Origin of the sequence: Streptococcus oralis (assembly GCF_019334565.1) — a bacterium.
GTDB classification, from domain to species: Bacteria; Bacillota; Bacilli; order Lactobacillales; family Streptococcaceae; genus Streptococcus; species Streptococcus oralis_CR.
In genome coordinates this window covers 1,008,891-1,066,561 of the sequence record NZ_CP079724.1, presented here as the reverse complement: position 1 = coordinate 1,066,561, position 57,671 = coordinate 1,008,891, and the positions used below count along the sequence as shown (strand labels likewise).

Sequence of the window (57,671 nt, the reverse complement as noted above, 5' to 3'; positions counted from 1 at the left end):
CCTTCAAAATAAAGAGCGTGGGATGACTCAGATTGTTGTGACTCACGATCTTCAGTTTGCGGAAAATATTGCTGATCAGATCCTTAAGGTTGATCCAAAGTAGGACTAGGAGGTGCCTATGAAGAGAAAGAAAATTGCCCTTGTACTTGCTCTGTTCTTTAGCTTCTTCCTGACGGCTTGTACTCAGAAGGCAAGTGATCCAAATCAGGATAATTGGGCCAAATATCAAAAACAGGGAAGCATTACCATTGGCTTTGACAATACCTTTGTTCCCATGGGATTTGAGGAAAAGAATGGCCAGTATGCAGGTTTTGATATTGACCTAGCCCAAGCTGTTTCTGAAAAGCTAGGAATTCAGATTAAATTTCAACCTATCGACTGGGATATGAAAGAAACCGAATTACAAAATGGTACCATTGATGCCATCTGGAATGGCTATACAGCTACAGATGAACGGAAAGAGAAGGTTGCTTTTACCATTCCTTACATGGAAAATCAACAAGTTTTGGTCTCTAAAAAGTCTCAAAATATCCACTCAATTCAGGATATGACTGACAAAGTTTTAGGGGCCCAGGCAGGATCTTCTGGCTATTTGAATTTTGAAGGACAACCTGAACTACTCAAGAATCGAGTGAAAGACCAGAAGGCCAATCAATACCAAAGTTTCAATGAAGCCTTGATTGATTTAAAAAATGATCGGATTGATGCTTTGTTGATTGACCGAGTATATGCTAATTATTATCTCCAGTCTGAAGGGATATTAAGTGACTACAATGTCTTTTCAGCTGGATTTGAAAGTGAAGCTTTTGCAGTGGGTGTTAGACCTGCTGATAAAACTTTGCTAAATGCCTTGAACCAAGCCTTTATCTCACTATACCAAGAAGGAAAATTCCAGGAAATCAGCCAGAAGTGGTTTGGCGAAGATGTAGCCACTAGTCAAGTTAAAAATCAAGAATAAGAAAAGAGATTGAGTTTTTCCTCAGTCTCTTTTTTTTTTATCAAAAAAACCTCTGGCAAGTACCAGAGGATAAGAGTTTATACTCAATAAAAATCAAAGAGCAAACTAGGAAGCTAGCCGCAGGCTGCTCAAAACACTGTTTTGAGGTTGTAGATAAGACTGACAAAGTCAGGAACATATATCTACGGCAAGGTAACGCTGACGTGGTTTGAAGAGATTTTCGAAAAGTATTATTTCATTGTTGGGAAGAGCAATACATCACGGATAGTGGTTGTATCAGTGAGGAGCATGCAGAGACGGTCGATACCGATACCCAAACCACCTGTTGGTGGCATACCGTATTCAAGAGCCTCAATGTAGTCGTAGTCGATGCCTGTTGCTTCATCGTCACCAAGTTCTTTGGCTTTAGCTTGGGTTTCGAAACGGCTAAGTTGGTCGATTGGGTCGTTCAACTCAGTAAAGGCATTACCGTACTCCTTAGTCATGATAAAGAGCTCGAAACGGTCAGTAAAGCGTTCGTCTTCAGGATTTTTCTTAGCGAGTGGAGATACTGCTACTGGATGTCCATAGACAAAGGTTGGTTGGATCAAGGTTTCTTCGACAAATTCTTCAAAGAAGGCATTGATAATGTGACCAACTTCAGTGTAGTGTTTCTCAACTGGAACTTTCTTCTCAGCAGCGATAGCTTTAGCTTCCTCGAAAGTCATGTCTTGCCAGAAATCTACACCAGTAATTTCTTTGATAGCATCCACCATGTGAACACGTTTAAATGGTTCGTTGATCTTAATTTCAGTGCCCTGGTAGTTAACTGGACCATCCCCCTTAACTGCCTTAGCAGCGTGTTGGATAATACCTTCAGTTAAGTCCATGATATCTTGGAAGTCTGCATAAGCTTGGTAAACTTCGATAGAAGTGAATTCAGGGTTATGAGTAGCATCCATTCCTTCGTTACGGAAGATACGGCCAATTTCATAAACACGTTCCATACCACCAACGATAAGGCGTTTCAAGTGAAGCTCGGTCGCGATACGAAGCACCATGTCAATGTTCTGTGCATTGTGGTGGGTGATAAATGGACGAGCAGCAGCACCACCGGCTTCATTATGAAGAACAGGTGTTTCCACTTCAAGGAAACCTTTTTGGTCTAGATAACGACGGATTTCAGAGATGATTTTTGAACGAGTGACAAAGCGTTCAAAGCTTTCACGGTTAGAAATCAAGTCAAGGTAACGTTTACGATAAATTGTTTCAACGTCAGTCAAACCGTGGAATTTCTCAGGAAGCGGGCGAAGTGCTTTAGACAAGTGTGTGATGTGAGTTGCCTTGATAGAAAGTTCTCCCATATCTGTACGCATGACTTCACCTTCGACACCAAGGAAGTCACCGAGGTCAGCCTTTTTGAAGATTTCGTAGTTTTCTTCACCAACTTCATCTTTACGAACGTAAATCTGAATTTGACCTTCGCGGTCTTGAAGATGGGCAAAGCCAACTTTTCCTTTTCCACGTTTAGTTACTAAGCGTCCAGCGATAGTAGCAGTTTCATTTAATTCATGTAATTGTTCTTTATCGAGTTCTGCAAATTTATCTTTTAGTTCTTGAGAGTTAGCAGTACGTTCAAAACGTTTTCCGAAGGGATCGATTCCTTGTTCACGGAGCGCAGCCATTTTTTCACGGCGAACGATCTGCTGGTCATTTAGTTCTTCCATATGTTCTGTAGACATGGGTTCCTCCTAATTTTACTCAAAATTTGATACGATGAGTCATTTTTTGCGATACTCCCATTTTATCATAAATAGCAGAGAAATTCACGGATATTCTTTGAAAACTAAAAAGAACTTGACTATTAAGATCAAGTTCCATTATTTTTCTTGATAGGAAGTGTCATTCCATCTTTCCAGAGTGAAGGTTTCAAAATCATCGGTCTCTAAAACTGTCAGACTAGCATTGGCCAAGCCTCCATCTTTGCGAAGGTGAGCCTCTTTATAGCCTAAGAGAGTGCGTAGGCTAGCAGTGAGATTTGCCCCATGCCCGACAATCAAAATTCTTTCAGCCGGGCTTTCTTTCAGAGATTTGATAAACTGAATGGTTCGCTGAGTCGTAGAGTAGAGAGATTCGGCTTCAAACATCCTCGTATCAAACTGAGCCAGATTAGAGCGAAAGGCCTTGATTTGTTGTGGGTAGATGGCATTGAGAGTTGTGATTTTTAAACCTTCAAGTTTCCCAAGATGCCATTCACGCAGGTCAGGAATGCTTTTTAAAGGACAAGGGGATTGGAGTTGACTCTGGATAATTTCAGCAGATTTGACCGCTCTGGGTAAATCACTAGAATAAATCGTATCAAAATGGATTTCCTTGAGATGTTGACCCAGTTGTTTTAAAACGTCAATGGACTCTGGAAGAAGGGGAGAGTCGCCGCTAGCACCTTGAAAACGTCCTTCAAGATTCCAGACAGTCCGACCATGACGGACAAAATAGAGTTTCATCAGTTGTTTTCCTCCAAGATGTCAGCAAAATCTGCTTTTACAAAGCTGGCTAAGTCTTGAGGTCGGATTATGATACTGTGCCCGACTTCTCCAGCAGAGACAATCATTTGGTCTAAATCCAAAGCAGTCTGATCAATAAAAATAGGATAATTGTGTTTTTGGCGAATGCCGACGGGGTTATTAGCCCCATGAATATAGCCTGTCGTTTTTTCTAGGTCTTTTTGTGGAATCATGCTCACTTTTTTATTACCAGAAACCTTTGCTAGTTTTTTCTCAGCGAGGTGTTCTGTTATGGGAACGATTCCGATGATTGGCCCCGTCTTATCACCCAGCAGAGCCAAGGTTTTAAAGATATGTGTTCGATCATATTCCGAAGGAAGTTCTCCCTCAAGCGCATTGATTTGAATCCCTGTGTGCTCAATTCCTGCTTTGGTTAAAATTTGCTCGACAAGAGTTTTTTTAATCTTTACTTTTTTTGCCATTATTTATACTTATCCTCCAATTGACTCATCCAGATACCAAGCCAAATGCCAAGTGCAAAGAAGAAGGCGATGAGAACATAACTCACGATAGAAAGTCCAGTGTATTGGATACTTTCAGCACTTCCAGCATTTGGAATCAAAATCAAGAGGGTGCTTGATAGCACAATTCCAATAATAAAGTGATAAACACGGGAGTGGTGGTTGTTTAAGGCATGGTCCATTAATTTTGAAAAGATAATAAGAGTTGCACCTGCACCAATTCCGATAGGAAGGAAAGTACCGAATAAATCAAAGGTCTTAAAACCAGTTAGCATTGGAGCGTACAGCCCTAAAATCAAGAGTAGATTTGACGGACTTAAACCAGGCACCAAGACACCTAGAGCTAAAAGAGCACCCGCTAAGATAAAACTAGCGAAACTAGCACTGAGAGAACCAACAACAAAGTTTAGCGCGTAGAGCCCTAGGCCTGAAAGGATAAAGGTAGTCCAGAACCAGACTAGGTCAATCTTGTCACGATCAGATTCTCGAGTAGATTCTTTAAGGAGGCTAGGAACCGTACCGATGATAGCTCCAGCAAAACTCCATAAAACATATACTTGGTAATTTTCAAGCAGATACTCGATTGGATAAGAAAACAAACCAATGCCTAGCAACATCCCGATTGCTACTGGGATAAAGTATAGGACATTATTTTTAAAATCCTTAAAGGGATGAGCCAGAAAGCTAATCATTCGCTCGTAAATTCCCAAAATAGCTGCTAAAACACCGCCAGAAATTCCTGGTAGGATAAATCCTAAGGCGATGACGATTCCTTTAATAACTCTTGCAATCCATGAAAACATCATAAAATCCTCAATTTCATAAAATTCTTTCTCTATTCAATTAATTATAACACAGACGAGAAGAAAATAAAAAGACAAGTGGAAAAGAGAGCAATTTCACTTGTCTTATGGTCTTAAAAATAGTTTTCTGAAGGTTTCTTCTTTTTCCTTCAAGGTAGAAATGAGATTAATATCTAAATGATGCTCAAATCCAGCAATTCTTCCTTTTGAAGTATACTGATGGAGGTCGTAGTCTAAACTGGTATTGGGTGTTGTTTCAAAGTAACCAGAGTCTGTCCCGTAGGAAGGAATCCAAATAGCAGTAAACTTATCTGTATTGATACTGTGTTCTTGCATGAAGTAAACTCCAATATAGATGCCGATGTTTTTAGCACCTAAAGATTCCAGTTTAGCACGAAAGGCCTCAACACCTTCGTTCATATCGGACATTGTTTTTTCTTCAACATCGAGCCAATAGTAACTAGGGTTGTATGGAGAAGCAGCATTATAGAAAACTTCAGCGGCTTTTTCCATTTCTTCCTTGCTGGGGCTAGCTAGATAGGCATAGACTCCAACTGGGACATTACGCTTTTGAAATTCTGTAATATGACTTTTATAGGCTTTATCAATACCATTGGCATAAGCGGCATCATTTTTTTCAGTATGTTGAGCCCCATTGTGGACGCGAACAATAACACCTGAAATATTTTGAGATAAGGTATCGTAGTTGATTTCCTCAGGTCTTTGCCAGCCAGAGACGTCAATAATAGGTTTGTCAAGATTATGCAAGGCCTGATTTTCAACCTGGATTGCATTGGGTTTTGACTTGACAGGATGGTCTTCATAAGTTGGTCTATTGAGGATCAAAATAGCTATAAATATAGTAAATAAAGTAAAAATAATAGCTGGATGAATCTTTTTTCTCATATTTAAATAGTTTAACGTAAATAGATAAAAAAATCAAAGAAAACATCGGAAAAAGTGAATATATGAGCGTCTTTTCCCTATTTCTCTGTTTGTTTACTCCTAAGAAACTAAATTATGGTATAATATAAGGGAATTTCTAGAGAAAAGAGAAGATTATGTCAAATTATGCCATTATTCTAGCAGCGGGTAAAGGTACTCGCATGAAATCAGATCTTCCAAAGGTACTTCATAAAGTAGCTGGAATTTCGATGTTGGAACATGTTTTTCGTAGTGTTGGTGCTATTCAACCTGAAAAAACAGTTACTGTAGTTGGTCACAAGGCAGAGCTAGTTGAGCAAGTATTAGCTGGTCAGACAGACTTTGTTACCCAATCAGAACAACTAGGAACTGGGCATGCTGTCATGATGGCAGAGCCTATTCTCCAAAATAGTACTGGCCACACCTTGGTTATTGCTGGGGATACTCCTCTGATTACAGGTGAAAGCTTGAAAAACCTCTTGGATTTCCATATCAATCACAAAAATGTGGCGACGATTTTAACAGCTGAAGCTTCTGATCCTTTTGGGTATGGTCGTATCGTCCGTAACGATAATGCTGAGGTTCTTCGTATTGTTGAGCAGAAAGATGCCACAGACTTTGAAAAACAAATCAAGGAAATCAATACAGGAACTTATGTATTTGACAATGAACGTCTTTTTGAAGCCCTTAAAAACATCAACACCAACAATGCCCAAGGTGAGTACTATATTACTGACGTGATTGGTATTTTCCGTAATGCGGGTGAGAAGGTTGGGGCCTATACTCTCAAGGATTTTGATGAAAGCCTCGGGGTAAATGACCGTGTAGCTCTTGCGACTGCAGAAGCAGTTATGCGTCGCCGTATCAACCAAAAGCATATGGTTAATGGTGTTAGCTTTGTCAATCCTGAAGCAACTTACATCGACATTGATGTTGAGATTGCTCCCGAAGTCCAAATCGAAGCCAACGTTATCTTAAAAGGTCAAACGAAGATTGGTGCGGAGACTATTTTAACAAATGGAACTTATATTGTAGATAGCACCATTGGATCTGGAGCTGTGATTACCAACTCTATGATTGAGGAAAGTAGTGTTGCGGACGGTGTGACAGTTGGTCCTTATGCCCATATTCGTCCAGGTTCAAGTCTGGCTGCTCAAGTTCACATTGGAAATTTTGTTGAAGTAAAAGGATCTTCAATCGGTGAAAATACCAAGGCGGGTCATTTGACTTATATTGGAAATTGTGAAGTGGGTAGCAACGTTAATTTCGGTGCAGGAACTATTACAGTCAACTACGATGGCAAAAATAAATACAAAACTGTCATTGGCAATAATGTCTTTGTTGGATCAAACTCAACTATTATTGCTCCTGTAGAACTTGGGGATAATTCTCTGGTTGGAGCGGGTTCAACCATTACCAAGAATGTTCCTGCTGATGCCATTGCTATCGGCCGTGGACGTCAGGTCAACAAAGATGAATATGCGACTCGCCTCCCTCATCATCCCAAGAACCAGTAGGAGTTTGTCATGGAATTTGAAGAAAAAACGATTAGTCGGAAGGAAATCTATCAAGGTCCTATTTTCAAACTAGTTCAAGATCAGGTGGAACTGCCAGAAGGAAAGGGTACTGCCCAACGTGATTTGATTTTTCACAATGGAGCTGTTTGTGTTCTAGCTGTGACAGCGGAGGACAAAATCGTTCTCGTTAAGCAATACCGAAAGGCTATCGAGGCGGTTTCTTATGAGATTCCTGCAGGTAAACTTGAAGTTGGTGAAAATGCTGATCCAATGGCGGCGGCCCTTCGTGAATTGGAAGAAGAAGTTGCCTACACAGCTAAGTTAGAACTGTTGTACGATTTCTATTCTGCGATTGGATTTTGTAATGAAAAACTAAAACTCTACCTCGGTAGTGATTTGGTCAAGGTGGAAAATCCTCGCCCACAAGATGATGCTGAAACTTTGGAAGTTTTAGAAGTAAGCCTAGAGGAAGCCAAGAACCTGATCCAGTCAGGTCATATCTGTGATGCCAAGACCATTATGGCTATCCAGTACTGGGAACTACAAAAGAAATAGAGGAGAAACCCATGGGAAAACCTTTATTAACAGACGAAATGATTGAACGTGCCAACCGTGGTGAGAAAATATCAGGACCACCTCTTAAAGATGATGAGGAAACAAAGATCCTACCAACGTCTTCACAACATTTTGGTTATTCACGTTCTAGAGACCACGGTTTTAGTCAAGATACCTTAACAATCGAAGTAGAGCCAACGATTCATAAGAGTCGCCGCATTGAGAATACCAAGAGAAATGTTTTTAATTCAAAACTCAATCGCATCTTGTTTGCAGTTATCCTACTTTTGATTTTGTTAATTTTAGCGATGAAACTCTTGTAATTGAAAGGACTTGAAATGAAAATTGGAATCATTGCTGCCATGCCAGAAGAACTCGTATATTTGACTCAGAATTTGGACAAAGCTCAAGAAGTTCAGGTCTTGGGAAATACCTACTACACAGGCTCTGTTGGCAATACTGAAGTCGTTCTAGTTCAGAGTGGGATTGGAAAGGTCATGTCGGCTATGAGTGTAGCTATTCTAGCTGACCATTTTCAGGTAGAAGCTATCATCAATACAGGATCAGCAGGTGCTCTTGCCGAAGGGATTGCTGTTGGTGATGTCGTGATTGCAGATAGACTAGCTTACCATGATGTGGATGTGACTGCTTTTGGTTATGCTTATGGCCAAATGGCTGGTCAACCTCTTTACTTTGAATCAGATAAGAAATTTATCGCTAGGATTAAAGAAAACTTATCTCAGTTAGAACAGAACTGGCACCTAGGCTTGATTGCTACAGGAGATAGCTTTATAGCTGGGGATGATAAGATTACTAGTATCAAATCCCACTTCCCTGATGTTTTAGCAGTTGAAATGGAAGGGGCTGCCATTGCACAAGCAACTCAGGCTCTTGGCCTACCTTTCCTAGTCATTCGTGCCATGAGTGACAATGCTAATCACGAAGCCTCTATCTCTTTTGATGAGTTTATTATCGAAGCTGGACGTCGTTCTGCCCAAGTCTTACTAGCCTTTTTAAAGGCTTTAGATTAAGCGGAAATTTGACAGTTTATCTAGCTTATGATAAGATTTAAATAAAGAAAAGCTAGAAAACGTTTCAGAGGATATTATGAGTATTAAAATGACCGTCAGTGAGATTGCAGAGGTCTTAGGACTATCCCGTCAAGCAATCAACAATCGTGTCAAAGAACTTCCAGAAGAGGACACGAAAAAAAATGACAAAGGTGTAACTGTAGTTACTCGAAGTGGCTTGATCAAGCTAGAGGAAATCTACAAAAAAACGATTTTTGAAGATGAACCAGTCAGTGATGATGTTAAACAACGTGAACTGATGGAAATCTTGGTCGATGAGAAAAATGCTGAAATTCTTCGTTTGTACGAGCAGCTCAAGGCAAAAGACCGCCAGTTATCAGAAAAAGATGAACAGATGCGTATCAAAGACCGACAGATTGCTGAAAAGGACAAACAGTTGGACCAACAGCAACAGTTAACTCTTCAAGCGATGAAGGATCAAGAAACCTTGAAACTCGAGTTGGACCAAGCAAAAGAAGAAGTCCAAGCAACCAAAAAAGGCTTTTTTGCTCGCCTTTTTGGAGGAAAATAAAGAAGCTGTTTGGGTTACTCACTAACCTAATGGCTTCTTTTATTATTTATAGTTTATTTTGGGTAGTAATTGAGGTAAATAATGGAAAAATTAAGAGATTATATCGCCTTTGATTTGGAATTCAATCAACACGAGGGGGTTACCCATTTAATTCAAGTATCAGCAGTCCATTTTCAAGATGGGCAAGAATGTGCTGCTTTTGACTCTTATGTTTATACTACAGCCCCATTGAAGAGTTTTATCAATGGTTTGACTGGAATCACAGCTGAAACCTTGAAAGATGCGCCAAAGGTAGAACAAGTTTTAAAGGACTTTCAAGAATTTGTTGGCGACTTACCTATTGTTGGTTACAATGCGGCTAAGAGTGATTTGCCTATTCTTTTGGAGCATGGTATTGATTATCGTGACCAGTATAAGGTTGATCTATATGAGGAGGCTTTTGAACGCCGTAGTTCTGATCTACACGGCATAGCCAATCTTAAATTACAAACTGTAGCGAATTTTTTAGGCTTTCACGGGAAGTCTCATAATAGTTTAGAGGACGCCCGCATGACGGCGCGTGTTTACGAAGCTTTTTTGGAAGCGGATGAAGGAAAGCTATTAATAGAAGACCAGAGTAGTTTTTCGATGAATAATCCTTTCGGTGGCTTAGATTTATCCCAATTTTTAGACTAGGAGTGCCTATGAAACCTGAAAAACCTAAGAAGCTAGGTTTTAGGAAGATATACTATAACCTAGATAAGATTTTATTTCTATTTTTCTTGATATTTATGATGGTTGAGTTTGTCTGGCTACCATTAAATTCGTGGATTGCTGGCATCCTTCTGAGACAAACCGGTTATTTGTTTATCTCCTACAATAACTTTTGGGCGATTATACAAGGCTCGCCTTTTATCAGTTTAGCCTTTCTCATCTTAATTGCAATCAATCTCCTGGTTGCCTATTTCCAGATTTGTCTTTTGTTTATCGGTGCTCGTCACCTTCTCTATCATGAAAAGAGAACTTTAATTGAGTACAGTAGAAAAGTATTTCACCAGAGCTTTCTATTCGTTAAGCGATTGAGCTTTTGTAAGATGGCCTTTGTCTTTTTTTACATTGCTTTGCTTTTCCCGTTCATCCGTAAGATTTTAAAAATCTACTACCTCAACAAGATTATTATTCCTGATTTTATTGTGAATTATTGGGAAGGTAAGCATTGGCTGGTAGGTCTGATGATCATAGCATCCGCTTGGATATTTCTCTATATTTCTGTCCGATTTATGTTTGCCCTCCCTAAGATTCTCTTTGAAAGAAAGACAGTAAGAGAAAGTGTGAAATATAGTCTCCAAAAGACAAAGAAAAATGTCCTTTTCTTCTCTTGGCATCTCTTACTCATTATCATTAAAACCTATCTCTTCTTCTTTGGTTTGTTAATTCCTTTGCTTTTTGCGCAAGCAGTGATGGATAATCTAACTCAAAAAGAGTCCTTGATTCTCGGTGTGATTAATTTTGTCTTGATTAAAAATTTCCATTACATGACTCTGACTTATTTCCTAGTGAAGTTTGTTTCCTTCCTTACAGGAGAGGAGTTGGAGATCATGCCAAGGCGAAAGAAAGATCATCTGATGAGATGGGGTGTCATGGGGTGTGCAAGCATCATCTTTGCCATAGAAGGCTACGTTTATCTGGAATCTCCGGATACCAATACACCTTTAGTGATTTCGCACAGAGGAGTAAGTAATAAAAACGGTGTTCAAAATACTGTGCAGTCTTTAGAAAAAACAGCTCAACTAAAACCAGATCTTATAGAAATGGATGTGCAGGAAACGAAAGACGGTCAGTTCGTGATGATGCACGATGCTAACCTCAAAAATTTAACAGGTATTAATGCTACACCGCAAGATTTGACTCTGGATGAATTAACAAATACAGATATTTACGAGAATGGTTATCAAACAAAGATTTCAAGCTTTGATGCCTATTTAGGGCGTGCAAATGCTTTAAACCAAAAATTGCTGATTGAGATTAAGACCAGTAAAAAAGATAGTCCGCAAATGATGGACCATTTCCTCGAAAAGTATGGAGCGACTATCAAGAAATATGGACATCAGATGCAATCACTAGACTACCATGTGATTGATAAAGTGTTGACTTATGATTCTGAAATTCCAGTTTACTTCATTCTCCCCTATAACAGTATCTTCCCAAGAACCAAGGCAACGGGTTATACTATGGAGTACTCAACTTTGGATGAATACTTTGTCAATAAACTCTGGACAACTGATCAGAGACTCTATGTTTGGACCGTAAATGGTTCGGAGGCATTTGATAAAGCAGTTCGTCTCGGTGCAGATGGCATGATTACTGATGATCTTGAAATGGTCCAGTCACAAGTCACAATGGCTCAAGACGATCCGGAATATACGGAATTACTCTTAAAGAAAGCAATGGAATTCTTTGATTTCTAAGAAAAAAAGAGAAACATCTGTTTCTCTTTTTTTGTGGATTAGAAAGGCAATTTTCCAGCGAAAGCACCTAGTTTCTTCTTAGTCGTTTCATCAATTTGTTCAAGAGCAGCGTTAATCGCCTGAGCAGTCATGTCAGAAAGTGTTTCGAGATCTTCTGGATCTACAACTGCTGGGTTGAAGTCAATGCTGACAACTTTTTTGTCTCCAGTCAAAGTTGCTTGGACAAGGTCCTGAGCTGATTTTCCAACAAATTCCATGGCAGCGAGTTCTGCTTGGCTTTGTTCCATTTGTTTTTGAAGTTTTTGTGCTTGGCGCATCATGTTTTGCATGTTCATCATGGCGGTTTACAGTTTCCTTTTTCTATTATTTTCCTTTTTATTTTATCAATTTTAGGGGCAAAAGTCTATTATTTGTTTAATTCATGAGATATATGACCTTTTATAATGAGTCTCTCAAACAACTTTTAAGAAATTTACTATGCACACCTAGTATTCTTTGCTAAACAAATAATTTCATTTAAGCTTTCTTTAAGGTTTCTATTATATTCTAAAGAACTCTATATTAACCGAACGTTGAATGGATAATATAGAGGATAACCTAATTTTATTTCTTGATTTATTATGGTCTTTCCGGATTTAGTAACACATTGTTCACTTTTTACCTTAAATGGTGTGTTGATTAGACTAAATGATTCACTGTCTTTTCTTCATGATGGAGGCAGATTGTGATATAATAGATGATAATGAGTTTTTTAGAATAAACTAAAGGAGAATATAAATGATCTATGCAGGAATCCTAGCCGGAGGAACTGGCACACGCATGGGAATCAGTAATTTACCAAAACAATTCTTGGAGTTGGGTGATCGTCCTATTTTGATCCACACAATTGAAAAATTTGTTTTGGAACCAAGTATTGAAAAAATTGTAGTTGGAGTTCATGGAGATTGGGTATCTCATGCTGAGGACTTGGTTGACAAGTATCTTTCTCTTCACAAGGATCGCATCATCATTACAAAGGGTGGTGCTGATCGCAATACCAGTATCGAGAAGATTATAGAAGCTATTGATGCCTACCGTCCAATCACTCCAGAAGATATCGTGATTACGCATGACTCTGTTCGTCCTTTTATCACACTTCGCATGATTCAGGACAATATCAAACTGGCTCAAAATCATGATGCGGTTGACACAGTAGTAGAAGCAGTTGATACCATTGTTGAAAGTACTAATGGTCAGTTTATCACTGATATTCCAAATCGTGCTCACCTCTATCAAGGTCAAACACCTCAGACATTCCGCTGCAAGGATTTCATGGATTTGTATGGTTCCCTATCTGACCAAGAAAAGGAAATCCTGACGGATGCATGTAAGATTTTTGTTATCAAAGGGAAGGATGTTGCTCTAGCTAAAGGGGAATATTCAAATCTTAAAATCACAACTGTGACAGACTTGAAAATCGCGAAAAGCATGATTGAGAAAGACTAAGGCTATGATTAATCAAATTTATCAACTGACAAAACCAAAGTTTATCAATGTAAAATACCAAGAAGAGGACATTGATCAGGAGAATCATATCCTTATTCGTCCAAATTATATGGCGGTTTGTCATGCGGATCAACGTTACTATCAAGGGAAACGCGATCCAAAGATATTGGCTAAAAAGCTTCCAATGGCCATGATTCACGAGTCTTGTGGAACTGTTATTTCCGATCCAACTGGGACTTATGAAGTCGGTCAAAAGGTAGTTATGATTCCCAATCAACCGCCTATGCAGAGTGACAAGGAGTTCTACGAGAACTACATGACAGGGACCTACTTCCTATCTAGTGGTTATGATGGCTTTATGCGAGAATTTGTCTCTCTTCCAAAAGACCGAGTCGTTTCTTATAATGATATCGAAGATACAGTTGCTGCCATCACCGAGTTTGTAAGTGTCGGTATGCATGCCATGGATCGATTCCTGCATCTTGCTCATAGCAAGAGAGAGCGCATTGCTGTTATCGGAGATGGTAGTTTGGCCTTTGTGGTTGCCAATATTATTAATTACACACTACCGGAAGCAGAGATTATCGTTATTGGTCGCCATTGGGAAAAACTGGAGCTCTTCTCTTTTGCAAAAGAGTGCTACATCACGGATAATATCCCAGAGGATTTGACCTTTGATCATGGATTTGAGTGTTGCGGTGGTGATGGCACAGGACCAGCTATCAATGATCTGATTCGCTATATTCGTCCACAGGGAACGATTCTCATGATGGGAGTGAGTGAATACAAGGTTAATATCAATACACGAGATGCTTTGGAAAAAGGATTGTTATTAGTAGGCTCATCTCGTTCAGGACGCGTCGATTTTGAGAAGGCTATTCAAATGATGGAAGTCAAAAAGTTTGCAAATCGTCTGAAGAATATCCTTTATGTTGAAGAGCCTGTGAGAGAAATCAAGGACATTCACCGTGTCTTTGCTACAGACCTTAATACTGCTTTTAAAACAGTATTTAAGTGGGAAGTGTAGGAGATGGAGGTTAATTGTGGAAAAACTCATCAAAGAAAAAATTTCTTCTTTACTATCTAATGAAGAGGAAGTACTCAGTGTTGAACAGTTGGGAGGCATGACCAACCAAAACTATTTGGTTAAAACAACCAACAAACAGTATATTGTGAAATTTTTTGGTAAAGGGACTGAAAAACTCATCGATCGTCAAAATGAAAAGTACAATCTTGAACTTTTAGAGGATTTAGATTTAGATGTCAAAAATTATCTCTTTGATATTGAGTCAGGGATCAAAGTAAATGAATACATCGAATCAGCAGTAACTCTTGATTCAACATCAATTAAGTCCAAGTTTGAAAAGATTGCACCAATTTTACAAACCATCCATGCTTCAGGGAAAGAATTAAGAGGAGAATTTGCTCCTTTTGAGGAAATCAGCAAATATGAATCCTTGATTGAAGGACCTATCCCTTATGAAAACTATGAAGCTGTAAGAAAAGATGTATTTTCACTAGAAAAGAGTTTGGCTGATTTGGGAGTTGATAGAAAGTCCTGTCACATCGATTTGGTACCAGAAAACTTTATCGAGTCACCACAAGGTCGTTTGTATTTGATTGACTGGGAATACTCTTCTATGAATGACCCGATGTGGGATTTGGCAGCTCTTTTCTTAGAATCTGAATTTACAAAGCAAGAGGAAGATGATTTCCTTTCCTACTACGAAAGCGTCAAAACGCCTGTATCACGTGAGAAGATTCGTATCTATAAAATCTTGCAAGATACTATCTGGAGTTTGTGGACAGTGTACAAAGAAGCTCAAGGGGCTGATTTTGGAGATTACGGTGTCAATCGTTACCAAAGAGCTGTCGAAGGTTTGACTTATTATGGAGGTTAGGATGAAGAATAAAAATGGTGTTTCCTTTGGTCTGCTCTCTGGTATCTTCTGGGGATTAGGTCTAACAATTAGTGCTTATATCTTTTCAATTTTTACAAATCTTTCACCTTTTGTGGTGGCTGCCGCTCATGATTTCTTGAGTATCTTTATCTTGTTAGCTTTTCTTTTGGTAAAAGAAAGAAAAGTTCGTCTCTCGATTTTCTTAAATATTCGAAATGTAAGTGTAATTATCGGTGCTTTACTAGCAGGACCTATTGGTATGCAGGCCAATCTTTATGCAGTTAAATATATCGGTAGTTCTCTAGCTTCATCTGTATCGGCTATTTACCCAGCAGTTTCAGTTTTGCTAGCCTTCTTCATTTTGAAACACAAGGTTTCAAAGAATACAGTATTTGGTGTTTTCTTGATTATTGCAGCGATCATTGCTCAAACCTACAAGGTTGAACAAGTTAACTCGTTTTACATTGGGATTCTTTGTGCCCTTATCTGTGCCATTGCCTGGGGGAGTGAAAGTGTTCTCAGCTCCTATGCTATGGAAAGTGATTTAAGTGAAATTGAAGCCTTGTTAATCCGACAAGTAACCTCATTCTTATCCTATCTTGTGATTGTGCTCTTTTCTCACCATTCATTTGCAGAAGTGGCAGATGGGCAATTATTCGGTCTCTTGATTGTCTTTGCGGCCTTTGATATGATTTCCTACTTAGCTTATTATATCGCCATTAATCGCTTACAACCTGCGAAAGCGACAGGTTTGAATGTGAGCTATGTAGTTTGGACTGTCTTATTTGCAGTTATTTTCTTGGGTGCACCGCTAGATATGCTGACAATCATCACTTCACTTATTGTTATGGCTGGTGTTTATATTATTATTAAAGAATAAAGGAGATTCGTGTGAAAGCGATTATTTTAGCAGCGGGCTTAGGAACTCGTCTGCGCCCTATGACTGAAAATACCCCAAAAGCTTTGGTTAAGGTTAATCAAAAACCCTTGGTAGAATACCAAATCGAGTTTTTGAAAGAGAGAGGAATTGATGAGATTATCATCGTTGTCGGTTACCTCAAAGAACAATTTGACTACCTAAAAGAAAAATATGGTGTCCGTTTAGTCTTTAACGACAAGTATGCTGATTACAATAACTTTTACTCACTTTATCTAGTAAAAGAAGACTTAGCTAACAGCTATGTCATCGATGCAGATAACTATCTTTTCAAAAATATGTTTCGAAACGATCTTAAACGTTCTACCTATTTTAGCGTTTATCGTGAAGACTGTACCAACGAGTGGTTCTTAGTTTATGGTGATGACTACAAGGTTCAAGACATTATTGTTGACAGCAAGGCTGGTCGCATTCTGAGCGGAGTTTCATTCTGGGATGCACCAACTGCTGAGAAGATTGTTGGCTTTATTGACAAAGCTTACGAAAGTGGTGAATTTGTTGATCTCTACTGGGACAACATGGTTAAGGATAATATCAAAGAATTGGATGTCTATGTCGAAGAATTAGAAGGAAATAGCATCTATGAAATTGATAGTGTAAAAGATTACCATAAATTAGAAGAGATTTTATCTACTATTGAGTAAGGAAATAGAAGAAGGCTTGGGCCTTCTTTTTTTGTGTATTTTATAACAAGAATGTTTGATATTGATTGTATTCTTTAAATGAAACAAAAATTACAAAAAAATGAACAAAATAAAACAAAAATTATTGACAACGATTTCATATAGTGTTATACTTATTTCATAAAAGATAATTGAAAGAAGGGAAAATGTTATGGGATTAGATCATTTCTTTGACAAAAACCTGGTGTTTTGCTTAGAAGCGGATAATCAAGAACAACTCTTTGATCAGGTAGCAAGCTTGTTGGAAGAACGAGGAATTGTCACTCCAACTTATCGTGAAGCCTTGATCACGCGTGAAAAGTCATTTCCAACTGGTTTAGATATGGAATTTCTAGGTAAGGACTTGCCAAATGTAGCGATTCCTCATACAGATATTGTTCATAATCTAGCTGAAAAAGTGGTGGTTGTTCGACTAGAAAAACCGGTAACTTTTCACAATATGATTGCTCCTGATAAGGAAGTAGCAGTATCCCTACTCTTCTTTATCATTAATAACTCAAGTTCAAGTCAAACAAATATTCTGGCTCAGTTGATGGACTTTTTCACAGGAAATGGACATCTGGAAGATCTATCAAAAATTTCCGAACCAGAAAAACTTTATGCTTACATTGCTGAAGCAACCGCTTAATCTTGTCTATTAAAAAATAAAATCGGAGGAAATCCAAATGATTAAAATTCTTGCTGCCTGCGGTGCAGGTGTTAACTCAAGTCACCAAATTAAAAGTGCTCTAGAAGAAGAACTTTCAAACCGTGGTTATGACGTTCACTGTGATGCCGTCATGGTGAAAGATGTGAACGAAGACCTTATCAAGGGCTATGATATCTTTACACCAATCGCTGCAACTGACCTTGGTTTTGAACCTGGTATTCCAGTAATTGAAGCTGGACCAATCTTGTTCCGTATTCCAGCGATGAGCACTCCAGTATTTGACAATATTGAAGCAGCTATCAAAGAACACGGACTAAGCTAATTTATTCTTTATCTTGTTAACATTCATATAACTAAAAAAACGGGAGGAACTATTATGGATGTCATTATCGAACTAGCCAATAAGATTTTCAAGCCAGTCTTGGAAATGGGTGGTCCTATCATCATGCTGATCATCTTGACAGTATTGGCTCTACTTTTTGGAGTGAAATTCTCCAAAGCGCTTGAAGGTGGTATCAAACTTGCCATCGCCCTTACTGGTATCGGTGCTATCATCGGTATGCTCAACGGAGCTTTCTCAGCATCACTTGCGAAATTCGTTGAAAATACTGGTATTCAATTGAATATCACTGACGTTGGTTGGGCACCACTTGCAACCATCACTTGGGGATCTGCTTGGACACTGTATTTCTTGCTTGTAATGTTGATTGTCAACGTTGTGATGCTTGCAATGAAGAAAACAGATACACTTGACGTCGATATCTTTGATATCTGGCACTTATCAATTACTGGTCTTTTGATCAAATGGTATGCAGACAACAATGGTGTTAGCCAAGGGGTTTCACTTTTCATCGCAACTGCAGCAGTTGTCCTTGTAGGTGTTTTGAAAATCATCAACTCTGACTTGATGAAACCAACATTCGACGACCTTCTTAATGCTCCAAGTTCATCACCAATGACTTCAACTCACATGAACTACATGATGAACCCAGTTATCATGGTCTTGGATAAGATCTTCGATAAAGTATTGCCAGGTCTTGATAAATACGACTTTGACGCTGCAAAATTGAACAAGAAAATCGGTTTCTGGGGATCTAAATTCTTCATCGGTTTCATTCTTGGTATCGTTATTGGTTTGATGGGTACTCCACACCCAGTTGCAGGTGTAGAAGGAGCTGATAAATGGGAACTTGTTATTAAAGGTTGGTTGAGCCTTGGTTTGACTGCCGGTGTCTGCTTGGAGCTCTTCTCACTTATCGGATCTTGGTTCATCGCAGCCGTAGAACCACTTTCACAAGGTATTACAAACGTTGCTACTAAACGTCTTCAAGGACGTAAATTCAACATCGGTCTTGACTGGCCTTTCATCGCTGGTCGTGCTGAAATCTGGGCTTGTGCCAACGTACTTGCACCAATCATGTTGATTGAAGCAGTGCTTCTTTCTAATGTCGGAAATGGTATCTTGCCACTTGCAGGTATCATCGCCATGGGTGTGACTCCAGCTCTCTTGGTTGTTACACGTGGTAAATTGCTCCGTATGATTATCTTCGGAACACTCTTGTTGCCTCTCTTCCTTCTTTCTGGTACTCTTATCGCACCATTCGCAACAGAACTTGCTAAAGGTGTAGGTGCCTTCCCAGAAGGTGTGAACCAATCTCAATTGATTACTCACTCAACTCTTGAAGGACCAATTGAAAAACTATTTGGTTGGGCAATCGGTAATGCTACAACAGGTGATATCAAAGCAATCCTTGGTGCAGCAGTCTTCCTTGTATTCTATGTAGGTATCTTTGCTTGGTATAGAAAACAAATGATCAAACGTAACGAAGAATACGCAGCAAATGCTAAATAATTCGCTCCTATAAAATGTAAATTGTGAAAACTAGGTTGTCAATTTCCGACATTGGGAGTGGCAACCTAGTTTTTTATATAAAAAACTAAAAATAGTTGGAGAACATTATGGTAATTGAAATCAAATCAGACCAGTTAACGGTCCAGTTTAAAACCTTAGGTGGCGCCTTATCGTCAATTAAGGACCGAGATGGCATTGAGTACTTATGGCAAGGAGATGCCACTTACTGGAGTGGACAGGCTCCAGTACTTTTTCCAATCTGTGGTTCTTTGAGAGAGGATACAGCAATCTATAGTCACGCAGATGGAACGGAAACTAAAGGAAGCATTCCTCGTCATGGTTTGGTCCGTAAAAATGAATTCAAATTAGTTGATCAAACAGAAAATAGCGTATCTTTTGCTATCGAATATGATGAGAATACTTATCAGAACTATCCTTATCATTTCCGCCTTGAAATCACTTATCTAGTGAATGGCAAGACTGTCCGTACTCAATACAAAGTTTTCAATAGAGAAACTAATAAAGTAATGCCATTCTTTATAGGAGGACATCCAGGCTTTAATTGCCCTCTACTAGATGGCGAAACTTATGAAGATTACTATTTAGAGTTTGAGAAAGAAGAGACTTGCTCTGTTCCTCGTCCTTTCCCAGAAACTGGAATGTTAGATTTCCAAGATAGAAGTCCATGGTTGCATTCTCAAAAGGAAGTGGACCTCAGTTACGATCTGTTTAGTGTTGATGCAGTGACTTTGGATGAGTTGCAATCCAGAACAATTTCCCTTCGTTCTCGTAAACATGAGAAGGGATTAAAAGTACACTTCCAAGAGTTTTCAAATCTCATCATTTGGTCAACTTTGAATAAGGGACCATTCATTGCTTTTGAACCATGGTCTGGCTTGTTAACATCTCTTGAAGAAGGAAATCATCTAGAAGATAAGAAGAATGTTCGTCTCCTAGAACCTGATCAAGTAGATCAGATTGGCTTTGATATTGAAATATTTTAGATAAAAAACCACAAAAACAAACATTTACTGTTGACTTTTTCTATAAATAGGAGTATATTATGTTTGTAAGCAACAAATGATGTTTGTAACAAACAAATAATCACTTGTTATATTCTCTTTCGAGGAGAAAGTTTGTTTCTAGGAACTTGATTTCCTAGACTTGGATAAGCTATCGAACAGCTTATTCAATCAAATTTGTCACTAAACTGCTAGAAAGTCTTTTGTAGGTAAACTGCTAACTATAAAAGTCTTTACTAGCCTAGAATAATAAAAAGGAGTATACAATATGTCTATTGTTATCGGTGCAGATGCTGCAGGTTTGAGATTGAAAGAAGTTGTGAAAGACTTCTTGGAAAAAGAAAACTTCCACGTTGTGGATGTTACAGCTGAAGGTCAAGACTTTGTTGATGTGACTCTTGCTGTTGCTGCAGAAGTAAACAAAGAAGAACAAAACCTTGGTATCGTGATTGATGCTTATGGTGCTGGTCCTTTCATGGTTGCAACAAAAATCAAAGGAATGGTTGCTGCAGAAGTATCTGACGAACGTTCAGCTTATATGACTCGTGGTCACAACAACTCACGTATGATCACTATGGGTGCACAACTTGTTGGTGATGAATTGGCTAAAAATATTGCTAAAGGTTTTGTTAACGGTAAATACGACGGTGGACGTCACCAAATTCGTGTTGATATGTTGAACAAAATGTGCTAATTAGATTACAGTAAGAAAGGTAAGATAAAAATGAGAATTGCAATTGGATGTGACCACATCGTAACAGATGAAAAAATGGCGGTTTCAGAATTTTTGAAATCAAAAGGATATGAAGTCATTGACTTTGGTACTTATGACCACACACGTACTCACTACCCAATCTTTGGTAAAAAAGTTGGTGAAGCTGTTACAAGCGGTCAAGCCGATCTTGGGGTATGTATCTGTGGTACTGGTGTTGGTATCAACAACGCTGTAAACAAAGTCCCAGGAGTTCGTTCTGCCTTGGTTCGTGATATGACAACAGCTCTTTACGCAAAAGAACAATTGAACGCCAACGTTATTGGTTTTGGTGGTAAAATCACTGGTGAATTGCTCATGTGTGATATCATTGAAGCTTTCATCAATGCTGAATACAAACCATCAGAAGAAAACAAAAAATTGATTGCGAAAATCGAGCACGTTGAAACTCACAATGCTCATCAAGCAGATGCAAACTTCTTTACAGAATTCCTTGAAAAATGGGATCGCGGTGAATACCACGACTAAGAGGTGACGCATGATTTTAACAGTCACGATGAATCCATCCATTGATATTTCTTATCCTTTGGATGAATTGAAAATTGACACTGTCAACCGTGTGGTGGACGTGACCAAGACAGCTGGTGGTAAAGGTCTCAATGTTACACGAGTTCTTTCAGAATTTGGTGATTCTGTTGTTGCTACTGGTTTGGTCGGTGGTAAACTTGGTGAGTTTTTGGTAGAGCATATCGATGATAAAGTAACGAAACGTTTCTTCTCCATTCAAGGAGAGACTCGTAACTGTATCGCTATTCTGCACGGTGACAACCAAACAGAAATCCTTGAAAAAGGTCCCGAAGTTCTGGAACAAGAAGGGCAAGATTTCTTGGCTCATTTCGAAAATCTCCTTGACACTGTGGAAGTAGTTGCTATCTCTGGTAGCCTGCCAGCAGGTCTTCCAGTTGACTACTATGCAAGCTTAGTAGAACTTGCTAATCGCAAAGGAAAACCAGTTGTTCTAGATTGCTCAGGTGCAGCACTTCAGGCAGTTCTTGAATCACCACACAAACCAACAGTAATCAAACCAAATAACGAAGAATTGTCTCAGCTTCTTGGGAAAGAAGTTTCTGAGGATTTGGATGAATTAAAAGAAGTTCTTCAAGAGCCTTTATTTGCAGGGATTGAGTGGATAATTGTTTCACTTGGTGCAAATGGTGCTTTTGCAAAGCATGGGGATACTTTCTACAAGGTTGATATTCCAAGAATTCAGGTAGTGAACCCTGTTGGATCTGGAGATTCTACTGTGGCAGGGATTTCCTCAGGTCTTCTTCATAAGGAATCTGATCAAGAACTCCTCATCAAGGCCAATGTCCTTGGTATGCTCAATGCCCAAGAAAAGATGACAGGTCATGTCAATATGGCCAACTATCAAGCTTTATATGATCAATTAATAGTAAAAGAGGTATAAAATGGCTTTAACAGAACAAAAACGTGCACGCTTAGAAAAACTTTCAGATGAAAATGGCATTATCTCCGCTCTTGCCTTTGACCAACGTGGTGCTTTGAAACGCCTTATGGCTCAATACCAAACAGAAGAGCCGACAGTGGCTCAAATGGAAGAACTCAAAGTCTTAGTTGCAGATGAATTGACAAAATACGCATCCTCTATGCTTCTTGACCCAGAGTATGGTCTTCCAGCTACAAAAGCGCTTGATCCAAATGCTGGTCTTCTCCTTGCTTATGAGAAAACTGGCTACGATACAACTAGCACTAAACGCTTGCCTGACTGCTTGGATGTTTGGTCTGCAAAACGCATCAAAGAACAAGGTGCAGACGCTGTTAAGTTCTTGCTTTACTATGACGTAGACAGCGCTGACGAACTCAACCAAGAAAAACAAGCCTACATTGAACGCATCGGTTCAGAGTGTGTGGCAGAAGATATTCCATTCTTCCTTGAAATCTTGGCTTACGATGAAAAAATTGCTGATGCTGGCTCTGCAGAATACGCAAAAGTGAAACCACACAAGGTTATTGGTGCTATGAAAGTCTTCTCAGACCCACGCTTTAACATCGATGTCTTGAAAGTAGAAGTTCCAGTCAACGTCAAATACGTTGAAGGCTTTGGCGATGGTGAAATCGTGCATACTCGTGAAGAAGCGGCAGCTTTCTTCAAAGCGCAAGACGAAGCAACAAATCTTCCATACATCTACTTGAGTGCGGGTGTATCAGCTAAACTCTTCCAAGAAACGCTTGTCTTTGCCCACGAATCAGGTGCAAACTTCAACGGAGTTCTTTGTGGCCGTGCAACTTGGGCTGGATCAGTTGAAGCCTACATCAAAGACGGTGAAGCAGCAGCTCGTGAGTGGTTGCGTACAACTGGATTTGAGAACATTGACGAACTCAACAAGGTTCTTCAAACAACAGCGACTTCATGGAAAGAACGTGTATAAGTTTCCCCCCTAATCTTAGGAACATTGATCTAAATAAAAATTTTAAAAAAAGTTGAATGTAAAGGTTTACAAAAAAACTGACTTGTGCTATACTTAAATCACAAGTTAATACAAGGTGAGTGTTACTAAGTAATATTAGGCATGATCACAGGTGAATTAGAAATCAAAGGATTTTCTAGTTCATTTGTGGTCATTTTTTGTACTCATATACCTTTAAGATATAAAAGGAGGTTGACATGTATCGAATTCTAAATCCAATGAATCACAATGTTTCACTTGTCAGAAATGACAAAGGAGAAGAGGTGATTGTAATTGGTAAGGGGATTGCATTCGGAAAGAAGAAGGGGGATTTGATTGCTGAAAATCAGGTTGAGAAAATCTTTCGGATGAAGACCGAAGAGTCAAGAGAAAACTTTATGGCTCTCCTCAAAGATGTTCCGCTTGATTTTATCACAGTGACTTATGAAATCATTGATAAGCTATCAAAGAAATATCATTATCCGATTCAAGAGTATCTCTACGTAACCTTGACAGATCATATTTACTGCTCTTACCAAGCTCTAGCACAAGGAAGGTACAAGGATAGTAATCTGCCAGATATTTCCACTAAGTATCCTTTCGCTTTTCAAATCGCAAAGGAAGCCTTTGAAATCTATCGTCAGAAGTTGACAGATCATTTCCCTGAGGATGAAATTATTCGGATCGCTTATCATTTCATCAATGCCGAAGGGGAGAATGAAGTTCAAGTGGTTGAGTCGATTGATAAGAGGAAAGAAATTCTCAGGAATGTCGAAGAAGTGCTAAAGGGTTATGCAATTCAACGAACCAAAGAGAATAATCATTTCTATGATCGTTTTATGATTCATTTGAATTATTTCTTGGATTATTTAGACAGATCTAGAGATGATAACCAATCACTTCTGGATATGGAAGATCATATTAAACAATCCTATCCAAAAGCGTTCGAGATTGGTTCCAAGATCTATGATGTGATTACGCAACATACGGGTCTTGATTTGTATAAAAGTGAACGAGTTTATCTAGTTCTACATATCCAACGTTTATTGTCATAAAAATTTAATTAAAAATACATAAGGAGAATTCTATCATGAATAGAGAAGAAGTAACATTGTTAGGTTTTGAAATCGTAGCCTATGCTGGCGATGCTCGTTCAAAACTATTGGAAGCCTTGAAGGCTGCTGAAGCTGGCGATTTTGCGAAAGCTGATACTCTCGTAGAGGAAGCTGGTGGTTGCATCGCTGAGGCTCATCACGCGCAAACAAGTCTATTAACTAAGGAAGCTTCAGGTGAGGACTTAGCCTATAGTGTAACCATGATGCACGGTCAGGATCACTTGATGACAACTATCTTGTTAAAAGATTTGATGCACCATTTAATCGAACTCTACAAGAGAGGAGTTAAGTAATGAATAAATTAATTGCTTTTATCGAGAAAGGAAAGCCTTTCTTTGAAAAACTGTCTCGTAATATCTACCTTCGTGCCATTCGAGATGGTTTCATTGCTGGAATGCCAGTTATTCTCTTCTCAAGTATCTTTATCTTGATTGCTTTTGTACCAAACTCATGGGGCTTTAAATGGTCTGACGATGTTGTCAATCTCCTCATGAAACCTTATAGCTATTCAATGGGGATTCTAGCTCTCTTGGTAGCTGGTACAACAGCTAAGTCATTGACCGACTCAGTAAACCGTAGCATGGAGAAAACCAACCAAATCAACTATATGTCGACACTTTTGGCTGCGATTGTTGGTTTGTTAATGTTAGCAGCTGATCCTATCGAAAATGGACTAGCTACTGGATTCTTGGGGACAAAAGGTTTGCTTTCGGCCTTCCTTGCTGCCTTTGTTACTGTAGCCATCTATAAGGTTTGTGTTAAGAACAACGTCACTATTCGTATGCCTGACGAAGTTCCACCAAATATCTCACAAGTCTTTAAAGATGTGATTCCATTCACTCTATCAGTGGTTTCTCTTTATGCTCTTGATTTACTAGCTCGTCATTTTGTTGGTGCAAGCGTAGCTGAATCAATCGGTAAATTCTTTGCACCATTATTCTCAGCTGCTGATGGCTATCTAGGTATTACCATTATCTTTGGTGCCTTTGCCTTCTTCTGGTTTGTTGGTATCCATGGTCCATCTATCGTTGAACCTGCTATCGCAGCGATTACCTATGCAAATGCCGAAGTCAACTTGAACCTTCTCCAACAAGGTATGCACGCTGACAAGATTCTTACTTCTGGTACACAAATGTTTATCGTTACCATGGGTGGTACTGGTGCGACACTGGTTGTTCCATTCATGTTCATGTGGTTAACCAAATCGAAACGTAACCGTGCAATCGGACGTGCTTCAGTAGTTCCAACTTTCTTTGGTGTAAATGAACCAATCTTGTTTGGTGCACCGCTTGTCTTGAACCCAATCTTCTTTATTCCATTCATCTTTGCGCCAATTGCCAACGTATGGATTTTTAAATTCTTCATTGAGACGCTTGGCATGAACTCATTTACTGCCAACCTTCCTTGGACAACACCAGGTCCGCTCGGTATTGTTCTCGGTACAAACTTCCAATTCTTGTCATTTGTACTTGCTGCTTTGTTAATCCTTGTTGACGTAGCCATCTACTATCCATTCCTCAAGGTTTATGATGAACAAATCCTTGAAGAAGAACGTTCTGGTAAAGCCAATGATGAATTGAAAGAAAAAGTAGCTGCAAACTTCAATACTGCCAAAGCAGATGCTATTCTTGAAAAAGCTGGTGTAGAAGCAGCGCAAAACACAATCACAGAAGAAACAAATGTTCTCGTTCTCTGTGCAGGAGGAGGTACAAGTGGTCTCCTTGCAAATGCTCTAAACAAGGCAGCTGCAGAGTACAAAGTTCCTGTTAAAGCAGCAGCTGGTGGCTATGGTGCTCACCGTGAAATGTTGCCTGAGTTTGATCTGGTTATCCTTGCTCCTCAAGTTGCTTCAAACTTTGAAGACATGAAGGCCGAAACCGACAAACTTGGTATCAAACTTGCCAAGACAGAAGGTGGCCAATACATTAAACTGACTCGTGATGGAAAAGGCGCTCTTGCCTTTGTTCAAGCGCAGTTCGAAGAGTAAAATGTAAATAGCAAAGAAGTGAGATGGCGGAACTCCTCCCAACTCTATCTCCATCTCATTTCTATTTCTTGAAAGGTGAATCAAATGACAAAAACACTTCCAAAAGACTTTATTTTTGGCGGGGCAACAGCAGCCTATCAAGCAGAAGGTGCGACCAATACCGATGGTAAAGGACCAGTTGCCTGGGACAAATACCTCAAAGATAACTACTGGTACACTGCTGAACCAGCCAGTGATTTCTACCACAAATACCCAGTTGACCTCAAACTTGCAGAAGAGTATGGTGTCAATGGTATCCGTATTTCAATCGCTTGGTCACGTATCTTTCCAACTGGTTATGGGAAGGTTAATGACAAGGGGGTTGAGTTCTATCATAATCTATTTGCAGAATGTCACAAACGGCATGTTGAGCCCTTTGTAACTCTTCATCACTTTGACACGCCAGAAGCTCTACATTCAAATGGAGACTTCTTAAACCGTGAAAACATTGAACACTTTGTAGACTACGCGGCTTTCTGTTTTGAAGAATTTCCTGAAGTTAACTATTGGACAACCTTTAATGAAATTGGGCCAATTGGTGATGGTCAATACTTGGTTGGGAAATTCCCTCCAGGTATTCAGTACGACCTTGCCAAAGTCTTCCAATCTCATCACAATATGATGGTGTCGCATGCGCGTGCAGTCAAGCTATATAAAGGTAAAGGTTATAAAGGTGAAATTGGTGTGGTTCATGCCCTGCCTACTAAGTATCCTCTGGATCCAGATAATCCAGCAGATGTTCGAGCGGCTGAGTTAGAAGATATCATTCACAATAAATTTATTTTGGATGCAACTTATCTAGGACGATATTCCGAAGAAACCATGGAAGGTGTCAACCATATCTTAGCAGTCAATGGTGGAAGCTTAGATTTGCGTGAAGAAGACTTCGCAGTCCTAGAAGCTGCAAAAGACTTGAACGACTTCCTAGGAATTAACTACTATATGAGTGATTGGATGCAAGCCTTTGATGGAGAGACGGAAATCATCCACAATGGAAAAGGTGAAAAAGGAAGCTCTAAGTATCAGATTAAGGGAGTTGGTCGTCGTGTAGCTCCTGATTATGTCCCACGTACCGATTGGGATTGGATTATCTACCCTCAAGGTTTGTATGACCAAATCATGCGCGTGAAGAAAGATTATCCTAATTACAAAAAAATCTACATCACTGAGAATGGTCTCGGATACAAAGATGAGTTTGTGGATGGGACAGTCTACGATGATGGGCGGATTGATTATGTTAAGAAACATATGGAAGTGATTGCATCTGCAATCTCTGATGGAGCCAATGTCAAAGGATACTTTATCTGGTCGCTAATGGATGTCTTTTCTTGGTCAAATGGCTATGAAAAGCGTTACGGTCTCTTCTATGTTGATTTTGAGACTCAGGAGCGCTATCCAAAGAAATCGGCTCACTGGTACAAGAAACTAGCTGAGACACAACTTATTGATTAAAATTCAACAAAAATTCCCCGCCAAAAGGCAGGGGAATTTTTATGGTTTTGATAAAAGAATGGTTGTTTGTTTCGATAGATCTTCAAATGTTTCCTGACTCAGTTTGGAATCTGAAACGATGGTATCAATCTCTGAGATATTGTAGAAAGTGTAAAAATCAAACTTATTAAACTTGCTGTGGTCTGCCAGTAAGTATTTTTTATTGGCATTGTTCAAGGCGATTCGTTGAACCTCGCCCTCTTCTTCACTGAAAGTAGCAATAGCTTTATCCTTGATACCATTACAACTTACAAAAGCTTTAGAAAACTGAAGATTGGCTAAATCCTGCAGGGTAAGTGTTCCCACAAAAGCTCCAGTGATAGAGCGATAATTTCCACCAATCAAAATCAAATCTGTTAGTTTTCGTTCGTTTAGGATGAGAAAAACTGGAAGACTGTTTGTTACAACACGAATATTATCAATTGGGAGTTCACGAGCAAAACATTCTAAGGTTGTTCCTGGCCCGATAAAAATGGTTTCACCTTCGTCAATCAAATGACCTGCAAAACGGCTAATTTCTTGTTTTTCAGCAATCTGCAAGCCTTGTTTTTCAACGTTTGAGCGTTCGTTGTTTAAGAGAGAACCTGTACGAAGTTTTTCAGCGCCACCATGCACACGAACCAGCAAATCTTTATCTGCCAATTCTTGTAAGTAGCGGCGAGCTGTCATATCTGACACATCAAGACTCTCCATAATCTCTTTTACAGTAATAGTGCCTTTTGTGTTTACTGCTTCTAGAATACTATCTAGTTTTTCTTGCTTTAGCATCCTTATCACCTCGATTTCTACTATTATTATCTTACCATAAAACGCTCAATTAATCAAATAGAAAAAAACAAAATAAAACAAAAAACAAAAATATCATGGTTGTTTTAAACAAACCATGATATTTTGAATGATCGGCCAAATTAGTCTAAACCGTAGTTGTAGTCCTCGTCTTGCATGGCTTCAACTTCACCAAGGAGGTAACCATTTCCGACTTGAGAGAAGAAGTCGTGGTTAGAAGTTCCTGTTGAAATACCGTTCATAACGATTGGGTTGACATCATCAGCTGAATCTGGGAAGAGTGGATCTTGTCCTAGGTTCATAAGAGCCTTATTGGCATTGTAACGAAGGAAGGTTTTAACTTCTTCGGTCCAACCAACACCGTCATAGAGACTTTCTGTATAACCTTCTTCGTTCTCATAGAGGGTATAGAGCAGGTCGTACATCCACTCTTTGAGCTTTTCTTGCTCTTCTTCAGGTAATTCATTGAAACCAAGTTGGAATTTGTAACCAATGTAAGTTCCGTGAACAGACTCATCACGAATGATCAGTTTGATGATTTCCGCAACGTTGGCCAATTTGTTGTTACCGAGATAGTAGAGGGGGGTGAAGAAACCAGAGTAGAAGAGGAAGGTTTCAAGGAAGACACTGGCAACTTTCTTTTCTAGTGGGCTACCATTGAGGTAGATTTCATTGATAATTTCTGCTTTTCTTTGTAGGTAGGGATTAGTGTTGGTCCATTCAAAGATTTCTTCAATTTCAGCCTTGGTATTCAAGGTTGAAAAGATAGAAGAGTAAGATTTTGCGTGAACAGATTCCATAAACTGGATGTTGTTGAAAACAGCTTCCTCATGCGGTGTACGGATGTCTGAGCGAAGCGCCTGAACTCCTGTTTCAGATTGCATGGTATCCAAAAGGGTCAAACCACCAAAGACTTTTCCTACTAAGTCTTTTTCTTTGTTTGATAGTTTTCTCCAGTCGTCTAGGTCATTTGACAAGGGGATACGCGTATCGAGCCAGAATTGCTCTGTCAGCTTTTCCCAAGTTGATTTGTCGATGACATCTTCGATGGCATTCCAGTTAATGGCTTTGTAGTAAGTTTCCATTTGAAATCTCTTTCTGTATGTAATAATGCGATTGCCGAATCATCTCTATTTTATCATAGTCTGAGAAGAGTATCGCACAAAAAGTCGGAAACCCGACTTTTTAGTTTTTCATAGTATTTAAGATACTTATCAAGTTTTGTCTGGCGGTTAACTTAATCAGTAGTCTGAGAAAACGTGGCTGCCTCAGATAAAAATTAAATCACACAGCTTTCACATTGGTTAGCACCGACTTCTCCACCATCGTCTGTAAAGGTACGGACGTAGTAGATAGACTTGATACCCTTGTTAAAGGCATAGTTACGAAGGATAGATAGGTCACGTGTCGTTTGTTTGTTTTCTTTCTTCCATTCGTAAAGACCTTTTGGAATGTCGCTACGCATGAAGAGGGTGAGTGAAAGCCCTTGGTCCACGTGCTCAGTCGCAGCAGCGTAAACATCAATCACCTTACGCATATCCATGTCGTAAGCAGAAGTGTAGTAAGGGATAGTATCTGTTGACAAACCTGCAGCAGGATAGTAGATTTTACCGATTTTCTTCTCTTGGCGTTCTTCAATGCGTTGCGTAATCGGGTGGATAGATGCAGAAACATCGTTGATGTAACTGATAGAACCATTTGGAGCTACAGCAAGGCGGTTTTGGTGATAAAGACCATCTGCTTGAACCTTTTCGCGAAGTTCAGCCCAATCAGCAGCACTTGGAATAAAGACATCTTTGAAGAGTTCTTTAACACGGTCTGATTTTGGAACAAATTCGCCTGTCACGTACTTGTCGAAGTAGCTTCCGTTAGCATAGTCTGATTTTTCAAAGTTGTGGAAGGTGATACCACGTTCACGCGCTATGTTATTAGATTCTACCAAGGTCCAGTAGTTCATAAGCATAAAGTAGATGCTTGTAAATTCAATTGACTCATGTGATCCGTACTCAATCAGTTGTTGGGCAAGGTAGCTATGAAGCCCCATAGCACCAAGACCAAAGGTGTGAGCTAAACTGTTTCCGTGGTCGATAGTAGGGACAGCTACGATGTGTGAACTATCTGTAACGAAAGTCAAAGCACGAACCATCGCACGGATAGAACGACCAAAGTCAGGTGAAGTCATCATGTTGACCACGTTGGTTGAACCAAGGTTACATGAAACGTCTGTTCCCATTTGAAGGAATTCTTGAGCATCGTTGATCAAGCTTGGTTCTTGAACTTGAAGAATCTCAGAACACAAGTTACTCATGATAATCTTACCATCTACTGGATTCGCACGGTTGGCTGTATCAATGTTGACGACATAAGGGTAACCAGATTCTTGTTGCAATTTAGAAATTTCAGTTTCCAAATCACGAGCTTTGATTTTTGTCTTGCGGATGTTTGGATTTGCGACTAATTCATCATATTTTTCAGTGATGTCGATGTAGTTGAATGGCACACCGTACTCAAGCTCTACAGAGTAAGGGCTAAAGAGATACATTTCTTCATTTTTACGAGCTAATTCGTAGAATTTATCGGGCACCACAACTCCAAGTGAGAGGGTCTTAACACGAACCTTTTCATCGGCATTTTCTTTCTTAGTTGAAAGGAAGGCGATGATATCTGGGTGAAAGACATTGAGGTAGACAACCCCAGCACCTTGACGCTGACCCAATTGGTTAGAGTAGGAGAAACTGTCTTCGAAGAGTTTCATAACTGGAACGACACCAGAAGCTGCTCCTTCATAACCTTTGATAGGTGCGCCAGCTTCACGAAGGTTGCTTAGAGTAATACCTACACCACCACCGATACGTGAAAGTTGAAGAGCTGAGTTGATAGAACGTCCGATAGAGTTCATGTCATCAGTTACTTGAATCAAGAAACAAGATACCAACTCCCCACGACGAGCACGACCTGCGTTCAAAAAGGAAGGAGTAGCAGGTTGGTAGCGTTGGTGGATGATTTCATTGGCAATATCAGTCGCAATTGCTTCGTCCCCGTCAGCAAAATAAAGTGCATTAAAGAAGACGCGGTCTTCCATACTTTCAAGGTAATATTCACCGTCATTAGTCTTCAAGGCATACTGGTTGTAAAACTTATAGGCAGCCATGAATGATTTGAATTGGAAGTTTTGGTCTTTGATAAATTGATGCAATTCTTCCAAAAACTCTGGACGGTATTTCTTGAGAAATGCAGTTTCGATGTAGTTGTGTTCAATGAGGTAGTTGATTTTATCAGTAATTGAATCAAAAACCATTGTATTTGGAACCACATTCTCTTTAAAGAAGGCATCCAAGGCTTCCTTATCTTTATGAAGCATGATTTGTCCATTAACAGGACGGTTGATTTCGTTATTGAGACGGAAGTAAGTTACGTCCTCAAGATGTTTTAATCCCATAAAATTTCCTTTATCTAATTACAAAAGAAAGGCCTCTAAGTTAGCCCTAGAAGCAATCTCTTCTGGATGATGTACTAAGATTATGCTAATTGTTTCAGTTTTCCTGGTTGGAAGCCTGAAAAGACCTCAGTTGGTGTTTGGATAACAGGAGCAGCGCTGAAACCGAGCTCTTTAACTTGATCGACGTACTCAGGTTGCTCGTCGAGATTGATCTCACGATAAGCGACATTGTTGCTATCCAAGAAACGCTTGGTCATCTTACATTGGACGCAGTTGTTTTTAGAATAAACCGTTACCATTTTCGTAACTCCTCATAAAATTTGATTACTTTCTTAGTATATCAGAAAAAAAAACTTTGTCAAACTTTTTAAACTAAATCTTGTGCTAAAAAGTTACAGTTTCAAAAACAAAGCACAAGATATAGTGTTTTGTCAGAGTGTAAAATTGGGTTTTCATTGAACTATCAAAGTTTATCAAAACAAAAAAACTATATACTGTATATTGGTAAGATAAATAGAAGATTTTCAGCAAGTTATCTGAAAGGAAATAGAAGAAAGTCCATAAAACACTTGAAAAATAATCTAGAAGGTGATATAATACAGTCTTGTAAGGGTTATCACATATAATCCAAAAAAGAAATAACTAAAGGAGAGTCAAACTATGGCTTCTAAAGATTTCCACGTAGTGGCAGAAACAGGTATTCACGCACGTCCAGCAACATTGTTGGTTCAAACAGCTAGCAAATTTGCTTCAGATATCACTCTTGAATACAAAGGTAAATCAGTAAACCTTAAATCTATCATGGGTGTTATGAGTCTTGGTGTTGGCCAAGGTGCTGACGTTACAATTTCAGCTGAAGGTGCAGATGCTGACGACGCAATCGCTGCTATCACTGAAACTATGGAAAAAGAAGGATTGGCATAAGGAAAATGACAGAAATGCTTAAAGGAATCGCAGCATCTGACGGTGTTGCAGTTGCAAAAGCATATCTACTCGTTCAACCGGATTTGTCATTTGAGACTATTACAGTCGAAGATACAAACGCAGAAGAAGCTCGCCTTGATGCCGCTCTACAGGCATCACAAGACGAGCTTTCTGTTATTCGCGAGAAAGCAGTAGGTACGCTCGGTGAAGAAGCAGCTCAAGTTTTTGACGCTCACTTAATGGTTCTTGCTGACCCAGAAATGATCAGCCAAATCAAGGAAACAATCCGTGCTAAGAAAGTGAATGCAGAAGCAGGTCTGAAAGAAGTAACAGACATGTTTATCACTATCTTTGAAGGCATGGAAGACAACCCATACATGCAAGAACGCGCAGCGGATATCCGCGACGTGACAAAACGTGTATTGGCTAACCTCCTTGGTAAAAAGTTGCCAAACCCAGCTTCTATCAATGAAGAAGTGATTGTGATTGCGCATGACTTGACTCCTTCAGATACAGCTCAATTGGACAAAAACTTTGTAAAAGCTTTTGTAACTAACATTGGTGGTCGTACAAGCCACTCTGCTATCATGGCGCGTACGCTTGAAATTGCAGCAGTATTGGGTACAAACAATATCACTGAAATCGTTAAAGATGGTGATATTCTTGCCGTTAACGGTATCACAGGTGAAGTTATTATCAACCCAACTGATGAGCAAGCAGCAGAATTCAAGACTGCTGGTGAAGCTTATGCGAAACAAAAAGCTGAATGGGCTCTCTTGAAAGATGCTAAAACAGTAACTGCTGATGGCAAACACTTTGAATTGGCTGCCAACATCGGTACTCCAAAAGACGTTGAAGGTGTCAATGATAACGGTGCTGAAGCTGTTGGTCTTTACCGTACAGAGTTCTTGTACATGGATTCTCAAGACTTCCCAACAGAAGACGAGCAGTACGAAGCTTACAAGGCTGTACTTGAAGGAATGAACGGTAAACCTGTTGTCGTTCGTACAATGGATATCGGTGGAGATAAGGAACTCCCTTACTTCGATATGCCTCACGAAATGAACCCATTCCTTGGATTCCGTGCCCTTCGTATCTCTATCTCTGAGACTGGAGATGCTATGTTCCGCACACAAATCCGTGCCCTTCTTCGTGCGTCTGTTCACGGTCAATTGCGTATCATGTTCCCAATGGTTGCGCTCTTGAAAGAATTCCGTGCAGCGAAAGCAGTCTTTGACGAAGAAAAAGCAAACCTTCTTGCTGAAGGTGTTGCAGTTGCGGATAATATCCAAGTTGGTATCATGATTGAAATCCCAGCAGCAGCAATGCTTGCAGACCAATTTGCTAAAGAAGTTGACTTCTTCTCAATTGGTACAAACGACTTGATCCAATACACAATGGCAGCAGACCGTATGAACGAACAAGTTTCATACCTTTACCAACCATACAACCCATCAATCCTTCGTTTGATTAACAACGTTATCAAAGCAGCTCACGCTGAAGGTAAATGGGCTGGTATGTGTGGTGAGATGGCTGGTGACCAACAAGCTGTTCCTCTTCTTGTAGGAATGGGCTTAGATGAGTTCTCTATGTCAGCAACATCAGTACTTCGTACACGTAGCTTGATGAAGAAACTCGATACAGCTAAGATGGAAGAGTACGCAAACCGTGCCCTTACAGAATGCTCAACAATGGAAGAAGTTCTTGAACTTCAAAAAGAATACGTTAATTTTGATTAATCAAAAAGTCCTTGCAACCCAGTTGCAGGGATTTTTTTTAAGAACTTTCAAGAAAATCTTTGTTATATAAACTCCATTCTAGAGAAAGTAGCGTTGAAGAATAAAAAAATACTTAACTGGTTCATAAAATTCTTGACAAGTTGAAAATTTAGGAGTAAACTATTAACCAGTTAAGTAATAGAGAGGAGTTTCTGCAATTTAGAAATGAATTGCAACTAGAAATATCAAAAAAGAAAGTGAGTTTCGATGAAAATTAATAAAAAATACCTTGCTGGTTCTGCGGCAGCTTTAATTTTAAGTGTCTGTTCTTATGAATTGGGACTGTATCAAGCTAGAACGGTCAAGGAAAATAACCGTGTTTCCTATATAGATGGAAAACAGGCTGCGCAAAAAACAGAGGATCTGACTCCTGATGAGGTCAGCAAAAAAGAAGGCATCAATGCCGAACAAATCGTCATCAAGATAACAGACCAAGGATATGTTACTTCGCACGGCGACCACTATCATTACTATAATGGCAAGGTCCCTTATGACGCTATCATCAGTGAAGAGTTGCTGATGAAGGATCCAAACTACCAGCTCAAGGACGAGGATATTGTCAGTGAAATCAAGGGCGGTTATGTGATCAAGGTAGATGGAAAATACTATGTTTACCTTAAGGACGCATCCCATGCGGATAATGTCCGTACGAAAGAAGAAATCAATCGGCAAAAACAAGAACATAGTCAGCATCGTGAAAGAGGGACTTCAGCAAACGATGGTGCGGTAGCCTTGGCACGTTCACAGGGACGCTACACCACAGATGATGGTTACATCTTTAATGCATCCGATATCATTGAAGATACTGGTGATGCTTATATCGTTCCTCATGGCGACCATTACCATTACATTCCCAAGAGCGAGTTATCAGCCAGCGAATTGGCTGCAGCAGAAGCCTTTCTATCTGGTAGAAGTGGCCAATCAAATACGCCTACTTATCGCCGTACCAATAACAACAGTGCTAGCAGCGATGTAGATAGATGGACTCCATCCTATAATAATCAAGGCAACAGCTATACGAACACGAACACAGCTAACAACAGTAGCGACGATAACCAAGCAAGTCAGAGTGATGAGGATATTGATAGCCTTCTGAAACAACTTTACGCCTTGCCGCTCAGCCAACGACACGTAGAATCTGATGGTCTTGTCTTCGACCCAGCACAGATTACAAGTCGAACAGCTAGAGGAGTTGCTGTGCCTCATGGGAACCATTACCATTTCATCCCTTATTCACAGATGTCTGAATTGGAAGAACGAATCGCTCGTATTATTCCTCTACAGTACAGTTCGAACCATAGGGTGCCGGATTCAAGACCAGAACAACCAAGTCCACAACCGACTCCGGAACCTAGTCCAAGCCCGCAACCTGCACCAACTCCTCAACCAACTCCAAGCAATCCAATTGACGAAAAATTGGTTAAACAAGCGATTCGAAAAGTAGCTGACGGCTATGTCTTTGAGGAGAATGGAACCTCACGTTATATTCCTGCCAAGAAGCTTTCAGCAGAAACAGCAGCAGCAATTGATAGTAAACTAGCCAAGCAAGAAAGTTTGTCTCATAAACTCGGAGCTAAGAAAACCAATCTCCCATCTGATGATCGAGGATTTTACAATAAGGCTTATGATTTACTAGCAAGAATTCATCAGGACTTACTTGATAATAAAGGGCGCCAAGCTGATTTTGACGCTTTGGATAAACTGTTGGAACGTTTAAATGATGAAAGCAGTGATAAAGTCAAGTTGGTGGATGATATCTTGGCCTTTCTAGCACCGATTCGTCATCCAGAACGTTTAGGAAAACCAAATGCGCAAATTGCCTACACTGATGATGAGATTCAGGTAGCCAAGTTGGCAGGCAAGTATACAACAGAAGATGGCTATATCTTTGATCCTCGTGATATCACCAGTGATGAGGGGGATGCCTATGTAGCTCCACATATGACCCATAGTCATTGGATTAAGAAAGATAGTTTGTCTGAAGCCGAAAGAGCGGCAGCCCAGGCTTATGCTAAAGAGAAAGGTTTGACTCCTCCTTCAACAGACCATCAGAATCCAGGAAATACGGAGGCTAAAGGAGCAGAAGCTATCTACAACCGCGTGAAAGCAGTTAAGAAGGTGCCGCTTGATCGTATGCCTTACAATCTCCAACATACCGTGGAAGTTAAAAACGGTAGTTTAATCATTCCTCATTATGATCATTACCATAACATAAAATTTGAGTGGTTTGACGAAGGACTTTATGAGGCACCTAAGGGGTATACTCTTGAGGATCTCTTTGCGACTGTCAAGTACTATGTCGAACATCCAAACGAACGTCCGCATTCAGATAGTGGTTGGGGGAATGCAAGTGACCATGTTCAAAGAAACCAAAATGGTCAAGCTGATACCAATCAAACGGAAAAACCATCAGAGGAGAAACCTCGTACAGAAAAACCTGAGGAAGAAAAACCTCGCGAAGAGAAACCTCAGAGTGAGAAACCAGAATCTCCAAAACCAACTGAGGAGCCAGAAGAAGAATCACCAGAGGAACCAGAAGAACCTCAGGTTGAAACTGAAAAGGTTGAAGAAAAACTGAGAGAGGCTGAAGAGCTACTTGCAAAGATCCAAGACCCCATTATCAAGTCCAATGCCAAAGAAACTCTCACTGGCTTAAAAAATAACCTGCTATTTGGCTCCCAGGACAACAATACTATTATGGCAGAAGCTGAAAAATTATTGGCTTTGTTAAGGGAGAGTAAGTAGTTGTAACAACATTTTCTAACTCCTAAAAACAGGATAGGAGAACTAGAAAAGTTAAAATCGAAAATGAGAACAGAATGTAAGTTCTAGTTCTCATTTTTTTCATGAAAATATGTAAAATATCTTGACATATAGTGTAAATAAAGATAAACTATTTACTAGTTAATTAAATGGTTAAATACTAGTTAAGGAGTAACGATGAAAAAAAGAACATTTCTATTATTAGTGGTAGGTCTCTTGGTTCTTGTCTTAGGAGCATGTAGCCAAAAAGAAAAACAAGAAGCAAAAGGGATGAAGATTGTAACAAGTTTTTACCCAATCTATGCCATGGTCAAAGAGGTATCAGGTGACTTGAATGACGTACGGATGATTCAGTCAAGTAATGGGATTCACTCCTTTGAACCGTCAGCAAATGACATTGCTGCTATCTATGATGCAGATGTCTTTGTCTACCATTCTCATACGCTCGAATCTTGGGCTGGAAGCCTAGATCCTAACTTGAAAAACTCAAAAGTTAAAGTTTTAGAAGCTTCTGAAGGAATGACCTTGGAGCGTGTACCGGGCTTAGAAGATGTAGAAGCTGGTGACGGCATCGATGAAAAAACACTCTACGACCCTCACACTTGGTTAGATCCAGAAAAAGCAGGTGAAGAAGCTCAGATTATCGCTGACAAACTTTCGGAGATTGATAGTTCTAATAAGGAAACGTATCAAAAGAATGCTAAAAACTTTATCGCTAAAGCCCAAGAATTGACTAAGAAGTACCAGCCTATTTTTGAAAAAGCGAGTCAAAAGACCTTTGTTACACAACACACAGCCTTTTCTTATCTCGCTAAACGCTTTGGTTTGAAACAACTTGGTATAGCAGGGATTTCCCCTGAACAAGAACCAAGTCCGAGACAACTAACAGAAATTCAGGAATTCGTTAAGACCTATAAGGTTAAAACCATCTTTACTGAGAGCAATGCTTCTTCTAAAGTCGCTGAGACCTTGGTCAAATCAACAGGAGTTAGCCTAAAGACACTCAATCCTTTAGAAGCAGATCCTGAAAATGACAAAACTTACTTAGAAAATCTAGAAGAAAACATGAATGTTCTTGCAGAAGAATTAAAATGAGGAGATGATGAAAATGAAGAAGAAATACCTTGCAGCAGGATCGGCTCTTGTCCTTTCCCTAAGCCTTTGCATCTATGCATTGAACCAACACCAGGTAGAAGGAAACAAAGATAATAACCGTGTGTCTTATGTCGATGGGAAGCAAGATTCTCAAAAAACAGAGACCCAGACACCAGATCAAGTTAGCAAAAAAGAAGATATTCAGGCTGAACAAATTGTCGTGAAAATCACCGATCAAGGTTATGTGACTTCACATGGTGATCATTTCCATTATTACAATGGTAAAGTTCCTTTTGACGCGATTTTCAGCGAAGAACTGTTGATGAAAGATGCCAATTATCAACTGAAAGACGCTGATATTGTCAACGAAATCAAAGGTGGCTACATTATCAAGGTTGATGGTAAGTATTATGTCTACCTTAAAGATGCGGCTCATGCTGATAATATTCGTACGAAGGAGGAAATTGAGCGCCAAAAACAAGACCATACTCACGACGCACCAACTTCTAATAGTGCAGTGGCGCTTGCTCAATCTCAAGGTCGCTATACAACTGATGATGGCTACATCTTTAATCCTTCTGATATTATAGAGGATACTGGAGATGCTTATATCGTACCTCACGGTGGACATTACCACTACATTCCAAAGAGTTCCTTGTCTGCTAGCGAATTAGCTGCTGCCCAAGCCTACCTCTCTGGAACTAGAACTCAGCAGAGTGTGACTAACTATCGTCCTAGTCCAAACGAAACTGGTCAAACTACCAACCAAAGTCAACAGGCTGAAACACCAAGTAATCAAGCTGAGAGTCTTCAGAGTCTATTGCAACAGCTCTATGCTCTTCCAAGTAGTCAACGTTATGCTGAATCAGATGGCTTGATTTTTGACCCTGCTAAGATTTCAAGTAGAACGCCGAGTGGTGTGGCGATTCCTCACGGAAATCACTATCATTTCATCCCATATACAAAACTTTCTGCCTTGGAAGAAAAGATTGCGCGTATGATTCCTTTATCTAGCGACGGTGGGAAGCCAACACCTTTGGAAAATCCAAGCAAACCAACAGAACATCCAGCTCAACCAGATCATCATCATGACCAAGACGGTAACCATGGAAGTCAGGATACCAACCACGAAGATCATGACCATGATGGAGAGGAGCATGACCATCACCACGGTGAAGAACATGATCATGGTTTTGCAGCTGACCGTGTTATTAGTGAAGATGAGCAAGGGTTTGTAGTTTCTCATGGAGATCACGCTCATTATTTCTTTAAGAAGGACTTGACTGCAGCCCAAATCAAAGCTGCCCAAGATCACTTGAAAGAAAATCATCAGTCTGAGCCGGTTCAACCACTTGCAAAGACTGTGGAAAGTTTCTCAAGAGATGCTAGCGATGAAGAAAAAATCAAGTATATCTCACAGACCTACGGAGTACCGCTTGAAGCGATTCGCATTTCAAATGGATTCTTTGTCTTTGGAAATCCGGATCAAGCCTATGATCCAACCCATATCCATCCCTATGCTGTTCGAAAAGAACATGTTCGTATTCCTCTCCAAACTGGGAACCCAGAACTGGATTTCCTAAATGAACTGTATACGACTGCACTACGTGATGGGGTGTCTCCTTATAGTTTGCAAGTAGAAAATGGTAGTTTTGTGATTCCTCACGGAGACCACAATCACTATATCAAAGTTCAAACTAAGGGCTATGAAGTAGCTTTGAAAAATAAGATTCCGGCCCTACAATCGACCTATCAACCTGGAGCATTTGATGAACAAACAGTTCTATCTAAGGTGGATCAACTGTTAGCAGATAGCAGAAGTCTCTACAAAGACCAGCCAATCATGCAGAGACGGGTTGAACTTGCTTTGGGGCAATTCACCGAAAATATGAAAAAACTGGCAACAAACTCAACTGCTGGATACCTAGCAGCCTTGGATCTCTTTGATAAACAGTATATCCATGTGGATCAAAGTATGGCACCGGTTGAAACTTCACCTTTAGATAAGAAGTATCAAGCCCTTGTAGATAAGATCAATACACTGGATACAGATACTTATGGCTTGCCTAAGAAAGATCTTTTGGTACATTTGCAGGAAGCAAAACTAGCACAGGATGAGACAGAGTTGACTGCGATTGAAGCGAAACTGCAGGCCTTGCAAGATTTCCGAGATCGGACAGGGGTTACAACAGTAGAGTACATCAAGTACTTCTACGAACATGTGTCTGATGGTCGTTTGAGAGAAGAACTTCGGAACCGTGTTGCCAAGTTGACATGGGAACTTTACCAGTCACAATCTTTCCTCAAAGCAACCGACTTGAACAAGTTATTCCCAACTATTTACCAAACTAAGTTAGAAGTAGAAGAAGCTCTCAAAGAAGAACCCGTTTCTACAAAAGTTGGTAAGACTATTCTAGATACGGAAAAAGTAGATAGTCAAACTGCTAAGACCGCCATCTATGAATTCCTAAAAGAACTCTACGGTGATTTTATGCCAGAAGAGCGGGTTAGTCATGTTAAGAAGGAAGAAGTGGATGCTCTCCTAACTAAAGCTGCTCAACTCCTAGCACGTGTCAAAGAAGATGGTGTCAAACAATCCCTAGCTGAAGAAGCAGCTAATATCAAAGCGGCTACTGAAAAGGAAAATGCAGACCTTGACGAAGCTAAAACACAACTTGAGGATCTCTTGAATCGTATTGCAGCGACTATCCAACGAGAGAAAAAAGAAGCAGAACAAGATCCACAAACGGTGATTATCTACCAAAAACTCTATAATATCTTGCTCTCTCTTCACAAGTACTTAGAGGATAACAAAGGATCCGATGCTGACTTTGAACGTGTTGATGGCCTATTTGATCAACTTGCAGCCAAAAGTAGTGATAAAGAAGGCCTCCTCACTCTAGCTAAAGAAATCATTAGCTTGAACCAGGAACTCCGTTCAAAAGCAAGTAAAACTGATAGCCAATCTAAGTCTGAGAAAGACAGTGAAACAGCTGCTTCTAAACCAACAGAAAAGCAAGCGCAAAGTGAGTCTGAGACAAGTGCTCAACCAAATGAATAAAAAGAAAGGCGAAGTAGCTGAGCTACCTTGTCTTTTTTAGTCTTTATAAGATACAATGCCAATGATGGTATCCACCGCACGCTCCATAGTCTGAAGGCTGACGTATTCAAAACGTCCATGCATGTTTTCACCACCAGCAAAGATATTTGGAGTTGGGATACCCATAAAGGAAATCTTAGAGCCATCTGTTCCACCACGAATTGGTTCAATAATTGGCGTGATACCTAAATCTTCCATAACATCCTTAGCAATGGTAACGGGTGTCATGTCTTTCTCAATGACTTCCTTCATATTGTAGTACTGGTCTGTCAGAGTCAAGCTAACGCGATCATTCCCAAGCTCTTGATTCATCTTATCAGCAATAGACTGCATAGCTGCTTTACGAGCTTCAAAGGAATCCTTTTCAAAGTCACGAATGATGTAGCTTGTACGCGCCTCCTCTACACTACCTGACACATCCATAAGATGATAGAAACCTTGGTAACCATCTGTTAGTTCAGGTCGGTCATTCTCAGGAAGTTGATTATGAAAATCAATCGCTAGCTGAAGTGCATTGACCATCTGACCTTTAGCAGTACCAGGATGGACATTGCGCCCTTGGAAATGAAGCTCAGCAGCTGCTGCTGAGAAAGTCTCGTACTGAAGTTCTCCTAGCGGACCACCATCAACAGTATAGGCAAAGTCAACGTCAAAATCTTCTGCATCAAATTTGTTAGCTCCAACGCCAATTTCTTCATCTGGACCAAAACCAACTCGAATCTCACAGTGTTTGATTTTGGGATGAGCAGTCAGGTATTCGATAGCAGTCATAATTTCAGCAATCCCAGACTTGTCATCAGCACCCAGCAAGGTCGTTCCATCAGTTGTGATAAGCGTTTGGCCTTGATATTTCTCAAGGCTCTTGAAATCAGCAGGATCGAGTTTAAATCCAGAATCACCCAAGTCGATAGCTCTACCATCGTAATTTTCGATGACTTGCGGATTAACTCCCTCAGCATTAAAATCAGCAGTATCCATGTGGGAGATGAAGCCAATCTTGCGTGACAAGCTTGGATCGTTTGCTGGTAAGGTCCCAATAGCAAAACCATTTGGAAGGTAGTAAACGTTTTGCAGACCGACACGTTTCATTTCAGGAATAAGAACATTGGTCGCAAAATCTACCTGGCTTTGCGTACTTGGAGTAGTAGTAGAGTATTCATCAGAACGCGTATTAACCTTAACGTAAGTCAAGAAACGATCTAAAAGGTTCGGATAAGTCATAAAAACTCCTTTAACAATCATAAAATAGAATGCAAACTTCGGAAAAAGCCTCATTCTGAAAATTTCACGAATTTTGAAAAAATATAATAATTCAAATTCAGAAGACTTTCAAATGAAATCTTGGATATTTTAGATTAAAATATATGCATTGATATTTTATGAGATTTTTTTATTTTTTTTCATTTTACCATAGAATAGTTTGAAATACAAAGAAGAATCATACTCTTTTATTAATTAACATAATATAAAATCAATCATATTAATTGACACTGCGTGAACTTTATTGTACAATTATCTTGTAAACGTCCTAGATTGATATAGTAATAATATTAGTACATTCTAGTTAAGGAGAATAAAATGAACATTCGCTTCGATTTTAAGAAAGTTCAAATTATTGCACGCCGTTTAGTTACACTGTTAGCTATTCTCTTTTTGTGTGCTCCGATAAGTTTGTTAAATGCTGATTTTACTACAGAACCTCAGACAACCCTTCATAAAACAATTACTTCGATATCAGGACAGGATGACAAGTATGAGTTGTCATTGGATATCACTTCCAAACTGGGAACGGAGACCCAAACGGATCCCTTGGATGTTGTTTTAGTAGCAGATCTTTCAGGAAGTATGAACAAGAGAGATGTTCCTTCTTCTACTGGCCGAACAATTACAAGATTGGATGCTTTAAAAAATACTCTTAAAGGAACTCGAAATCGTCAAGGATTAATTGATACCATTTTATCCAATTCAAATAATCGGTTATCCATGGTAGGTTTTGGCGGAAAGATTGATAATAAGTTTGCGGAACAAGCATGGAATTCCTACTACCGAAAATGGGAGTGGGGGTATCGGTATTGGCCGTATGAAGCGAGAACAGCATTTTATGATGGTGTGTCCCCATGGGATGATGCGGAAACGATTTTAAATTGGAATAACGATGCTAGTGGTTCAAAGACTGCAGTCAGTAATATGAGAATTGCTGGTGGTCAATCAATAGGGACTGAATCAGGAATCGGTACAGGAACCAATATTAGCGCGGGTATTCGTATTGCTAATCAATTGATAGATAGTGCAAGACCAAATGCCAAGAAGGTTGTTATTGTTCTATCAGATGGTTTTGCCAATATGTATTACAACGACAGTGGTTATACAGTTTATAACTATAATAATCAAGATGGATCAGAAACGGCACCAGATTGGTTCTGGAATAATTTAGATGTATCTATCAATAATCTCGCCTATAGTCTCGCTCCAAAACTAGCTGGTTTTTACTCTATTAAGTTTCGTTATTCAAATAATGTCGATAGTATTACCAGTTTGCAGTATTATATCAGGTACCACAATTCTTCCATTCCTAATGAAATCCTATCCGCAAACAATGAAGACCAGTTACGAGACAGTTTCAAAGATATCACTGATAAGATTCTGCCACTGGGAATCCACCACGTGACCATTAAGGATGTTCTTTCTAAGTATGTCCAGCTATTACCAAACGGATCGTCAGAGTTTCGTGTAGTGAAAGAAAAGGCTGGTAGCAGTGAAACATTAACCGAAAATCAAGTAACTTTTGATTCCAAGACAACGTCAGAAGGATTAGTGGAAGTTACAGCTAAATTTTCTCCTAATTATTCTTTAGAAGATGGGGCTAGGTATGTCCTCAAATTTACTGTTACATCAAGCCAAGATGCCTTAGATGCTATTGCTGGTGATAAAAAACTAGAGACTGGTGATGCTGAAGGTTCTGATGTCAATAAACTCTACTCCAATAAAGGTGCCAGTGTCACCTATTCCTATGGAATAGGCACCTCTCAAACCAAGACCAAAGAATACTCTGACAACCCAACATTTAAGCCTTCGGATCCATTAACGGTTCCGGTGGAAGTGAAGTGGGAAGGTGTTAATGGAAGTAGCACAGTAACAGCTAGTCAACCTAAGGCTTTAGATTTTAAATTAATTCAAAAGAGCAAGAGTGCTGGAACAGACAAGAATGAATACAGGAAAACTAGTGTTGGAGTAAAAGCAGGTGAGCTAAGTAAAACTTCCAATTTTGAAAAAGTAGCTAAGGGTTATCAATATGATCTTACAGCCCCTGATGTTCCAGGTTTTACTAAGGAAGTAAAAAAAGAAGGAACGGACCAATCGCCAACCTTTAAAGTATCTTATCGTCAATTACCTAGTTTGACGATAAGAAAGATATTAGTCCCTGAAGATACATCGAATAAGAGTTTTAATATTAACATCGAGCTAACTGATAAAGAACGAAATCCTATAAATGGTACTTTCGGTGATATCAAAGTTACTAATGGACGTGCTCAAATACCATTAACACATAATGCCGAAAAATCTCTAAAATATCTCCCGTATGGAACTCATTACAAAGTTGAAGAAGACGTGGCATCAACGAACGGTTACCACGTTACATATGAGAATCAAGAGGGTGATCTGAATAAAGACGAAACCAGTATTGTCACAAATCACAAGCTTCCAAGTTTATTAGTTACAAAAAAGGTTACAGGTGTATTTGCCAACCTATTAAAATCCTTCAAGATTACCATTAACATCAGCGATGCTCAGAATAGTCCACTGAATGGAACCTATAATGCAACGGTGAATAATAAAAGAACCCCTCTGCAATTTACGAATGGTCGAGCGTCTATTGATCTAAACAAAGATCAAACCATAAAAATTGATGGACTTCCACTTGATAGTCACTATACCGTAGAAGAGGAATCAAACTCTTCTCGTGGATATCAGGTATCTTATGAAAATCAAGAAGGCAAACTGGATGGGGATAAGTCCGCGACAGTCACGAATAACAAGAACAGTGTACCTGAAACCGGAGTTGACTTCCTCAGCAGTACACTCGTGTTAGGAATAATCCTTCCTCTAGGAGGAATCTTCTTTACAATCCTACTCGGATATCTAGTGGTACACAGGAGAAAATAATGCTACTTAAAAAGAAACATAAGAAAACAGTAACACAAGTCAATCGGGATAAGTCTCCGCCGAGTGTATGGGGAGATATCCTCTACTTAGTCAGTAAGCTTCTGATAGTTGGGTTTGTACTGGCCACCCTTTACTTTTTTGTCTTTGGACTATTGAGATACAATGACGATGGCATGAAGCCAGCCTTAAAAGATGGCGACTTGGTTGTCTACTATAGGTTGGATAAACGTTATTCGATTGGTGATCTGCTTGTCTATAGTTATAAGGGTAAGGAAAGAGTGGCGCGTGTCATTGCAACCGAAGGAAGTACAATCGATATAAACGAAAATGGTCTCATCATCAACGGTTCTCCTCAACAAGAGCAGGATATCTACAAAGAAACGCTGCTCTATAAGGAAGGGGCTACCTTCCCAATGAAAGTCCCAGCAGGACAACTCTTTGTCCTCGGAGACAATCGAACAACGGCTGTAGATAGTCGTGCTTTTGGAACCATTCCTATACAGGATACCCATGGCAAGGTGGTAACAGTCCTAAGGCGACGGGGCTTTTGATGACAATTTATGAAAAAAGAAATTAAAAAATAAAAGGAATAATCACGAAAAAAACATTTTTGAAAAAATTAGTTACTGCAAGTATTGCAGCTGTAACCGCCTTGTCGGTCTTTAGAGGAGTGCCAACATTTGCGGATGATAATGATGTGGCAACTGCTAAAGCAACTGGTGAAACAAGTGCAAAAGTTTCTATTAATAAGGTGTTGAATATTGCGGAAGGAATTACAACACCTGAAGCAACTTTTACTTTTACTTTTACCCCTAAAACTGGTACATCATCAAATGGTGCACCTTATGAAACGATTTCTGATTCAAATGGAAAAATAGCTGCAAAGAATGTAGTTTATTCTAAAAGTGATCTTTTGCAACCAAATCAAACTAGTATTAAGAAAGATACTGGAAATATTTTCGAAAGCGTAACCTACACACACGCCGGAGAATATGTTTATACTGTAGCAGAAACTCAAAATGTTGGTTGGGCACAAATTCTGAAAAATAGCGTAGCAATTGATTCTATGACATATGATAATCGTAGCTATGAAATGCACGTTATTGTAAAAAATAAGCAAAGCTCAGGTGTTTATATTTCATCTGTATATTTCAAACTAGTGTCTACAAGTTCTACTGCTAAAGTAAAACCATCTGAGAAGGGCGAACTTTATAAATATGATTTATTTGTAAATACTTACAGGAAAAATGCGGGTAAAATCACAAATCCAAATGAACCAACACCAAATAAACCTAAACCAGAAAATTTCAATCCAGGAGCAAAATCTTTAGTAATCAAAAAATTGGTAGAAGGTGATTCGGCTGATAAAACAAAAGACTTTACCTTTAAGTTAACTTTTACAAAAGCTTCAACAGATGATCAAGGTACATTTGTCGGACAAGTTGGTTCCACATCTTATACATTTGAGAATGGGAAAGAAAAAACAATTACCCTTCACCATGATCAATCTTTGGTATTTGACAATCTACCTGCAGGTACTCGCTATAAACTAGTTGAATCAGGATCTCAAGGTTATAAAGCAACAGCCTCATATAATGAAAATGGAGTTATAAGGAATCAAACAGGTACAGCTTCAGCTGATTTTACTCAAACTAGTATTTTAGTTGGTGAAAAGACAAATGATAATACCATTACAAATAGCTTGCCAAATGTTACCCCTACTGGTCTCTTGATTGACAACCTTCCTTTTATCTTGATGATTGGTCTTGGTTTGGCTGGATTTGTTGTTTTGTCTAAAAAACGCAGACAAGCTTAGGCAAGTGGTTTGACCGATGAAAATCAAGCGTGAGAAACCAAAAAGGAGTTTGTCTAGGCGTCTGGTCCTTGCTGTAGATGCATTTATGAATCATATCTTGCTCCTCTTGGCAGCCTTAGTCTTTCTCTTTGGTTTCTACGCCCTTTGGGATGCCAATCAGGTCTATTCGCAGGCTTCATCAAGTGAGTATGAGGCCTATAGACCTGTTAGTACCAGTGAGAAAGATGAGCTTGCTAGTTTTTCTGGCTTTCACAAGCTACAGCAAGTCAATCCAGAGGTTCTCGGCTGGATCAATGTCTATGGCACCAATATCGACTACCCCTTAGTCCAAGCCAAAGACAATGAAAAATACCTGAACAAAGATTCCAGGGGAGAATTTGCAGCTACAGGAGCTATTTTTCTTGAGGCTCGAAATGAATCCAAGTTCGAAGACTTTAATACCATCATCTACGGACACCATGTAGAAAATGGGGTTATGTTTGGAGATGTAGCAAAGTTTTCTGATAAGGAATTCTTTGACCATCATCGCTACGGCAGTATTTACTATAATGGCGTTGAAAAAGGTCTTGAGATCTTTGAGATGCTCGAGGTGGACGCCTATGACTTTAACATCTACGATCCAGGTATTAATGGAGATGATCGGCGCCAAGAATATATCGATCACTTACTCTCAGTTGCCATCCACAAACGAGACATTACACTGGGGCCCAATGACCATATCATTCTTCTCAGTACCTGTTTCCTAGACGTAACAAATGGGAGACATATCGTAGTTGCCAAGATTACGGATACGGTTCCAAAGAACACCTTCCATACGAAAAAATCAAAACCATTTCCTTACAGCGTCTTTGATGATTCGTCGCTCGGACGATTTCTCTCATCGATTCCTTTGTGGATATGGTATATCATCTTATTTATCTTGCTCTTGCTATTGATCTTCTTGCTCATCATCCTCTACTTGATCTTGCGTCGTAGAAGAGAAGCAAAGGAAGAAGGGGCAGATACCATTACTGACTAAACTACCAATAAAAGAGAAAGGGACAGCCTCTCTTGCTCTTTTATTTTCAAGGCTAGAAAGGAGAAAGAAGGAAATATGAAAACAAGTACAAGTCGCGAAGCCATAAAGGCCATTCTATCCCTCTTTCTAGCTTTTTTCTGTCTTTTTACAGCTGATAGAGCTCTTGCGAGCGACTACGATCATTATAATCCCATTGAAAAGGATGCCAGCAGTACGGGCTTTGAAACCTTGCAACACCTCAACAAGGATGTTTGTGGTTGGATTAGCCTCGATGGGACCAAGGTAGACTATCCTCTCTTACAGAGTCAGGACAATGTCAAATACCTTGACCGCAATGCCTTTGGCGATTATACTGTGTCAGGTTCTATATTCCTAGACTATCGTTTTAACCCAAATTTTACGGACTTTAACACCATCATTTATGGTCACTCCATGGCTTCTGGTGCTATGTTTGGGGAGATTCAAAAATTTGCGGATCAAGATTTTTTTGAAAAGCATCGTTATGGCTCTATCTATTATAACGGCCGTGAACGAGGGCTTGAGATATTTGGAATTTTAGAAGTAGATGCCTATGACACGGAGATTTACCGAACTTTGAGTTCCAACGATGAGGAACACCAGGCCTACTATCAATATTTGCTAAGTAAAGCCAAGTACAAGCGAGATGTTTCCTTGACCTCAACGGACAAGATTGTTTTATTAAGCACCTGTTTCCTTAATATTACCAACGGACGGCATATCCTCTTAGCTAAAATAACGGATGCACCAGTAAAAGCAGCCCAGGATAAAAGTGGGGAAGCAGTAGGGACGCGGTATTTCGATCAAGGCCTACCAACGCATTGGATTTATATCCTTGCCTTTCTTCTCCTGATTATCGTTATTTTACTCCTTGTCGTTATCATCCTAATCATAAGGCGAGATAGAAAGACAAAAGAACAAAAGAAATAGTAGACGTCGGAAGCGTTTACTATTTTTTTCTTTCATGATAGAATAGATAGTGAAAATAATATCATAAGGATGATAACATGAAAAAAGCTATATTAATGATGACCTTTGGATCCCCAGAGGAGATTAGTTTTGAAGGAGTAGCAGAATTTTTTACAAATATTCGTCGTGGTGTTAGACCCCAAGACCACGAGATTCAGACTCTCTATGACAACTATGTCCTTATCGGTGGGACGCCCTTGCAGCGGATTACACGTGAGGAGGTTGATTTAGTCAAGGAACGTTTAGGCGAGGAGTACGGTATCTACTTTGCCAATAAGTTTTCTCGGCCCTTTATCCCTGATGTGATCAAGCAGATGGAGTCTGATGGTATTGAAGAATGTATTTGTTTGATTTTGGAACCTCATTATTCCTTTTACTCAGTCATGGGGTATGAAAAGTTTTTGGAAAGCCAGCAGATCCGATTTTTAGTTATTAAGGACTGGTATCAGCAACAGCCTTTGCTGGACTTCTGGACAGATGAGATTAGAAAAATTTTACGAAACCATGTGGGAGAAGAATCTTTCAAGGTAATCTTTTCAGCTCACAGTGTTCCCATTTTTGCCTTGGATTATGGAGATCCTTATATCGATCAGATTTTCGATAATAGCAAGCTCATTGCTGAACAACTCGGCCTAACAACCGACCAGTATACCAATACTTGGCAGAGCGAAAGCGATATTGGAATCCCTTGGATCAAGCCAGATGTCTTAGAATATTTACGAGAACAAAAGCAACATCCAGAGCATTATATTTTTGTCCCGATTAGCTTTATCAGTGAGCACATCGAAGTCTTGTTTGATAACGATGTGGAATGTTATGAGTTGTGTCAAGAATTAGGTGTCACCTACCATCGTCCACCTATGCCCAATACAGATAGCCGTTTAATTGACGCTTTAGTTGCTACTGTACGAGCCAATGAAGACAAAGAATTTAAAGCTTTTCTCCCAGAAGAAGAAACCTTCGATGAGTTAGCGCCTTCGGCAACTACAAAGGACATCATGGAGGAGACAGACGACCTTCAGATGCCAGAATTTGTCAAAAAACTCATTGAGAAAAAAGGCCGTGAAAATGTGAAGATGCCTTACTTGATTAAGAAAATGCTCGAAAAGGCTGGGAAGTTACCAAAAGAGTAAAGAAAAAAGGATTTAGCTTTAAGCTAAATCCTTTATCTGTTTTATTTTTTCTCAAGAAGAGCTTTGATTTCTTGAAGAACTTCAAGTTCAGTTGGAGCAGCAGGTGCTTCCTCAACCACTTCCTCTTTCTTACGAAGGTTTTGCGCTTTTTCCATAGCTTTAATAACGAAGAAAAGCACAGTACCTACAACGAGAAAGTTGATAATAGCACTCAAGAATTTACCATATGTAACACCATTCCATGCAAGCTCAGCGATGTTTTGTACTTTCGCAGCTTCCAAAGCTGGGTTCAATAGAAGTGGAGTGATGATATCGTTAACAAATGAAGTAACGATAGCACCAAATGCAGAGGCAATGATCACACCGACAGCAAGGTCAACGACATTACCACGAAGCAAGAATTCTTTAAGATCCTTTAACATTTTCATAAATTCCTTTCCTAATTTTCTAATTTATTATATCCTAAATTGTGACAAAAAGCAACTTGAACGCTCAAAGTGGTCAGTTGTTCCCTTTAAAAATATAGATTTTACTGAAAATATAGTTTAAAATGATGATCAAGATTTGTGCTAGAATAGTTTCAATCGTATTAACCCTATCTATATTAAATTCGATAAACTGGCCAATAATATCAGGGAAAGTTGTAACAAAGATATAAGTTAAAAGAACGTCAAGACCAAGAGTAGAAAGACGAGCTAAGAAAAACTTAGCCAGGCGGGTTGGCCAATTCCTTCTCTCTTGTTTAAAGACGATTGTATCATTTGTGAGAAAGGCAAAGAGAATCCCGATAATATTTGCGAGGGCAGTTGCGAGGATTTCCTGGTGGCTGATATGGTAAATAACCAAACGTGATACAATAGAAACCAGAGTAGTAGCGCCACCAAAAAAAAGATAGGCAAGGATTTCATTATCAAAGAAAGCTTTTATTTGATTTTTCATGATTTTAGTATAGCATAAAGTCATATATTGTGCTATACTGGTAAGGTTGATAACCTCAACCCTTGGTGCTTAGCTTCTTTCACCAAGCATATTTTACGCGGGAAACCGCTAAAGGAGAAAACATGAAAAAATTAACTGTTCGTGACATGGCAGACATCGCTATCGTTGCTGCGATCTATGTAGTTTTGACTATTACGCCACCAATCAATGTTCTTAGTTTTGGGGCGTATCAGTTCCGTATTTCAGAAATGTTGAATTTCTTGGCCTTTTACAACCCTAAATATATCATCGGTGTGACAATTGGATGTATGATTGCTAATTTATTTAGTAGTTTTGGCCTAATAGATGTCTTTGTCGGTGGAGGTTCTACCCTAGTTTTCCTTAGTCTAGGGGTATTGCTCTTTGCAAAATACAGCAAAGATTACCTCTTTAACGGATTGATTCGAAAAGATCATTTCTTCTTTTCAATTCTCTTCTCCATTTCAATGATTACCATTGCAGCTGAACTCCATATCTTGACAGAAGCTCCCTTCTTCTTCACATGGTTCTCTACTGGAATTGGTGAGTTTGCATCACTTATAGTGGGAGCGATTTTGATTGGTAAACTGGGACAGCGAATCGATCTAACAAAATAAGAAGTTTATAAGCTAGATTCTTGATAAGTCTAGCTTTTTTCATTCCATAAATTAAAAGAGAGCGCTTGACAAGAACATAGAACTATAGTATACTTTTTAGGTAAGCTGATTTAGCTCAGTTGGCAGAGCGCATCCATGGTAAGGATGAGGTCGCCGGTTCAATCCCGGCAATTAGCATTAGATAGACAGGAAAAGCCCTTGATTTACAAGGGTTTTTGTTATGTCTGCCCCAAATCTGCCCCAAATTTTTCAAAGATATTTCTTATGCACCTGTATAAATGAAGTAAAGCGTTTTGGCTGTTGACAAAAGTGACTCTATCTAGTAGAATAGTAGATGCGATGAGTCGATAGGTAGTCTTCGGACTACTATTGAGCATAAGGAGGTCATAACGCAGGAGCGGACCTTGATGAGTTGTGTGAACCTGCTCATCACATGGAGATGCCTCTTAGTCCCTGGTCAATGACTGGGGATTTTTAATTTTCAGAAAATATAACCCAAAAATGCTTTTCAATTTCTTGAAAAAGTAGTATAATACATCTATTATAGAAATTTTTAGAAAATTCCGAAAGAGGTTATTTATGGGATATACAGTTGCTGTAGTCGGCGCGACAGGTGCTGTCGGAGCTCAGATGATAAAAATGTTGGAAGAATCAACACTTCCAATCGATAAAATTCGTTACCTTGCTTCTGCACGTTCAGCAGGCAAGACTTTGAAATTTAAGGACCAAGATATTACGATTGAAGAAACGACTGAGACAGCTTTTGAGGGTGTTGATATTGCACTCTTCTCAGCAGGTGGTTCGACATCAGCTAAGTATGCACCATACGCAGTTCAAGCTGGAGCTGTAGTAGTAGATAACACATCTTATTTCCGTCAAAATCCAGATGTTCCTTTGGTTGTTCCAGAGGTCAATGCTCATGCACTTGATGCCCACAACGGGATTATTGCCTGCCCTAACTGTTCAACAATCCAAATGATGGTGGCTCTTGAGCCTGTTCGTCAAAAATGGGGCTTGGACCGTATCATCGTTTCAACTTACCAAGCGGTTTCAGGTGCTGGTATGGGAGCGATTCTTGAAACACAACGTGAACTTCGTGAAGTCTTGAATGACGGTGTGAATCCACGTGATTTGCATGCGGAAATCTTGCCTTCAGGTGGTGACAAGAAACACTATCCTATCGCCTTTAACGCTCTTCCACAAATCGATGTCTTTACTGACAATGATTACACTTATGAAGAGATGAAGATGACCAAGGAAACGAAGAAAATCATGGAAGATGATAGCATCGCAGTGTCTGCAACATGTGTTCGTATTCCAGTTTTGTCAGCTCACTCTGAGTCTGTTTACATCGAAACAAAAGAAGTGGCCCCAATCGAAGAAGTGAAAGCAGCTATCGCAGCCTTTCCAGGTGCAGTTCTTGAAGATGATGTAGCGCATCAAATCTATCCACAAGCCATCAATGCAGTTGGTTCACGTGATACCTTTGTTGGTCGTATCCGTAAAGACTTGGATGCAGAAAAAGGAATCCACATGTGGGTTGTTTCAGATAACCTTCTCAAAGGTGCTGCCTGGAACTCAGTTCAGATTGCAGAAACGCTTCACGAACGTGGATTGGTTCGTCCAACAGCAGAGTTGAAATTTGAATTAAAATAGTCATATCGTTTAGGAGTTCAGATGAACTCCTTCTTTGAAATAGAGAGGTGTTTCTCATGTCTTATCAAGATTTAAAAGAGTGTAAAATCATCACAGCCTTTATTACCCCTTTCCATGAGGATGGTTCCATCAACTTTGATGCCATTCCGGCCTTGATTGAGCATTTATTGGCCCATCACACAGACGGCATTCTTCTAGCTGGAACGACTGCTGAGAGTCCAACTTTAACCCACGATGAGGAGTTGGAACTCTTTGCGGCTGTACAAAAGATTGTTAATGGACGTGTTCCTTTGATTGCGGGTGTAGGTACCAATGATACACGTGACTCGATTGAGTTTGTCAAAGAAGTAGCAGACTTTGGTGGTTTTGCTGCTGGGCTTGCTATCGTACCGTACTACAACAAACCTTCACAAGAAGGAATGTATCAACACTTTAAAGCGATTGCAGACGCTTCAGACCTACCTATTATCATCTATAACATTCCAGGGCGTGTAGTTGTTGAATTGACTCCAGAAACCATGCTTCGTTTGGCTGACCATCCAAATATCATCGGTGTTAAGGAATGTACTAGCTTGGCTAATATGGCTTACTTGATTGAGCACAAGCCAGAAGAATTTTTGATTTATACTGGTGAGGATGGAGATGCTTTCCATGCTATGAATCTTGGTGCGGATGGGGTTATTTCTGTTGCCTCCCATACAAATGGAGATGAGATGCACGAGATGCTCACTGCCATTGCAGAAAGCGATATGAAGAAAGCAGCAGCTATTCAACGTAAATTCATTCCTAAGGTCAACGCCCTCTTCTCTTATCCAAGTCCTGCTCCAGTTAAGGCTGTTTTGAACTATATGGGATTTGAAGCTGGACCAACTCGATTACCTCTAGTTCCAGCACCAGAAGAAGATGCTAAACGCATTATCAAAGTTGTCGTAGATGGCGACTACGAAGCAACTAAGGCAACTGTAACAGGTGTCCTTAGACCAGATTACTAATAAAGACAATAAAATCCATGACCGCAAGAGCGATCATGGATTTTTCTTATTTTCCTAAACAGAATTGGCTAAAGAGTTGGGTAATGAGTTCATCAGGAGCTGCATCACCTGTGATTTCTCCGAGAATTTCCCAAGTACGAGTCAAGTCAACTTGAAGCAAATCAACTGGCATCCCCAGTTCCAGACCTTCGTTAACAGCTTGTAGGCTTTCAACGGCCTTTTCAATCAAGGAAATATGACGGGCATTAGATAGGTAAGTAGCATCTTGCTCAACCAAACCAGCATTTTCAAAGAAGAGGTTGTTAATGCGTTCTTCAATCTTATCGATATTCTGGTTTTTAAGAACTGAAATACGGATGACATCTTCTGGAAGTTCAGAAGTTTCAATCGCTTCAGGTAGATCAGTTTTGTTAAGAAGAATAATGCGGTTGGTATCCTGACTGATTTCTAAGAGTTGACGATCTTGGGCGGTCAGTGGTTCACTAGCATTTAGCACTAGTAGTACTAGGTCAGCTTCTTTGAGGGCTTTTCTCGAACGCTCGACACCGATTTGTTCGACGATGTCATCTGTTTCCCGGATACCGGCTGTATCAATCAATTTGAGAGGAACCCCGTTAATGTTGACGTATTCTTCGATAACATCTCGGGTAGTACCAGCGATGTCTGTTACGATGGCCTTATCTTCACGCAGGAGATTGTTGAGAAGACTGGATTTCCCAACATTGGGACGACCGATGATAGCAGTTGAAATTCCCTCACGAAGGATTTTACCACGACGAGCTGTTCTAAGGAGATTGGTTAGCAATTGTTCAAACTCCATAGTCTTCTCGCGGACGACAGCAGTAGTAGCTTCCTCAACATCATCATACTCAGGATAGTCGATATTGACCTCTACTTGGGCAAGCGTATTGAGGATTTCTTGGCGAGTATTATTAATGAGGTCAGAAAGGGAACCATCTAGTTGTTTGACAGCAATGTTCATAGCCTTGTCTGTCTTGGCACGGATGATGTCCATCACCGCCTCAGCCTGTGTTAAGTCCACACGACCGTTTAGAAAGGCACGCTTGGTAAATTCACCCGGTTCAGCCAATCGAGCTCCTTCACGGATAGCTAGTTGGAGAATTTCATTGGTTACCGCAATCCCGCCGTGGGTGTTAATCTCGATAATATCCTCACGAGTGAAGGTCTTGGGAGACTTCATAGCTCCAACCATAACTTCGTCCATGACCTTCCCAGTTTGAGGGTCAACGATGTGACCATAGTTGAGGGTATGGCTTGCAACCTTGCTCAAGTCTTTTTCTTTAAAAATCTTTTGCGCGATGGCAAAGCTATCTGTTCCGCTCAAGCGGACAATACCAATGGCTCCTTCACCTAGTGGAGTAGAGATAGCAGCGATGGTATCAAATTCACGTGTAATCATACTAATTCCTTTTGTATTTCTTTTCTTAGGATATGTATCCAAGCATCTCTTCAAATTGTAACAAAATTAGACTATTTCTTCAATGGATGCTACTTGGAGATTGAAAAAGCCTAAGCAATTCTGCTTAAGCTAGATTATTTGGTGCGCATTTCCCCTTGAGGGAAGTAGGTTCCTTCTGGCATGTCGTTGATGATGACATGAACAGCTGATTGAGGTGCTCCAGTGTTGCGGACAACAGCTTCCGTTACTTCCTTAGCCAGAGCTTTCTTTTGCTCGAGCGTGCGTCCTTCAAATAAATCGATGCGTACAAATGGCATAATAGCTTCCTCCAGTAGTTTTTGATTTCTTCTATTTTACCACATTTTGCCGTTTAAAGCTTCAGAAAATTATGATATACTAGAATGTAGCAAAAATTTAGAAATGGACGTGAAATAGAAGCATGGCACAGTTGTATTATCGTTATGGGACCATGAACTCTGGTAAGACGATTGAGATTCTCAAGGTGGCCTATAACTACGAGGAGCAGGGAAAGGGAGTTGTGATTATGACTTCGGCTCTGGATACGCGTGACGGTGTTGGCTATGTGTCGAGTCGAATCGGCATGAAACGCCCAGCCATTGCGATTGAGGAAACGACAGATATCTTCGGTTATATCCGTGACTTACCTGAAAAACCTTACTGTGTGTTGGTCGATGAGGCCCAGTTTCTCAAGCGTCACCATGTTTACGACCTAGCTCGTGTTGTTGATGAGTTAGACATACCTGTCATGGCTTTTGGTTTGAAGAATGACTTTCGTAATGAATTGTTCGAAGGTTCAAAATACCTCTTGCTCTTAGCAGACAAGATTGACGAAATCAAGACCATCTGTCAGTATT

Annotated in this window: 56 protein-coding genes, 1 tRNA gene and 1 riboswitch (2 of these 58 cut by a window edge); of the genes, 42 read left to right on the top strand and 15 right to left on the bottom strand. The window is 39.7% G+C overall.

The features are described from left to right. Together KX728_RS05295 and KX728_RS05290 are read left to right on the top strand one after the other, a co-directional pair. Positions 1–103 carry the end of an amino acid ABC transporter ATP-binding protein gene (locus KX728_RS05295; protein ID WP_215804621.1) on the top strand. The gene continues 527 nt to the left of window position 1, outside the view, so 103 of the gene's 630 nt are visible here — the last part of the coding sequence; its start codon lies beyond the left edge, outside the window; its stop codon occupies positions 101–103. A 15-nt stretch (positions 104–118) separates the two neighbouring features. Then, positions 119–958 (top strand): amino acid ABC transporter substrate-binding protein, encoded by an 840-nt coding sequence (locus KX728_RS05290; protein ID WP_215804622.1) that lies wholly within the window; start codon positions 119–121, stop codon positions 956–958. A gap of 230 nt (positions 959–1,188) precedes the next feature. Here KX728_RS05290 and lysS read toward each other — a convergent pair whose 3' ends face one another. From lysS to KX728_RS05265, 5 genes are all read right to left on the bottom strand, one after another. Beyond that, positions 1,189–2,679, bottom strand: a complete 1,491-nt coding sequence (gene lysS, locus KX728_RS05285) for a lysine--tRNA ligase (RefSeq protein WP_215804623.1) — start codon at positions 2,677–2,679, stop codon at positions 1,189–1,191. A gap of 138 nt (positions 2,680–2,817) precedes the next feature. Next, positions 2,818–3,441 carry a histidine phosphatase family protein gene (locus KX728_RS05280; protein ID WP_215804624.1) on the bottom strand — a complete coding sequence of 208 codons (624 nt, stop codon included), beginning with the start codon at positions 3,439–3,441 and terminating at the stop codon, positions 2,818–2,820. After that, the gene (locus tag KX728_RS05275) at positions 3,441–3,923 is read right to left on the bottom strand and encodes an aminoacyl-tRNA deacylase (protein WP_215804625.1); all 483 of its coding nucleotides are present in this window, start codon (positions 3,921–3,923) and stop codon (positions 3,441–3,443) included. Before KX728_RS05275 ends, KX728_RS05280 begins: the two co-directional genes overlap by 1 nt. Next, a complete protein-coding gene (locus KX728_RS05270; protein WP_215804960.1) occupies positions 3,923–4,765 on the bottom strand; it encodes a DUF368 domain-containing protein in 843 nt (280 codons plus the stop codon). The genes KX728_RS05275 and KX728_RS05270 overlap by 1 nt, the downstream gene beginning before the upstream one ends. A gap of 105 nt (positions 4,766–4,870) precedes the next feature. Then, a complete protein-coding gene (locus KX728_RS05265; RefSeq protein WP_001227572.1) occupies positions 4,871–5,671 on the bottom strand; it encodes a glycoside hydrolase family 25 protein in 801 nt (266 codons plus the stop codon). A 155-nt stretch (positions 5,672–5,826) separates the two neighbouring features. On the opposite strand from KX728_RS05265, the gene glmU reads away from it, so the two are divergent. The 7 genes from glmU (at position 5,827) to KX728_RS05230 (ending at position 11,810) form a co-directional block, all read left to right on the top strand. After that, on the top strand, positions 5,827–7,206 hold the full coding sequence (gene glmU, locus KX728_RS05260) for a bifunctional UDP-N-acetylglucosamine diphosphorylase/glucosamine-1-phosphate N-acetyltransferase GlmU (protein WP_215804626.1): 1,380 nt from the start codon (positions 5,827–5,829) through the stop codon (positions 7,204–7,206). Positions 7,207–7,215: 9 nt separating this feature from the next. Continuing rightward, on the top strand, positions 7,216–7,761 hold the full coding sequence (locus KX728_RS05255; RefSeq protein ID WP_215804627.1) for an NUDIX hydrolase: 546 nt from the start codon (positions 7,216–7,218) through the stop codon (positions 7,759–7,761). 11 nt (positions 7,762–7,772) lie between these two features. Further along, a complete protein-coding gene (gene macP / locus KX728_RS05250; protein WP_000517860.1) occupies positions 7,773–8,084 on the top strand; it encodes a cell wall synthase accessory phosphoprotein MacP in 312 nt (103 codons plus the stop codon). A gap of 15 nt (positions 8,085–8,099) precedes the next feature. Further along, positions 8,100–8,792: a 5'-methylthioadenosine/adenosylhomocysteine nucleosidase gene (locus tag KX728_RS05245; RefSeq protein ID WP_215804628.1), complete on the top strand. Its 693-nt coding sequence runs from the start codon at positions 8,100–8,102 to the stop codon at positions 8,790–8,792. A 76-nt stretch (positions 8,793–8,868) separates the two neighbouring features. Then, positions 8,869–9,363: a chromosome segregation protein RocS gene (gene rocS / locus KX728_RS05240; RefSeq protein ID WP_219108602.1), complete on the top strand. Its 495-nt coding sequence runs from the start codon at positions 8,869–8,871 to the stop codon at positions 9,361–9,363. A gap of 81 nt (positions 9,364–9,444) precedes the next feature. Next, the gene (locus tag KX728_RS05235) at positions 9,445–10,038 is read left to right on the top strand and encodes a 3'-5' exonuclease (RefSeq protein ID WP_215804629.1); all 594 of its coding nucleotides are present in this window, start codon (positions 9,445–9,447) and stop codon (positions 10,036–10,038) included. Positions 10,039–10,046: 8 nt separating this feature from the next. Beyond that, entirely contained in the window at positions 10,047–11,810 is a 1,764-nt protein-coding gene (locus KX728_RS05230; RefSeq protein WP_215804630.1) for a glycerophosphoryl diester phosphodiesterase membrane domain-containing protein, read from the top strand. 38 nt (positions 11,811–11,848) lie between these two features. On the opposite strand, the gene KX728_RS05225 is transcribed toward KX728_RS05230, so the two are convergent. Continuing rightward, complete coding sequence (locus KX728_RS05225) at positions 11,849–12,148, bottom strand: YbaB/EbfC family nucleoid-associated protein (RefSeq protein WP_000981515.1); 300 nt, start codon at positions 12,146–12,148, stop codon at positions 11,849–11,851. Between the two features lie 439 nt (positions 12,149–12,587). On the opposite strand from KX728_RS05225, the gene KX728_RS05220 reads away from it, so the two are divergent. The 17 genes from KX728_RS05220 (at position 12,588) to lacG (ending at position 28,112) form a co-directional block, all read left to right on the top strand. Further along, entirely contained in the window at positions 12,588–13,295 is a 708-nt protein-coding gene (locus KX728_RS05220) for an IspD/TarI family cytidylyltransferase (protein ID WP_000638514.1), read from the top strand. A 4-nt stretch (positions 13,296–13,299) separates the two neighbouring features. Continuing rightward, positions 13,300–14,322: a ribitol-5-phosphate dehydrogenase gene (locus KX728_RS05215; RefSeq protein WP_000609901.1), complete on the top strand. Its 1,023-nt coding sequence runs from the start codon at positions 13,300–13,302 to the stop codon at positions 14,320–14,322. Positions 14,323–14,338: 16 nt separating this feature from the next. After that, entirely contained in the window at positions 14,339–15,196 is an 858-nt protein-coding gene (locus tag KX728_RS05210) for a phosphotransferase family protein (RefSeq protein WP_215804631.1), read from the top strand. Between the two features lies 1 nt (position 15,197). Continuing rightward, a complete protein-coding gene (locus KX728_RS05205) occupies positions 15,198–16,076 on the top strand; it encodes a DMT family transporter (protein ID WP_000791842.1) in 879 nt (292 codons plus the stop codon). A gap of 11 nt (positions 16,077–16,087) precedes the next feature. Beyond that, positions 16,088–16,777: a sugar phosphate nucleotidyltransferase gene (locus KX728_RS05200; protein WP_000643950.1), complete on the top strand. Its 690-nt coding sequence runs from the start codon at positions 16,088–16,090 to the stop codon at positions 16,775–16,777. Between the two features lie 190 nt (positions 16,778–16,967). Continuing rightward, entirely contained in the window at positions 16,968–17,444 is a 477-nt protein-coding gene (locus KX728_RS05195; RefSeq protein ID WP_042902325.1) for a PTS sugar transporter subunit IIA, read from the top strand. 37 nt (positions 17,445–17,481) lie between these two features. After that, positions 17,482–17,787, top strand: coding sequence for a PTS sugar transporter subunit IIB (locus tag KX728_RS05190; protein WP_125391036.1), 306 nt, complete (start codon positions 17,482–17,484; stop codon positions 17,785–17,787). 54 nt (positions 17,788–17,841) lie between these two features. Continuing rightward, a complete protein-coding gene (locus KX728_RS05185) occupies positions 17,842–19,317 on the top strand; it encodes a PTS galactitol transporter subunit IIC (protein WP_125415866.1) in 1,476 nt (491 codons plus the stop codon). Positions 19,318–19,424: 107 nt separating this feature from the next. Beyond that, complete coding sequence (locus KX728_RS05180; RefSeq protein WP_215804632.1) at positions 19,425–20,321, top strand: aldose 1-epimerase family protein; 897 nt, start codon at positions 19,425–19,427, stop codon at positions 20,319–20,321. A gap of 286 nt (positions 20,322–20,607) precedes the next feature. Beyond that, positions 20,608–21,033, top strand: a complete 426-nt coding sequence (lacA, locus tag KX728_RS05175) for a galactose-6-phosphate isomerase subunit LacA (protein ID WP_000029277.1) — start codon at positions 20,608–20,610, stop codon at positions 21,031–21,033. A 30-nt stretch (positions 21,034–21,063) separates the two neighbouring features. Continuing rightward, positions 21,064–21,579, top strand: a complete 516-nt coding sequence (lacB, locus tag KX728_RS05170) for a galactose-6-phosphate isomerase subunit LacB (RefSeq protein ID WP_001216921.1) — start codon at positions 21,064–21,066, stop codon at positions 21,577–21,579. A 10-nt stretch (positions 21,580–21,589) separates the two neighbouring features. Further along, positions 21,590–22,519, top strand: coding sequence for a tagatose-6-phosphate kinase (locus KX728_RS05165; RefSeq protein ID WP_000604299.1), 930 nt, complete (start codon positions 21,590–21,592; stop codon positions 22,517–22,519). 1 nt (position 22,520) lies between these two features. Continuing rightward, complete coding sequence (gene lacD, locus KX728_RS05160; RefSeq protein WP_001229130.1) at positions 22,521–23,501, top strand: tagatose-bisphosphate aldolase; 981 nt, start codon at positions 22,521–22,523, stop codon at positions 23,499–23,501. A 236-nt stretch (positions 23,502–23,737) separates the two neighbouring features. Continuing rightward, positions 23,738–24,574: a PRD domain-containing protein gene (locus KX728_RS05155; RefSeq protein ID WP_101799987.1), complete on the top strand. Its 837-nt coding sequence runs from the start codon at positions 23,738–23,740 to the stop codon at positions 24,572–24,574. 35 nt (positions 24,575–24,609) lie between these two features. After that, positions 24,610–24,927, top strand: coding sequence for a PTS lactose/cellobiose transporter subunit IIA (locus tag KX728_RS05150; RefSeq protein WP_001078328.1), 318 nt, complete (start codon positions 24,610–24,612; stop codon positions 24,925–24,927). After that, complete coding sequence (locus KX728_RS05145; RefSeq protein WP_001037310.1) at positions 24,927–26,621, top strand: lactose-specific PTS transporter subunit EIIC; 1,695 nt, start codon at positions 24,927–24,929, stop codon at positions 26,619–26,621. Before KX728_RS05150 ends, KX728_RS05145 begins: the two co-directional genes overlap by 1 nt. Positions 26,622–26,705: 84 nt before the next feature. After that, positions 26,706–28,112 (top strand): 6-phospho-beta-galactosidase, encoded by a 1,407-nt coding sequence (gene lacG, locus KX728_RS05140; protein ID WP_049484411.1) that lies wholly within the window; start codon positions 26,706–26,708, stop codon positions 28,110–28,112. Positions 28,113–28,151: 39 nt separating this feature from the next. On the opposite strand, the gene KX728_RS05135 is transcribed toward lacG, so the two are convergent. From KX728_RS05135 to nrdH, 4 genes are all read right to left on the bottom strand, one after another. Continuing rightward, positions 28,152–28,919, bottom strand: a complete 768-nt coding sequence (locus KX728_RS05135) for a DeoR/GlpR family DNA-binding transcription regulator (protein WP_042902319.1) — start codon at positions 28,917–28,919, stop codon at positions 28,152–28,154. Positions 28,920–29,059: 140 nt separating this feature from the next. Further along, positions 29,060–30,022, bottom strand: coding sequence for a class 1b ribonucleoside-diphosphate reductase subunit beta (nrdF, locus tag KX728_RS05130; RefSeq protein WP_000451378.1), 963 nt, complete (start codon positions 30,020–30,022; stop codon positions 29,060–29,062). A 194-nt stretch (positions 30,023–30,216) separates the two neighbouring features. After that, complete coding sequence (nrdE, locus tag KX728_RS05125) at positions 30,217–32,376, bottom strand: class 1b ribonucleoside-diphosphate reductase subunit alpha (protein ID WP_215804633.1); 2,160 nt, start codon at positions 32,374–32,376, stop codon at positions 30,217–30,219. Positions 32,377–32,456: 80 nt separating this feature from the next. After that, complete coding sequence (gene nrdH / locus KX728_RS05120; protein WP_000259241.1) at positions 32,457–32,675, bottom strand: glutaredoxin-like protein NrdH; 219 nt, start codon at positions 32,673–32,675, stop codon at positions 32,457–32,459. 361 nt (positions 32,676–33,036) lie between these two features. On the opposite strand from nrdH, the gene KX728_RS05115 reads away from it, so the two are divergent. From KX728_RS05115 to KX728_RS05095, 5 genes are all read left to right on the top strand, one after another. After that, positions 33,037–33,300 carry a phosphocarrier protein HPr gene (locus KX728_RS05115; protein WP_000146948.1) on the top strand — a complete coding sequence of 88 codons (264 nt, stop codon included), beginning with the start codon at positions 33,037–33,039 and terminating at the stop codon, positions 33,298–33,300. A gap of 5 nt (positions 33,301–33,305) precedes the next feature. Then, entirely contained in the window at positions 33,306–35,039 is a 1,734-nt protein-coding gene (gene ptsP, locus KX728_RS05110; RefSeq protein WP_215804634.1) for a phosphoenolpyruvate--protein phosphotransferase, read from the top strand. Positions 35,040–35,285: 246 nt separating this feature from the next. Beyond that, a complete protein-coding gene (locus tag KX728_RS05105; RefSeq protein ID WP_215804635.1) occupies positions 35,286–37,823 on the top strand; it encodes a pneumococcal-type histidine triad protein in 2,538 nt (845 codons plus the stop codon). Positions 37,824–38,018: 195 nt separating this feature from the next. Beyond that, the gene (locus KX728_RS05100; protein WP_215804636.1) at positions 38,019–38,936 is read left to right on the top strand and encodes a metal ABC transporter solute-binding protein, Zn/Mn family; all 918 of its coding nucleotides are present in this window, start codon (positions 38,019–38,021) and stop codon (positions 38,934–38,936) included. Positions 38,937–38,949: 13 nt separating this feature from the next. Next, positions 38,950–41,997, top strand: coding sequence for a pneumococcal-type histidine triad protein (locus KX728_RS05095; RefSeq protein WP_287639052.1), 3,048 nt, complete (start codon positions 38,950–38,952; stop codon positions 41,995–41,997). A 36-nt stretch (positions 41,998–42,033) separates the two neighbouring features. Here the strand turns inward: KX728_RS05095 and pepT are convergent, their stop codons facing one another. Continuing rightward, complete coding sequence (pepT, locus tag KX728_RS05090; RefSeq protein ID WP_042902311.1) at positions 42,034–43,257, bottom strand: peptidase T; 1,224 nt, start codon at positions 43,255–43,257, stop codon at positions 42,034–42,036. 357 nt (positions 43,258–43,614) lie between these two features. Here pepT and pitA point away from each other — a divergent pair, with 357 nt between their 5' ends. The 6 genes from pitA to hemH all read left to right on the top strand — a co-directional run bounded on the left by pitA (position 43,615) and on the right by hemH (position 51,154). Then, positions 43,615–46,200 (top strand): vWA domain-containing protein, encoded by a 2,586-nt coding sequence (gene pitA / locus KX728_RS05085; protein WP_215804638.1) that lies wholly within the window; start codon positions 43,615–43,617, stop codon positions 46,198–46,200. Further along, entirely contained in the window at positions 46,200–46,751 is a 552-nt protein-coding gene (gene sipA, locus KX728_RS05080) for a PI-2 pilus system signal peptidase SipA (RefSeq protein ID WP_049520259.1), read from the top strand. Before pitA ends, sipA begins: the two co-directional genes overlap by 1 nt. A gap of 59 nt (positions 46,752–46,810) precedes the next feature. Continuing rightward, positions 46,811–48,016 (top strand): DUF7601 domain-containing protein, encoded by a 1,206-nt coding sequence (locus KX728_RS05075; RefSeq protein ID WP_252344768.1) that lies wholly within the window; start codon positions 46,811–46,813, stop codon positions 48,014–48,016. 16 nt (positions 48,017–48,032) lie between these two features. Then, positions 48,033–49,034, top strand: coding sequence for a PI-2 pilus system class B sortase SrtG1 (gene srtG1, locus KX728_RS05070; RefSeq protein WP_215804639.1), 1,002 nt, complete (start codon positions 48,033–48,035; stop codon positions 49,032–49,034). Between the two features lie 75 nt (positions 49,035–49,109). Further along, positions 49,110–49,982, top strand: coding sequence for a PI-2 pilus system class B sortase SrtG2 (srtG2, locus tag KX728_RS05065; RefSeq protein ID WP_049477724.1), 873 nt, complete (start codon positions 49,110–49,112; stop codon positions 49,980–49,982). Between the two features lie 77 nt (positions 49,983–50,059). After that, positions 50,060–51,154, top strand: coding sequence for a ferrochelatase (gene hemH / locus KX728_RS05060; RefSeq protein ID WP_070838619.1), 1,095 nt, complete (start codon positions 50,060–50,062; stop codon positions 51,152–51,154). Between the two features lie 41 nt (positions 51,155–51,195). On the opposite strand, the gene mscL is transcribed toward hemH, so the two are convergent. Together mscL and KX728_RS05050 are read right to left on the bottom strand one after the other, a co-directional pair. Further along, positions 51,196–51,576, bottom strand: a complete 381-nt coding sequence (gene mscL, locus KX728_RS05055) for a large conductance mechanosensitive channel protein MscL (RefSeq protein ID WP_000910206.1) — start codon at positions 51,574–51,576, stop codon at positions 51,196–51,198. Positions 51,577–51,655: 79 nt separating this feature from the next. Further along, positions 51,656–52,093, bottom strand: coding sequence for a GtrA family protein (locus KX728_RS05050; RefSeq protein WP_215804640.1), 438 nt, complete (start codon positions 52,091–52,093; stop codon positions 51,656–51,658). 28 nt (positions 52,094–52,121) lie between these two features. Next, positions 52,122–52,218, top strand: a riboswitch (PreQ1 riboswitch). Between KX728_RS05050 and KX728_RS05045 the strand changes: the two genes are divergently transcribed. The 4 genes from KX728_RS05045 (at position 52,216) to dapA (ending at position 55,376) form a co-directional block, all read left to right on the top strand. After that, positions 52,216–52,728 (top strand): QueT transporter family protein, encoded by a 513-nt coding sequence (locus tag KX728_RS05045; RefSeq protein WP_000737303.1) that lies wholly within the window; start codon positions 52,216–52,218, stop codon positions 52,726–52,728. Its footprint overlaps the riboswitch before it by 3 nt. Positions 52,729–52,832: 104 nt before the next feature. Further along, a tRNA-Thr gene (locus KX728_RS05040) sits at positions 52,833–52,905 on the top strand. 402 nt (positions 52,906–53,307) lie between these two features. Continuing rightward, positions 53,308–54,384: an aspartate-semialdehyde dehydrogenase gene (locus tag KX728_RS05035; protein WP_000542494.1), complete on the top strand. Its 1,077-nt coding sequence runs from the start codon at positions 53,308–53,310 to the stop codon at positions 54,382–54,384. 56 nt (positions 54,385–54,440) lie between these two features. Beyond that, a complete protein-coding gene (gene dapA, locus KX728_RS05030; protein WP_000121601.1) occupies positions 54,441–55,376 on the top strand; it encodes a 4-hydroxy-tetrahydrodipicolinate synthase in 936 nt (311 codons plus the stop codon). 46 nt (positions 55,377–55,422) lie between these two features. On the opposite strand, the gene mnmE is transcribed toward dapA, so the two are convergent. After that, positions 55,423–56,796, bottom strand: coding sequence for a tRNA uridine-5-carboxymethylaminomethyl(34) synthesis GTPase MnmE (gene mnmE / locus KX728_RS05025; RefSeq protein WP_215804641.1), 1,374 nt, complete (start codon positions 56,794–56,796; stop codon positions 55,423–55,425). Positions 56,797–56,930: 134 nt separating this feature from the next. Then, positions 56,931–57,113, bottom strand: a complete 183-nt coding sequence (locus KX728_RS05020) for a 4-oxalocrotonate tautomerase (RefSeq protein ID WP_001117401.1) — start codon at positions 57,111–57,113, stop codon at positions 56,931–56,933. Between the two features lie 122 nt (positions 57,114–57,235). On the opposite strand from KX728_RS05020, the gene KX728_RS05015 reads away from it, so the two are divergent. Beyond that, positions 57,236–57,671 carry the 5' portion of a thymidine kinase gene (locus KX728_RS05015; RefSeq protein ID WP_215804642.1) on the top strand. The gene runs 164 nt beyond the window's last position, so 436 of the gene's 600 nt are visible here — the first part of the coding sequence; the start codon lies at positions 57,236–57,238; the stop codon falls past the right edge of the window.

What these genes read in the sequence shown, in the direction of transcription:
- KX728_RS05290 (WP_215804622.1), top strand. Translation starts at nt 119, where the DNA reads ATGAAGAGAAAGAAAATTGCCCTTGTACTTGCTCTGTTCTTTAGCTTC.
- lysS (WP_215804623.1), bottom strand. Translation starts at nt 2,679, where the DNA reads ATGTCTACAGAACATATGGAAGAACTAAATGACCAGCAGATCGTTCGC.
- KX728_RS05280 (WP_215804624.1), bottom strand. Translation starts at nt 3,441, where the DNA reads ATGAAACTCTATTTTGTCCGTCATGGTCGGACTGTCTGGAATCTTGAA.
- KX728_RS05275 (WP_215804625.1), bottom strand. Translation starts at nt 3,923, where the DNA reads ATGGCAAAAAAAGTAAAGATTAAAAAAACTCTTGTCGAGCAAATTTTA.
- KX728_RS05270 (WP_215804960.1), bottom strand. Translation starts at nt 4,765, where the DNA reads ATGTTTTCATGGATTGCAAGAGTTATTAAAGGAATCGTCATCGCCTTA.
- KX728_RS05265 (WP_001227572.1), bottom strand. Translation starts at nt 5,671, where the DNA reads ATGAGAAAAAAGATTCATCCAGCTATTATTTTTACTTTATTTACTATA.
- glmU (WP_215804626.1), top strand. Translation starts at nt 5,827, where the DNA reads ATGTCAAATTATGCCATTATTCTAGCAGCGGGTAAAGGTACTCGCATG.
- KX728_RS05255 (WP_215804627.1), top strand. Translation starts at nt 7,216, where the DNA reads ATGGAATTTGAAGAAAAAACGATTAGTCGGAAGGAAATCTATCAAGGT.
- macP (WP_000517860.1), top strand. Translation starts at nt 7,773, where the DNA reads ATGGGAAAACCTTTATTAACAGACGAAATGATTGAACGTGCCAACCGT.
- KX728_RS05245 (WP_215804628.1), top strand. Translation starts at nt 8,100, where the DNA reads ATGAAAATTGGAATCATTGCTGCCATGCCAGAAGAACTCGTATATTTG.
- rocS (WP_219108602.1), top strand. Translation starts at nt 8,869, where the DNA reads ATGAGTATTAAAATGACCGTCAGTGAGATTGCAGAGGTCTTAGGACTA.
- KX728_RS05235 (WP_215804629.1), top strand. Translation starts at nt 9,445, where the DNA reads ATGGAAAAATTAAGAGATTATATCGCCTTTGATTTGGAATTCAATCAA.
- KX728_RS05230 (WP_215804630.1), top strand. Translation starts at nt 10,047, where the DNA reads ATGAAACCTGAAAAACCTAAGAAGCTAGGTTTTAGGAAGATATACTAT.
- KX728_RS05225 (WP_000981515.1), bottom strand. Translation starts at nt 12,148, where the DNA reads ATGATGAACATGCAAAACATGATGCGCCAAGCACAAAAACTTCAAAAA.
- KX728_RS05220 (WP_000638514.1), top strand. Translation starts at nt 12,588, where the DNA reads ATGATCTATGCAGGAATCCTAGCCGGAGGAACTGGCACACGCATGGGA.
- KX728_RS05215 (WP_000609901.1), top strand. Translation starts at nt 13,300, where the DNA reads ATGATTAATCAAATTTATCAACTGACAAAACCAAAGTTTATCAATGTA.
- KX728_RS05205 (WP_000791842.1), top strand. Translation starts at nt 15,198, where the DNA reads ATGAAGAATAAAAATGGTGTTTCCTTTGGTCTGCTCTCTGGTATCTTC.
- KX728_RS05195 (WP_042902325.1), top strand. Translation starts at nt 16,968, where the DNA reads ATGGGATTAGATCATTTCTTTGACAAAAACCTGGTGTTTTGCTTAGAA.
- KX728_RS05190 (WP_125391036.1), top strand. Translation starts at nt 17,482, where the DNA reads ATGATTAAAATTCTTGCTGCCTGCGGTGCAGGTGTTAACTCAAGTCAC.
- KX728_RS05185 (WP_125415866.1), top strand. Translation starts at nt 17,842, where the DNA reads ATGGATGTCATTATCGAACTAGCCAATAAGATTTTCAAGCCAGTCTTG.
- KX728_RS05180 (WP_215804632.1), top strand. Translation starts at nt 19,425, where the DNA reads ATGGTAATTGAAATCAAATCAGACCAGTTAACGGTCCAGTTTAAAACC.
- lacA (WP_000029277.1), top strand. Translation starts at nt 20,608, where the DNA reads ATGTCTATTGTTATCGGTGCAGATGCTGCAGGTTTGAGATTGAAAGAA.
- lacB (WP_001216921.1), top strand. Translation starts at nt 21,064, where the DNA reads ATGAGAATTGCAATTGGATGTGACCACATCGTAACAGATGAAAAAATG.
- KX728_RS05165 (WP_000604299.1), top strand. Translation starts at nt 21,590, where the DNA reads ATGATTTTAACAGTCACGATGAATCCATCCATTGATATTTCTTATCCT.
- lacD (WP_001229130.1), top strand. Translation starts at nt 22,521, where the DNA reads ATGGCTTTAACAGAACAAAAACGTGCACGCTTAGAAAAACTTTCAGAT.
- KX728_RS05155 (WP_101799987.1), top strand. Translation starts at nt 23,738, where the DNA reads ATGTATCGAATTCTAAATCCAATGAATCACAATGTTTCACTTGTCAGA.
- KX728_RS05150 (WP_001078328.1), top strand. Translation starts at nt 24,610, where the DNA reads ATGAATAGAGAAGAAGTAACATTGTTAGGTTTTGAAATCGTAGCCTAT.
- KX728_RS05145 (WP_001037310.1), top strand. Translation starts at nt 24,927, where the DNA reads ATGAATAAATTAATTGCTTTTATCGAGAAAGGAAAGCCTTTCTTTGAA.
- lacG (WP_049484411.1), top strand. Translation starts at nt 26,706, where the DNA reads ATGACAAAAACACTTCCAAAAGACTTTATTTTTGGCGGGGCAACAGCA.
- KX728_RS05135 (WP_042902319.1), bottom strand. Translation starts at nt 28,919, where the DNA reads ATGCTAAAGCAAGAAAAACTAGATAGTATTCTAGAAGCAGTAAACACA.
- nrdF (WP_000451378.1), bottom strand. Translation starts at nt 30,022, where the DNA reads ATGGAAACTTACTACAAAGCCATTAACTGGAATGCCATCGAAGATGTC.
- nrdE (WP_215804633.1), bottom strand. Translation starts at nt 32,376, where the DNA reads ATGGGATTAAAACATCTTGAGGACGTAACTTACTTCCGTCTCAATAAC.
- nrdH (WP_000259241.1), bottom strand. Translation starts at nt 32,675, where the DNA reads ATGGTAACGGTTTATTCTAAAAACAACTGCGTCCAATGTAAGATGACC.
- KX728_RS05115 (WP_000146948.1), top strand. Translation starts at nt 33,037, where the DNA reads ATGGCTTCTAAAGATTTCCACGTAGTGGCAGAAACAGGTATTCACGCA.
- ptsP (WP_215804634.1), top strand. Translation starts at nt 33,306, where the DNA reads ATGACAGAAATGCTTAAAGGAATCGCAGCATCTGACGGTGTTGCAGTT.
- KX728_RS05105 (WP_215804635.1), top strand. Translation starts at nt 35,286, where the DNA reads ATGAAAATTAATAAAAAATACCTTGCTGGTTCTGCGGCAGCTTTAATT.
- KX728_RS05100 (WP_215804636.1), top strand. Translation starts at nt 38,019, where the DNA reads ATGAAAAAAAGAACATTTCTATTATTAGTGGTAGGTCTCTTGGTTCTT.
- KX728_RS05095 (WP_287639052.1), top strand. Translation starts at nt 38,950, where the DNA reads ATGAAGAAGAAATACCTTGCAGCAGGATCGGCTCTTGTCCTTTCCCTA.
- pepT (WP_042902311.1), bottom strand. Translation starts at nt 43,257, where the DNA reads ATGACTTATCCGAACCTTTTAGATCGTTTCTTGACTTACGTTAAGGTT.
- pitA (WP_215804638.1), top strand. Translation starts at nt 43,615, where the DNA reads ATGAACATTCGCTTCGATTTTAAGAAAGTTCAAATTATTGCACGCCGT.
- sipA (WP_049520259.1), top strand. Translation starts at nt 46,200, where the DNA reads ATGCTACTTAAAAAGAAACATAAGAAAACAGTAACACAAGTCAATCGG.
- srtG1 (WP_215804639.1), top strand. Translation starts at nt 48,033, where the DNA reads ATGAAAATCAAGCGTGAGAAACCAAAAAGGAGTTTGTCTAGGCGTCTG.
- srtG2 (WP_049477724.1), top strand. Translation starts at nt 49,110, where the DNA reads ATGAAAACAAGTACAAGTCGCGAAGCCATAAAGGCCATTCTATCCCTC.
- hemH (WP_070838619.1), top strand. Translation starts at nt 50,060, where the DNA reads ATGAAAAAAGCTATATTAATGATGACCTTTGGATCCCCAGAGGAGATT.
- mscL (WP_000910206.1), bottom strand. Translation starts at nt 51,576, where the DNA reads ATGTTAAAGGATCTTAAAGAATTCTTGCTTCGTGGTAATGTCGTTGAC.
- KX728_RS05050 (WP_215804640.1), bottom strand. Translation starts at nt 52,093, where the DNA reads ATGAAAAATCAAATAAAAGCTTTCTTTGATAATGAAATCCTTGCCTAT.
- KX728_RS05045 (WP_000737303.1), top strand. Translation starts at nt 52,216, where the DNA reads ATGAAAAAATTAACTGTTCGTGACATGGCAGACATCGCTATCGTTGCT.
- KX728_RS05035 (WP_000542494.1), top strand. Translation starts at nt 53,308, where the DNA reads ATGGGATATACAGTTGCTGTAGTCGGCGCGACAGGTGCTGTCGGAGCT.
- dapA (WP_000121601.1), top strand. Translation starts at nt 54,441, where the DNA reads ATGTCTTATCAAGATTTAAAAGAGTGTAAAATCATCACAGCCTTTATT.
- mnmE (WP_215804641.1), bottom strand. Translation starts at nt 56,796, where the DNA reads ATGATTACACGTGAATTTGATACCATCGCTGCTATCTCTACTCCACTA.
- KX728_RS05020 (WP_001117401.1), bottom strand. Translation starts at nt 57,113, where the DNA reads ATGCCATTTGTACGCATCGATTTATTTGAAGGACGCACGCTCGAGCAA.